Below are 57494 nucleotides of genomic sequence, written 5' to 3' on the forward strand. Positions count from 1 at the left end.
CGGAGCCAAATATCCCTTTGGCTCCAAATCGAATTGTAATTAAACCCAACTACATTGGCTCAAAAACCGAGCCCAAGCTCGGAACAAACAATTTATTGTACATGCGGCTGGCGTAGTCGTCGGTCATGGAAGCCATGTAGTCGCAGATGATGCGAAGTCCGCTTTCTCCTCGATCTTGGCTTTTTTGCCATTCGTTGGCGATTTCTCTTGGCAGTAATCGGCTCGGATCGGCGGAGTAGGCTTCAAACATTTCCAATAACATTTGCTGGCCTTTGTAGACGAGCATTTGCACTTCTGGGCGTTGGATGATGTGTTGCATTTCGAATTGTTTTAACAAGTTTAATGCTTGACGTTGGCCTTCTGGTAAGCCGACTTGAAAGCGCAATAACGGATGTTCAAATTGCTGCTTTTCGATGACTCGACAAGAGGTGATAAACCAGCTAACTAAGCTGCCGATGGCTTCTTTGCGAAGGTGGCTTTGGCGGCTGAATAATTGGGTACGAATGTCGTTTAGGTTTTCGGCCAAAAAGGGTGATGCCAAAGCTGCGAGTTTTGGTTCTAGGTGTTCTAGCCACATATCTTTGGTGACCATGCCAAGGACGATGGCGTCTTCTAGGTCGTGAACACCATAGGCGATGTCGTCGGCGAGGTCCATGATGCTTGTGTCAAAGCTGGCGTGTTTGGCTTTGGCGTGGCTGTCTGAATCAGTTTGGTTTACTTCTTGTAATAAGCTTTTGTCTGTTTGGCTAAACGGCTCGATGATCCAATTGAGTAAGTCTTGCTCTTCTTGATAGACGCATTTTGGTGGCGCCCAGTTAGAGGCTTTGAATTGGCGGAAGTTAGCGGGTTTTTCTGGGTATTTTCCAACCACACTCGCGTGTAAAACAGGGTATTTTAAAATCCCTAATAAAGTGCGGCGCGTGACATCCATCCCATAAGTGGGTGAGTAGGAGCCGCGCTTACCTAGGATTCTTAATGATTGTGCGTTGCCTTCAAAGCCGCCATAGGTTTGCATCATGTAGTTAAGGGCAACTTCTCCGCCATGTCCAAACGGTGGGTGGCCGATGTCGTGGCTGAGGCAAACTGTTTCAATTAAAGCATCATCGGCGAGCCAAGGTTGAAAGTCGGCGTCAGCAGGTGAGCTGAATTTAAGTTGGTGAACAATGCCGTTGCCAATTTGGGCGACTTCTAAAGAGTGTGTTAAGCGCGTGCGGCTGTAGTCGTTTTGTCGAATGGCGAGAATTTGAGTTTTGGATTGCAAGCGACGAAACGCCGCGCTGTGGATGATTCTGGCTCGGTCGCGCTGGTAAGGTGTACGGTAATCGTTGTCGCGGGATTTTTTATGGCCAGATTGTCTTTCGTGCCAAGGTAGCATTGTGTCTTGTGCGGTAGTCATGCTCTTAATCCACTTAGGTTAATAACTTTGAGTCTTTCATGAAAACACGATATAGGTCAATGTTCGTAAAATAGGCATTGGGCATAATGGGATCTACTATAAGGAATCTTTATGCTTAATACACAACATCTTATTACTTTTAAGGCTTTGGTTGAAACGGGGAGTTTTACGAAAACTGCGAAGCAGTTGGGATTAACTCAGCCAGCAGTCAGCCAACACATTCAAAAATTAGAGCGGGACTTAGGTGAGCCTTTGTTGATTCGACATGGTCGAACAACGGACATGACACCAGCAGGAGAAGTTTTGTTGCAACACATAACAGAACTAGAATTATGCTATCAAGACTTTATCGCATCATGGCAAAGCCATGTAGAAAGTAAATCAAATGATGTGTTTAAAGAAATTAAAAGTGCCTGATGGTATCAGGCACTTTTAATTTTAGACGCTTATAATTTAAGTGCTTCTAAACAAAAAGAAGAGCTTATTGTTGAGTTGTTGGTATTAAGTTGCCAATGTGTAGCCCACATTCTTTGTGTTCTGATTCTTCCCACCACCAACGACCTTCACGTTCGTGTTGATTCGGTAAAATAGGGCGAGTACAAGGTTCGCAGCCGATGCTGGTAAAACCTTTCAAATGCAATTCATTGTAGGGAACATCAAACATCTTGATATAGTTCCAAACGTCTTCTGAAGACCAGTTCGCCAATGGATTGAATTTAAATAGATCTTTTTCATCTGTACTAAATGCGCTGTCTTTTTCAGCAAAGGCTAAAACGTTACGTGTACCTGGGCTTTGGTCTTTGCGTTGTCCAGTGATCCACGCGTCTAGTGTGGAGAGCTTACGTTTAAGTGGCTGTACTTTGCGAATGCCGCAGCATTCTTTGTGGCCATCTTCAAAAAAGCTAAATAAGCCTTTTTCTCGGGTGAAGTTTTCGAGTGCTTCACGGTCAGGGGAAAGAATATCGATATTGATCTTGTAGTGTTTACGAACTTGTTCGATGAAACGATACGTTTCTGCATGCAAACGACCAGTATCAAGAGAAAATACGTGTATGTCTTTTTTTGCTTTGACTGCCATGTCAATTAGAACAACATCTTCTGCACCACTAAAAGAGATGGCAATGTTGTCGAATTCTTTCATCGCGTTATGGATGATTTTTTGAGCTTCGTCTTCTTTGTTGTTAGCAATAAAAGACGCTAAATCAAATGCTGGCATAGGAAGGTTTACCGTGTTCTAAGTTACGTTAGTTGTACCTTATCAATTTGTGTCAATGAAATAAAAGACGAAAGAAAACTATCCTTATAATACTTAATAAAGGGTAAAGAGAGAAAAGACTAAAACCATTAACGTATATGTCTGGCCAGTGTTTGATAAAGTCCGTAGAGAATACCTGCAGTAACACCCCAAATACGGATATCTTCGTAGTCAATTTCAAAATAACCACGAGACGTTGTATCGAGCACTTTCTTCTTAAAACGGTAATTTTGTGGTGTGAGCAAGTAGCGCAAAGGCACCCAATGGACGGATTTTACTTCTTCTTCACACAGGCTTAATTCGCTTCTACGCGTCATTTCGGCGACGATGGGTTTTATGCAATAGCCCGAAATGGTGCAATACTCGCCAAGCTCTCCCAATAGATCGAAACAATCCGGTGAGAGGCCGACTTCTTCTAATGTTTCACGCAGTGCTGTGTATTGGATGCTGGCATCGTCTGGGTCATGTTTGCCACCGGGGAAGGCTATTTGTCCCGGATGATTGCGCATGTGAAGCGCGCGTTGGGTTAGAAGTACATACAACTCGCCATTTTCTGGCTCTTTCCAAATAGGGATGAGTACGGCAGCAGATCGGTAGTTCAAATCATAACCACTAGGAAACATTTTCTCGTCTGGGTTATGGATTTGTTGCGCATAAGGTTCTCTGTCTAATGCAGCGCGAATATCATCCAAGCTTAGGTCAATGGGAGGAGCATTTAAAAACTGCTCTATGTCAGACATGATACGGCCTATTTCAAAAAGTCTTGTTCTAGAGTATGGGTTAACTTGCCCACTTTGGTAAAGGTTTCTTGGTATTCTTCTTGGCATTTCGAATCCGCGACCAGTCCACCGCCTGCCCAACAGTGCAAGTTGCCATGGTCTGCGACCAATGTGCGAATCGTAATGCTGGAATCCATTTGACCATTCGCACTGAAGTAAGCGATAGAACCACAATAGGCTGAACGTTCATGAGGTTCTAGCTCATCGATAATTTCCATAGAGCGAATCTTAGGTGCGCCAGTAATGGAGCCGCCAGGGAAGCTTTGATGGAAAACTCGAATCGCTTGATCCGCCTGATCAATCCTACCTTCTACCGTGGAAACCAAATGATGTACATTTGCATAACTTTCTAAAGCAAACAGCTTTGGCACCTTGATACTGCCGGTTAAACAGGTTCGGCCTAGGTCGTTGCGCAGCAAATCGACAATCATCAGGTTTTCGGCACGATCTTTTTCTGATGCAAGCAACCAATCTGCGTTGGCTTGGTCTTCTTCAGGTGTTTTACCGCGCGCTACTGTGCCTTTGATTGGCTTGGATTCTACTCGACCCTGATCACACAAGAGGAATCGTTCAGGAGAATGACTTAGTAAACTTTGCTCTGGTGAAAATTCCATATAAGCCGAAAACGGCGTAGGGCAAACGTTTCTTAATGTGTGATACGCCGTAAAAGTGTCACCTTGGTAGCAAGTTGAAAAACGCTGCGCCAAATTTACCTGATAACAATCACCGGACTGAATGTAATCTTGCACAGTAGAAAACTTTTGCGCGTACTCGGTTTCTGTCATGTTTGAAGTAAAAGGCGCTTGCAAATGAAAAGGTCGTGCTTCGTTTAAATCATGCTTTACCAATACATCATCACAAGCACTGGTGAAGCGATTGATAAGATCAGCAACGTCTTCTGAAGGACACCAAGGTGAAGTAATTAATTGGGTGGTTTTTTTCTTGTGACAGGTAATTACTGCCCAACCATAAAGGCCAATACTCAAGGTTTCCAACCGAATGTCATGCTCTACTGTATCTGGCAATTGCTCAACAAAATGTCCACTTTCATAACCGTAATAGCCAAGTAAGCCACCAACAAATGGCAAATCTTTCGGAGCTGATGTCGCCCAAGCTTCTTGGCAAATTAAGCTCATTAATTCGTTCAGCAAGGTCATTGGGTTGTCAGTATTGCTTAGCGCGTAAAGCGGTTTGATGTACCAAGTGATAGGCTGACTGTTTTGAACTGGATGAATGCGAGCAAGTGGGTTGGCGACTAAAATATCGTAATTTGTATCAGGAAAGTGTTCATGGTTACTGTCGAGTAAAGCGGGATAAGGTAAGTCTCGCACAGCAGAAAAGAAAGACAGTAACGACGCCTGATAAGGGAGATTTACGTGTTTGATTTCTGACATTTATTTTAATACCTAGTAATATGAGATCTGCGTTTACCATTGCTTTGTTAAAAATAGCCGAGTTTTGGTTTCGCTCGACTTGTAATTGTATTGACTGATTGCAATTACAATATGGCGCAAGGTCTCAATGTATTCGTTTTGCTGATCGCAGCATTGTATTCTTTTAATAAGGGTCCTCACAGGTTAATTACAAGTGTCTGACATTTTTTTTCTTTCTTTACCCAATGCGCGTATTGCGTACCGTCTTTACGAGAATCCAGAAGCGCAAAGCGACCGAGTTTGTCTGTTGCTACATGGTGCAGGCGTCGCTGGGGAAATTACTTATTCTCCGATGCTGCCGTATTTTACCCAGTGGCGTTGGATGCTGGTGCCCGATCTAAAAGGCATGGGCGATTCTTTTCATCATCATGGTGAAGAGGGTGCTGTGTCGGTTACCGAATTAACCGACGAAGTAGAAGCTTTATTGGCTCATGTGAAATGGGATGATTTTGATCTAGTTGCTTATTCCCTAGGCGGTCTTGTGGCGCTGAACCTAAATTATCAGCGTAGCTTGCAAGGCAAAAAGAAAGTCAAAATGGCTTTGTTAGAACCTGCGTCTTTGGATCGTGAAGATTTATCTACCTTGATGGATGTGCGCCAAAAGTATCGTCATGCATCGAAACTGATTCGTGATACGGGCGATGTGGAACTTGGCGTAGCAAGTTTTATGGATGGCGTGTCACCGAATAGACGTAAACATCCTGTTGCAGAAGCTACCACGCAATCGCGCCTTGCTCACCGACCTTTTGGTTTTGCTTATGCATTGGATGCAGTAACGGACCATGTAGCGTTGATGGTGAATGAGCCGCATATTCGCCAAGCGATGATCGATGCGTCAGAACAAGTGTTCTTGTTCTCGGGTGAATTAAGCCATGAGGCCTTGCGCCAACACTATGATTTGTTGAGCGAGCAGAACGCTGCTTGGCAACATAAAACGCTGAGCGCGTGTGATCATTCATTACCCTTTCAAAAACCTAGACAAATCGCCAATCATATTAATAATTGGTTTGCAGCGAACTAAGAAAAAAATAAGCGTTAAGATAAAACAAGCGTTGCTAAAAAGGGCAGGAAGCCCGTTAATTTTATGATTTTCTAGAAAGAAAATGTAAAAAAACACATGAAAACAAGGAGGTTTTTAATGGGCCGTCAATACGGTTTTTCTCTGCTGGAATTATTCTGTGTACTAGCTATTTTGAGCATATTAGCTCACGCAGGCTCAGCGCATTTTCTTAGCGTTAGTCAAAACACCAAAGACAAAAACACCCTAAAAAATGAAATGAAGCGCTTAGCGGATGCACTCACGCAGGCTCGTCAATTGGCGGTAATTAGCGGTCAAACCAGCTTTTTGTGTGGTGGCTTGAATTGTGACGGTGTTTGGTCTTCAGGATTTACACTTTATCAAATTGAGCCTAATAGCGGAGCTGAAAAACGCTATCGGCAGGTTATCTTCGAGCCATTATTGGCGGTGTCATGGAGTGGCTTTCCCGTGAAGAAACAGCAGATAGAGTTTCGATCTAACGGTTTGTCTGGTTATCAAAATGGCACCTTTGAGTTTTGTTTGGGAGCTTGGCAAGCTGAGTTAATACTCAATCAAAGCGGGCGTTTTTATCTCACCGATCCACGAGGCTTTTATTCGCAAGACTCTTATTCACAAGACTCTTATTCGCAAGGAATGGGCGGAGGGCAATGCGGATGAATAAACAGCGATTAATGCAGCGATTGTCTAAGCCAAGGCAAAAGGGTTGGATCATGCTCGAAGTGATTCTTTGTTTGGCGTTATTTGCTGTGGTGTTACTAGTTTTACAGCGTCAGAGCTCAGCACAATGGCAATCTGTTCAGCAAGTAGAAGAGCACCGAAAACTGCACGAAAATCAACAAAAACAAGCAGCAATGGCACAGCTGACGGGATCTTTGATTTGGCTAGATGCTCAGAGCTCGTCCAACGAAGGATATCCTGATTGTCAAAAATGTACTGGCAATGAGCTTAAAAATTGGTTCCATGCCTCACAGCATTTTCTGTTTGAGTCAACGACACTCACATTGAGTGAAGAGGATACACGATGAATCAGCGACGTTATATGAAAGGCAGCTTATTGATCGAGTTGCTGGTGGTGTGTGGTTTGATCAGCTTGTTTTTACCCTTTTTAGTGATGGCGATTGCTCGCATGCAGGAGCGTCATCTTTTGGCTCAAACTTATCAAGATCAGCACACCATAAAAGCGGCTATTGATGCGCACCTGAAGGCGCAGTGGTTACGCCTTTTACCTGCCAGTTGTACGATAGATGAGTCGTTATATTTGACGATTGAATCGGGCATGTCGCCACCGATTCGTTTGGCGACGCGACGAATCGACAAAAACTCAGACTGGCTACAGGGCGCTGATTACGGCTTGTGTCGCAGTTCAGTAACAGTTCGAAATAATCCCATGGAAACGACCATGGCCTGCCATTGGAAAGCGGGCGATAGAACGACTTTTTCATCTTGCGAGTCAAATTATTCTGGGCATGTTTTTAGCGACTCTGCGAGTAAAAGCCAGATTAAACTTGAGGATGATGCAGCTATTGGTCAGTCAGGCGTTATTCAAAGTGAAGATGGTTTTTATTGGTATATCGCAGAAGGTAAAGATGGCTGGAGAGCCTTATGGCGCACACCAGAAGAAAGCGGTAAGTCGTTAGAGCTATGGAATGGCTTAGAGCGCTTTGCTGTTTTTCCTTTATTGGATAATAGTCGAAATGGTTTGGTAGACACATTGGACACAGAATATGGACGCTTCCCCTTAAAAAATCTACGTGGTTTATGGGTGGAGTATCAGTATCGATTAAGTGATTGCAAAGCCAACCGTGATGCAGAATTTCATCAAGAATACCATTCTATGAGAGGCGAAAAATGGCAGTATCATTCGCCTTGTCAGGGCGTGGGTAATCAAATAATCGTGCTGTAATCTGTGTGTTTTTTCATTCACATGGATGAGATGAAAATCTTAAGGAATAGATAAAATGAATGTGTCATTGTTTCATGCACAACAAGGTTGGGTGTCTTTGCCCATTGTTGCCTTGCTACTGGCGATGTCTAGCTTGTCGATGCATTTTCAAGAAAGGCTCATGGCCGCTTATCAATGGCGTGGGCAAGTGAATGAAGTGGAAGCCGATCAGCAAATTTGGACAGACTTTCGGCAAGCCTTAGTTGTTTCTCCTAGTTTCACATCTGCAAAGGCGAGCGAATGTATTAGCTTTTGTGATTTAGGCGAGCGTTCACAGGAAAAAACTTGGCAAAAAGATAACCAGCTTGTGCATTATCGCTGGGAAAGTTACGAGTCGCTGCCGGATGAATCTGATAATTCTAAGATTTCCTACCGACTCTGCGCCACACAAAACCAGCAACAGTATCTATGCTGGTGGTGGCGAGAAGATAGATTGCTTGCAAACGGTTGGGTTAGTGCTTCTGGTTGAAGGCTTTTAAATGTTCCGCGCTGCAAAATGGACGCGCTTCTTGGTCATGAATAGCATGAGAACGTGGCGTGAAAGTTTTACATTCTTCACAGCGAACCATACTTTCTTGTGATTCGTCCTTTTTAGGCGAATCCTGTTTTTTTGCTTCCGCAGGCGATTGACTGCGTTTAAAAGCGACAAATTGGCGATACAACCACCAACCAATAAAGAAAATAGCAACAAAAACGATCAAACGTACGATCATACACTTTACCTAGCTTGGGTTATTCCAGACAATAACGGGCATATTCTAACAGAGTTCACGAGATAGCAACTGTATGACATTACGAATTGCAATGGCCCAGCTGGATATGCTGGTCGGCGACATTACAAAAAACACCCAATCCGTTATTGATGCGGCGAACAAAGCCCGTGATGAAGAACGCGCGGATGTGGTGGTTTTTCCAGAATTAACCTTAACTGGCTATCCTCCAGAAGATTTATTATTACGTTCTAGCTTGGATACACGTATTGAATCTTCCTTGGCGAAATTATTAGCCGAGATTCACGATATATACGTAGTTGTTGGTTATCCACGTCGTATTGATGGCGAACTATTTAACTGCGCTGGCGTGATTTACCAAGGTCAATTGCTGGTGGAATACGCCAAACAAAAACTGCCTAATTTCCTAGTGTTTGATGATAAACGTTACTTCAGCGAAGGTCGTGAAGCGGGTCTTGTTGATATCAAAGGTGTAAAAGTTGGCTTAAGTATCTGCGAAGATATTTGGCATCCAGAACCTATCGCACAAGCTAAAGCGGCTGGCGCGGAATTGATCCTTAACTTGAATGCTTCGCCTTATCACATTGAAAAAATGGGCGAGCGTGAAGAACTGCTCCATCAGCGTGCGACTGAAGTCACTTTGCCGATTGTCTATGTGAACTATATGGGCGCGCAGGATGAATTGGTATACGAAGGCGGCTCTTTTGTAGTCAATGCCAAAGGCGAGAAAATCATGCAAGCGCCTTGGTTTGAAGCCGGCCTGTACAGCATCGATATGATCGTCGACGAAAGTCAACCAAACAAGGTTGAACCTGTTGCAGGTGTTATTGCTCCAGCGTTGGGAGTGGAAGCCAGTGTCTATCAAGCCATGGTGCTTGGCTTACGCGACTACATCACCAAAAACCGTTTCAAAGGAATTGTATTGGGTTTGAGTGGCGGTATCGACTCCGCCTTGTCTCTTGCAGTAGCAGTAGATGCCATCGGCGCAGACCGTGTTCAAGCCATCATGATGCCTTACACTTATACCTCGTCAATCAGCTTGCATGATGCTGAAGAAGAGGCAAAACTGCTTGGAGTGAAATACAGCGTCTTACCAATTGAATCCATGGTGTCAGCCTTTACCGACGTATTGGCGCCAGAATTCGAAGGCTACGCCAAAGACACCACAGAAGAAAACCTGCAAGCTCGTACCCGTGGTGTAACCTTAATGGCGATTTCTAACAAGAAAGGCTACATGGTCTTAACCACAGGCAACAAGAGCGAAATGGCCGTTGGCTATGCCACTCTATATGGCGACATGGTCGGCGGCTATTCCGTACTAAAAGACGTCTTCAAAACCTTGGTTTTCAAACTGTGCCGCTACCGTAACACCTTAGGCTACGTGATTCCTGAGCGTGTTATCACTCGTCCACCTTCTGCGGAACTGGCTCCAGATCAAAAAGATGAAGACTCTTTGCCAAGCTACGATATTCTCGATGAAATATTGCGCATGTACATCGAAGAAGATCAAAGCGCCGAAGCCATTCTAGCGACGAATCAATTTGACCGAGAAACCGTCTATCGCGTGCTTCGCCTTGTCGACGTGAACGAATACAAACGTCGTCAAGCACCCACTGGTGTGCGTATTACGGCTCGTGGGTTTGGACGAGATCGTCGTTATCCAATTACTAATGGATGGCACATCGGGGAGTAGGGCTTTTAAAAAAGCGTTCAAAACTTGTTTTGCGCCTTCTCTTTGAAGAAAGGGAAGGCGTTTTTATTTGAGTTTGAAGGTGTATTTGTTACTTCTCAATGGCTTTGAGCTGCTGATTTTTTCCGCTCTGCTGAGCGGGTAACTTTTGTCTAGCGACACAAAAGTAACCAAAAGGTCGCTTTATCGGGCTATCGCCCAAACGTCTCATTTATTTTGTTTAATACTGGTTTAGCAAGACGACCTTTACCGTAAGGCATAGATTGTTTATTTGGTGGGAGATAGATCTTCAAACACTGACTTTGAAACTCCATAAAGTCGCGCAACTTCGTCGCGTCGAACTGACTTCATAGTGAATTCAATAATAGGTACCAAAGAACGTAGGTCTGATGAGACGAGGCACGAGGCGTGATCTGACGCTGAAAGCGAAGCTTTCATTGTGGGGCGCGGCTTCAGCCCGACGCGGAATTTATGTTCCATTCAAACGCTTTGTATTCCCGACCTTTTTTCCGCTCTGCTGAGCGGGTAACTTTTTGCAAGCGCCCAAAAAGTTACCAAAAATTCGCTTTAAGATCTTTAATGCCTGATTTTTTTCATCGAAGGATTGCTTCTCCGACGCTCTAGGGCAGTAAGGCATAGATTGTTTATTTGGTGGGAGATAGATCTTCAAACACTGACTTTGAAACTCCATAAAGTCGCGCAACTTCGTCGCGTCGAACTGACTTCATAGTGAATTCAATAATAGACACCAAAGAACGTAGGTCTGATGAGACGAGGTACGAGGCGTGATCTGACGCTGAAAGCGAAGCTTTCATTGTGGGGCGACAATCAGCTGATTATGACTGTATATACAGTTTATTTTCTAAGTGATCCCTTTTTTGCGCGTTTAGCCATTTTAAATAAATCAATTGTGCGCATTTTGTACTAGCAGGAATAAAGAAAGTCTCCTAATATCAATGAATAAGGATTCACAGAGCAGAAATAACGCGCTGTGGATAATAGGAATAACACGCATGCTCGTTTTTCCAGTTTTGATTTTGGTGGAGATCAGTTAAAAAGTATTATTCTTCAGAAATTTAAAAGGATTTTTGAGTGAATTTAAAAATGTGTAAACGCGCATGCGCACTATTAAAATGTTAACTGTACAACCTAATCAAGTAGTAACTAAGGATTGATTTTGACAAATATTTTAGGAAGAGGTGGTTTTGGGTGTGTACGTCAAGAAGTTGATCGCAATGGGCAAGAGTTCGCTAGAAAAACTTTAGAGTTAACTTCTTATGAAGATGATAATGTAGAACTAATACGACGTTTTAGACGAGAAGTCGAATATCAGAGCAGATTTAATCATAAGAATATCGTACCTGTAATAAACTCTAACTTAGACTCCGTACCACCTTATTTTGATATGCCGTTGGCTGCATGTTGTTTGGGGCAAGAATCTTCTCGTGGTTTTAATTTTGATCTATCTGTAAGAATCAATGCATTTTCTAATATTTTGAGTGGTATCGGTGATATTCACCAAAAAGGACATACTCATCGTGATATCAAACCAGCCAATATTCTTAGATATCACGATCAAAAAGGGCATTATTTTTATGCCGTTTCTGATTTTGGTCTTATTGCACCATCGAGTAGAGAGGAAACAAGTAATATAACTTCGACAAATGTAGGTATGGGAACGCAGAACTACATGGCTCCAGAGTGCTTTCTTAACGCAAAGGATGCTACTAACCTTTCAGATATTTACTCTTTGGGTGTATTGTTGCTTTGGTTGTTTGGTGAGAAGTCAGAATTCGGTTTTCCTTTTGAAGAACGTCAATCTCAATGTGTATTCGGTGATATTATCCAAAAATGTACTAAACGAGATATCAAAGAAAGGTATCAGTCTGTCGGTGAAATTGAAAATGAAATGCAATTCGTTTTAGCAAAGTTACCAAAGGGAGCTGAAAGATGATTAGAATAAAAAGAAAAATTATTGAATCTTGCTCCTTCTCTTATCCAAAATCAGAAGGTCTAGATAACCATGATGCAGTATTGCCAGCAGTTACTGTAAATGAAGATATTTATTTTGCATTAGCTGATGGTGTGGGAAGAAGTTCAGAAGCACAATTAACAGCAATAGCGGCTATCGAATCTGTATTTGACACAATAAAGTCAAGTTCTTCCCCTAATATGGATGATATATTTAAAAGCGTTCAATTATCATTAGAAAGAATCGCCAGCCAAGAGCTTTCCTCAAAAAAAATGGCAACAACTTTAGTTGTTTGTAAAATAAATAAAAAAGGGGTCACTATAGGAAATGTAGGCGATTCAAGAGCATATGTAATAAATGGTCGTGCATTAAAGAAAATCACTAATGATCATACCGAAAAAGAAACTCTATTAGAGCGTGGTGTTTTTACTAAAAAAGAGTTGAAGAACCACCGTTCAGAAAATGTTCTAACGAACTCACTTCGGCCTTTTAAAGAGTTTAAAATAGAATTACACCATGAAGAAATTAAGTCAGGATCAATAATACTTGTTTCTGATGGTGTTTATAAGGCATTTGAAGGGAAGCGTGTAATTGGTAATGTTTCTTCAATAGACCTAGCTCAGGTATGTCTAAATATGAAGAAGCAAGTCCAAAAGGTGGGAAGTAAAGATGATTTCTCACTAGTAGCTGTGAGCTTTGAGTAAGGTACAGTTAACAAGTTGCTGAAACGGACAAAAAATAGCTGGCTTTGCTCGTTCCTCGCTAATTTTAGCCAGCTATTTTATTGCCGCTTAGCAAAGCGTTAACTTTCAGAGGTCATATGTACGTATCATCTTCAGTATCAAGTTTATGTAATTTTAGTAGATCTGCAATCGATCGCGAAAGCATACTTAAGCGATACGCAATTCTTTACGACAATATTATTTTTAATCGACGAGGTTGCCCAATTGGTAAAAATGATCTTGCTGAAAATCTTGCAGAGTGTATTTCATTACTTATATCTGGCAAAGGCGAATTTAATGAAAGAAAGCAACTAGCTAAAAATAAATACTTCTCTGATTTATTTATTGATTGTTGGGATATAGTCGATAATGCAAAACAATTTGAAAGTAATATATTTCAAGCTATAGACAGAGAGTCGGCTAATCGAATTGGTAGTTTTTCTCATGAAGAAATACGTCGTATTAATGGATTAGCTCCTGATTCATACGCATATGATATCGATGATGTTAAAGAATTGAGTGGCGATATATATGTTGAGATGGGAACAAATAATCTGTTAGCCGAGGAGAAAATTGACTTTTTGCCAAGTTATTCTCCAATTATATCTAAAGCTATTTGCAAAGAGTCTGAAAATGTTGGTCTAGAAGCTCACGCAATTTTTGAAAATGATATGTTGTTACCTAGTTTTGAAGATTTAACTTGGGATGAAATTTTTGAACTGAGAAGTGATAAAAGTATTCACAATTTTAGAAAAATTATTTATGACTTAGTATTTCATTCAGCTGATTTTCATACCGATTTGTTAGAAAAATATCAGCAAGACTTGTGGAGTTTAGTGACTGACTTAAAGCCTGATGTTGGTACATCCTTATTAGGGGGTATATTAAGCAATTTACCAATGCCAACAATAGTTAACCCCGTTGGTATTGTAAGTGCTTTTAAAGATGTTGCCGAAGCCAAATATATTGAAAATAAGTACGGACATATATTCTTTGTGCAAAATGTTCGCCAGTTGAAAGTTAATAAGGCACTTAAACGTAACTAAAACCGTGGGTTAGGTTTCGCTTCGCTCCACATTATAACCCACAATTTTAGTCCGATTAGTGTGGCGTTATGTGACAGATATGATATTCGAACACAAAAAAGTAGAACCAAACAACATTGACTTTCAATTGCTCGTAGCAGAATTGAACTCATCACTTAGTCAGATCACTAATGATTCTGGCGAAAGCTCGTTTTCATCTGGTGCTTTTGATTCGTCGAAAGATGGATGTATTGTGGTGTATCTAAATAAAGTTGCAGTAGCGTGTGGGGTTTTTAGGTACCACCAAAGTGAAGTTTGTGAACTCAAGCGAATGTACTCAAATACATCAGGTGCAGGAACTTATTTACTTGAACAGCTCGAAAGTTATGCGATTGAAAAAGGCTACAAAAATGCCGTACTGTCCACACGAAGAGTCAATTTAAAGGCAGTGAATTTTTATCTGCGTAACGCTTATTCAGAGTCGGACGCATATGGTAAGTATGTTGGTGTAAGACGCTCAATTTGCCTATCTAAGGCGCTTGTTACATAACAAACAATTTAAGAGTGATTCACAACGCTCGATGCTTTCACTCCCAGCTAGTTTAGTTTTTATGACGTAATGTTTTAGGCAAGGTGTAAGTGTTGTGCTCACCTTAATTTGGCGTTGCCTAACCCACAAAATTAGCAATTAGAAGGAATTGATGTTTATGATTACTTGCTATGTCAGGTATGTGATAGATCCCAAGAAGGTGAGGGAGTTCGAAGAATACGCGAAAATGTGGATTCCTCTCGTTGATAAATTTGGTGGCCAACACAATGGCTATTTTCTACCATCTGAAGGCGCAAATAATATCGCTTTGGCTCTTTTTACATTTGAAAGCTTGTCTGCTTACGAGGATTATCGCACTAAGTCTCTGAATGACGCTGAGTGTATTAAAGCTTTCGAATTTGCCGATAAAGTGGACTGCATTATCAGTTATGAGCGTAGTTTTTTTCGACCTGTACTTGGTTAAACAATCTACGGATAACAAGCGCTTTAAGACGGATTCTTAACGTTTGGCCGTTTTAGTTGGATTTGGCTTTTGCGGTTACTGTGTTAAGAGGAAGCTCTTGGTAGTAGGTTGTCAGCCACTTAAGCTGGCATTAATAATTTAATGAGATTTGATAATGAAATACAAAAGAGAAGGTAACGGAGATTACCTTGTTTTGGTTCATGGAGCATTGACTGATAGCTCTATGTGGAATGATCACTTGGCGTATTTAACTGCTGATTTTGAAGTGGTGTCTATTACGTTACGTTGTTTTGATGAAGGTGATGTAGAAGGTTTTGGTTTAAATACTCATGCTGATGATTTAGCTGAGTTGGTTAATCAGCTTTCCAAGGATAAAGCAGTCAATATAGTTGGCTGGTCGTATGGTGCGGATGTGGTGTTGAATGCTTTAGTAAAGCACGACTTGTCTGTTGCTAAGGTTTTTCTCTATGAGCTTGGTTATCCCGGATGTTTGCAAGAACCAGAGTTGGGGGCATGGCAGCTGGATGCTAACAAGATGTTTGGTCCTGTTTTTGAACATTATTCTCAAGGCAATCTTGTGCAAGCGGTGGAGTCTTTGATTGATGGCTCAGGAAATGAGCAAGGCTATTTTCATGGTCAAAGTGAAGCGGTAAAGGCACTTCAGCTTGCTAAAAAATATACTTTGTCTTATCAGCTCAATCAAAAAGAGCAGCCTTTGATAAATGCTGAGACTGTGTCAACAATCAATGTTCCTGTTGTTTTTGGTTATGGTGAGAACACTCGTGACCTTTTTAAGTTGGTAACGGTTAGAGCGTCAGAGTTGCTAGGGAGTAGCCAATTAAAAGAATTACGTGGTGAAAGTCACATGATGCCGCAAGAGAAGCCAAAAGAGTTCTCACAATATATTAAGAACATATTTTCACCAGAGTGTTAATTTATCAGGTAAGTTTGATTTTCAAAGATCACTATTATTGATTTGAAATGCTCATTTTATAATGACTAAAAAAGCGTAATCATTAAATTGGTTTCAGGTGAAAAATAGATTCGTTTTTCATTTGAAGCCAATTCGCCAGAGTTTATGGCCATAAGTGTTGATGATAAAAAGCTTTCTCGGCTTTACTTCATTTATATCTACTTATAAGTCAACTCTATTGTTACAGCCAAAAAGTTATCTGATGCTTTGGCGGAACTGAAACCGAGATAAATTTCTATTCTAGCGTTTTGTATCCCTAATATTTGTTTTTCTCGAAGATAAGAGGATGTAAAGTGTGGATGATTGGTTGGGTAAACTAAGATAAGTTGATGTAACGAAGGAGATATGAATGGACAGTTATGCTTTATTTTTAATCATTGCCATAGCAACAGTTTTAAGTCCTGGCCCAGGTGTTATTTTGACGCTTACTAATTCGATTCGCTATGGTATGTCTGGCGCTATTGGTGGGATTCTCGGGATTTCCTTTGGGACATTTATAGTCGCAGGTGTATCAGCCACTAGTTTAGGGCTTTTACTGGCAACATCGACACTTGCATTCAGTATCATGAAATTTGTCGGAGCTGCGTATCTTGTTTATCTTGGTATTAAATTATGGCGTTCACCTGCTAGAAAAATTGAAGGTAACGGTTCTGCTATCAGAAGCAAAAAACGACAGTTTATAGAAGGCTTAACAATTCAACTGACAAATCCAAAAGCGGTGTTCTTCTTTATGTCAGTATTCCCACAATTTATCGACTTCACCTCGAATTACGTCGGGCAATTTACGCTCTTAGTGGTCACCTACAGCAGTCTCGTTGTCATCATTCATTTGCTCTATGCGTATCTAGCAAAAACGGCACGTGGCTGGCTTTCTTCTGAAAAAGGTGGACGTATGGTTAATCGTCTTGGCGGTGGAACATTTATCGGCTTTGGTGTGGCTCTTGCGGCTGCTGGTAAGTAGCAAACTCTTTAGGATGGCAAGGAATTTCCATTCAAATGCTTTGAACTTCCAACCTTTATTCCACTCAGGTGAGCTGAATTAGTGTGCATCTTAGAGTCATTGATAGGTAACAAATATACCAGAAGATCTAAAGAACAACCCATCCTGACCTTCCCCTTGGAAGGCAAAAGGGGAAGGGACTAAGCCCCGTTCAACAAAGCTGAATTAGTTGACCAATACATTGCGAATATAGAGCGTTTGAGAGAAGCTTAAGCTCCAAGTCGGCCTAAAGGTGCGACTTACAAAATGAAAGCTTCGCTTTCAGCGTCAGATTACGCCTCGCTCCTCGTCTTATCTGATCTACGTTTTTGGGTTCCACTATGAAGTCAGTTCGACGCGACGAAGTTGCGCGACTTTATGGCGTTTCGGAGTCAGTTAAAAATACCCTTCCTCGTCACATCAAAAACAATCCATGCCTTACGATATAACGAGCGTAGGTAGCAATCATGTTCCTACGCAGAAAATCAGGCATTAAAGATCTTAAACAGACCTTTTGGTAACTTTTGCGTCGTTTGGCAAAAGTTACACGCTCAGCAGAGCGGAATAAAGGTCGGGAATACAAAGCGTTTGAATGGAACCAAAGAAAACCAAATCGCCAACGGTGAAACCCCAATGTAATAACCCCTTAATACCTTTTCCCTTTCTCTAGCTGTTACAACATAGGACGTTTTAACCAAAACAGGAGAAAGTGTCATGTCTAATAAAAAAATCTTAATGATCACGGGTGATTTCACGGAAGACTATGAAACTATGGTGCCGTTTCAGGCGTTGATGAGTGTCGGTCATACGGTGCATGCGGTGTGTCCAGATAAGAAGTCTGGCGATACGGTGGCGACGGCGATTCATGATTTTGAGGGTGATCAAACGTACACAGAAAAGCCGGGTCACCGTTTTGCTTTGAATGCGACGTTTGCGGATATCAAGGTGGAAGATTACGACGCTTTGGTGATTCCAGGTGGTCGAGCACCTGAGTATCTTCGTTTGAATAAAACCGTAGTTGCGATGGTGAAGCACTTTTTTGATACCAATAAACCTGTAGCGGCGGTTTGTCATGGCGCGCAGTTGCTTGCGGCTGCAGGTGTATTGGAAGGCAGAAAATGTTCTGCGTATCCTGCTTGTCAGCCGGAAGTGGAGCTTGCGAAAGGTGAGTTTATGGATATCCCTGTTGATCAAGCGGTGACTGATGGTAATCTAGTAACAGCGCCAGCGTGGCCTGCGCATCCGGCGTGGCTTGCTCAGTTTTATGTGTTATTGGAAAGCTAAGTTAAATGTACTGAATGAGTTCGGGTGAGTTTAGTAAGTGTAAAAGTATGAACTCATCCGACTTTTTCCCCGTATCTTGGGCTAGACTATTTGCATTGAGCCATTTCATTCCAATAATAAAAATACGTCATTCAGTAGGGAAAATACAATGTGTAAGCTCTTTGTGAATTCAGATCCTAGCCTATGGCAGAATGTCACTCGTTCTTTGCGTATTGATGGCATGGTCACCAGTATTCGATTGGAAAGTTTCTTTTGGTTTACGCTGGAAGAGATAGCTCAGCGCGACAAGTTGTCTCTGTCGCAAATGATCGCCAAGCTCAATCATGAAGCCTTGGACGCTGGTCACGATTTAGATAATTTCACGTCTTTTTTACGAGTTTGTGCGATGCGCTATTTGCATTTACAAACCATTGGCATGTTGCCTCACTCCCATGAAGTGAGCATTGCGTCTCTTAATTCAGATCGTATTCTTGAACAGGAGAGATACTATCTAGAGACGCATCAGTAACAATTTGAGGCCTTTTTACGACTACTGTGCTCACCAATACTTTGTTAAAAACAGACTCAAAATACTCATTTATAACCCATAAACTCCGCTTTTTCGTCTGTTTTTGCCTCGTCTTGGTTTCGCTCGTTACATCGTACAAAGGACTCAATATTTATTGGCGGTTATTTTTGCCCAAACATTTTTAGTAGTGTTCCATCTTTCAATACGTATTGATGAAACAATGCTGCAGCTGCGTGTAGCAAGACTAACGTCATCATGATGTTCATCGCTATTTCGTGTACATCTCCCATGATATGAATGCCTAAGTACCAAGCTGTTGCGCCAAATACTGGCACTAAAAACATCAGTAAATATAAGAATTCATGGACGATACGAGAGACGCGGTCGAGTAAACTCTTCGAGTCTGTTTTGGATTTTTTAGACATGAAGCGAACGATAATGCGGATCACAACCAGAGCAATTATGCCCAAGCCGACATATACATGCAGTGATGAAACTAAGTTATAACCAGTGTTGCTGTCGTCTAGATGTTGACGAAAAGCGCGTCCCATTCCTTCACTGACGAAGTAGTTAAAAATAATTAAAGCCGCAATGGCCCAGTGCAGTAAAATTTGCGCTGTGTTGTAAGATCGCTCTTGGTTTTGCATTTGAATCTCCATAGATAACCGATTGAGGTGGTGCCACCGCTTTTGCTCATCAATTCTAGCGATGCAAGATTAAGACTTTCTTAACAGTTATACGATTATGGATATATTTCTAGGTTTCTGGCTTTCTCTCCTAAAATGCTCACTGCGTTTCCTATATAATGGGCGCCATCTCGTTGTTGACGATTCATTCAGTTTAGGCTCTTTTTTAATAAGAAAGGCTTTTTATTAGGTAAAAATGGCACTTTATGTTTAACGCTTCATCTACTCGTTTAAATAAATACATCAGCGAAAGCGGTATCTGCTCTCGAAGAGACGCTGACCGCTTTATTGAACAAGGTAATGTGTTCATCAATGGCAAGCGTGCTTCGGTGGGCGATCAAGTTGTTGCCGGTGATACGGTGCGAGTTAATGGGCAGATCATTGAGCCGCAGGATGCGGATGACTTTGTTTTTATTGTGCTGAATAAGCCCGTTGGCATTGTGAGTACCACGGAAAGTTCAGAAAAAAATAATATTGTTGATTTTGTTAGCCATGGGGTTCGTATTTTCCCAATTGGTCGTTTGGACAAAGATTCCCAAGGTTTGATTTTTTTGACCAACAATGGCGACTTAGTTAATAAAGTATTGCGTGCTGGCAATAATCACGAGAAAGAATATTTGGTGACGGTGAATAAGCCGATCACTGATGATTTTATTGCTGGTTTGGCCGGTGGTGTGCCTATCTTGGGAACGATGACAAAGAAATGTCCTGTTACTAAGGTTACTGCTAACGTGTTTAACATCACGTTAGTGCAAGGTTTGAATCGTCAAATTCGCCGTATGTGTGAGTATTTCGGTTATGAGGTCGTTAAATTAGAGCGAACACGAATTATGAACGTGAGCCTAAAAGGCATTCCAGTAGGAGAGTGGCGAGATTTAACACCCAAAGAATTGTCTGTGTTGCTGAAATCTATTGAAGATTCATCTTCAGAAGTCAGTGCGCCAGCGAAGAAGTCTCGCAATGCGCCACGAAAAAATACTCGTACTGACGGCTCTTCAAAATCAAACTTGTCGTCAAAACCAATGAGCGCAGCAAAAGGGAATACTAAACACCCTAAAGATGACGCTAGAAAACCAGCAGGTTCTAAGGGCAAAGACAGACGTCCTTTTGGTGATAGTAAAAAGCCTGCAGGCAACGGTGCCGGTAAACGACCAACCGGTAAACCGGGTGGATCACCAAAAAGTAATGGCAAGCCGGCTACAAATGGTAAGCGTCCGTCAGTTGGTAGAGGCTCGCAGAAGTCTTCGCGCCCATAGTAATTGATTTGCGTTACAACGGTGGTTTTAATAAAAAAGCCCTAATCAAATTAGGGCTTAGATGACTCGAATTTAACGCCACCATGACAATATGGTGGCTAGCTGGAGGGATTAATTACCTAATACATTGGTCGGAGATTTTTTGGTCACCTTCGCTGCTTTCTTTTCTTTTGCCGTTAAAAGCGGTTTCTTTTTTGTCTCTTTTTTACTGTTTTGACCCTTGCTCATGATATTCACCATTAGTCATCACTGTATAACCTCAGTCGGTTCTCACCAACTTAAGGGCTGTTGCTGCGCACGGTTGTAATAGACGCCGTGAAATTTGTTACGTAGCAAACTGAGTATGTTCTTATTGTGGAGCAAGTAAAGGGATACTTTATTCAATAGTGCTAAGAAAGTTACTTAGTTCAATATGACTTATGCTTTGGTGCTCATTTTGTCAGTTTTTTGAGGCTTTTAAGGGGGAATTAAGAATACTTTTGTATAATATTGTTTGATGGTTTGTGTAACGCCAAGCAAGTTTCTATGATGATTTTTCATCAATGGGGTTTATTATGAAAATCATCAAGCAAATGTTTCGATTTCTATCGGTTGGTATTGTTGTGGTGACGATGACAGCTTGTGTTATGGCGCCTCCTGGACCGCCCGGTCCCAGACATGTCGGTGGACCAGGGTATGGTGGCGCTCCTGCTATGCACCCATGAGAGTGATAAAATTATTGTCATAGAAGGAACGTTTTGACGTTCCTTTTTTTTCGGATGTGGAGCTTAATTTTGATTTAGAAATTGGGTTCTATTTGGTAATGTTCGCAAGTATTTTTGTTCTGCTGATGTTCCGTAGTTTATTTGTAAAAGTACTGTTTATTAGCCACCTATTTGTATTCTCTGGAAAGTATATGAATCCTATTGCCTTGAGTGTTTCTTTATTAATTTGTAGCAACATTTTCATGACGTTTGCTTGGTATGCTCATTTAAAAGAGTTGAATAATAAGCCTTGGATCATTGCTGCTTTGATCAGCTGGGGCATTGCCCTATTTGAGTATTTGTTGCAGGTGCCTGCTAATCGTATTGGCTACACTGCACTGAATGTTGGACAGTTAAAAATTATGCAGGAAGTGATAACCTTGATGGTCTTTGTACCATTTTCTGTTTATTACTTAAAAGAGCCTTTAAAACTGGATTACCTATGGGCTGGGTTATGTTTAGTTGGCGCAGTTTATTTTGCCTTTCGCAGTAAGTTTAGCGTGTAACACAAATTGTATTGTTAAGGATGGTTATGTACACAGACGAAGATTTAAATTTAGCGGTCAAGAATGGTGTTTTTTCTGCTACGTCGGTAGAGGAGTTTCGCCAGCTTGTATCGTCCTCAAATGGCTCCTCGGCAGTAGATGAAGAGAACTTTCGTTTGGTAGGTGGTTTTAACGATATTTTTATTGTGATTGCTTGTGCTTTGCTGTTGTTTTCATCGCTTTGGGTGTTGATGTCGATTAATGAAAGCTTAGGCTATTTGGTGTTTGCTGCCTTATCTTGGGGGCTAGCAGAAGTATTTGTACTGCGCCGGAAAATGGCTTTGCCAGCGATTGTGTTGTTGCTGGCATTTGTTGGTGGAGTGTTTGCTTTTACGGTGTCTTTATTTGGTATTCAATCTAGTTACGCGGTGATTTTCGCTACAGCTTTTTCAACACTGGCTGCTTACGTTCATTGGCGCCGTTTTAATGTGCCTATTACGGTTGCTGTTGGGACAGGGACTGGGCTGGCTTTATTGGGCTCTACAGTGCTGAGTATTTTTCCTGACAGTGCTGGGTTTGTCATGGTGACCTTGTTTTTATGCGGTTGTGTGGCGTTTGTTTTAGCTATGTATTGGGATGCGGGCGATACAAGTCGTACAACACGCAAATCTGATGTGGCTTTTTGGTTGCATTTGTTGTCTGCACCTTTGATTATCCATCCTATTTTTTCAAGCCTTGGGGTGCTAGATGGTAATGAAAGTTTGAGTAATATGTTGCTGATTGTGCTTCTGTATTTATTGATGACGATGGTATCTATCTCTATTGATCGTCGCGCTTTTATGGTGTCGTCATTGATGTATGTGATTTACGCTTTGACGAGTCTAATTGAAAATTACGGCGGTGTTGGTTATAGCTTTGCGATTACTGGTATTGTGATGGGGGCATCTTTGTTGTTGCTATCTATTTATTGGCATGCGGTTCGGTCTGTATTTGTACAACGATTGCCTGAGTGTATACAAGGCTATCTTCCAGTGATTAAGAGAAGGTAGGGTAGTATGTTTTATCGTTTTATAGGAATGGCGCTCATTGTACTTTTGTCTGGCTGTAGCGCTTTACAGAAGACGATGGATGTCCATAAGCCAACGGCATCGGTAACGGGTGTTTCGATTGAGAGTTTATCGACTGAGGCCGTGACTCTGTTGGTTGATGTGAAAGTTACTAACCCTAACTCTTTTGCACTTAAGACAGCTGGTTTTGATCTAGATCTGTTAGTCAATAAACACAATATAGCGACGATAGATCAGCCTGATAGCAGTTTATCTTTGCCTGCAAAAGGCAGTAATAGTGTGCGGTTGCCTGTAACATTGACGTTTGATCAAGTTATTAAGAGCGTAGGCGATTTGGCAAACAAAACAGAATTGGATTACGCAGTTGAAGGCAAAGTGGCGATCAATTTACCTGTATTAGGTGATTTTGATATGCCAGTTGATTTTGCAGGTGTTCTTCCTATCCCTAAGCAACCGGACATTACGTTTAAAAATTTAAATATAGATTCAATTGGTTTAAGTGGCGTTAAGCTTAGTGTCGACTTGGAGATTGTTAATCCTAACCGCTTTGATGTGAACTTGAGTAACGTTCGTTATCAGTTAAAGACAGAGGGTAAATCACTAGGCGAAGGCAGGATTCAAAACATCGACTTATTGGAAGGTAAGACTCAGCACCTTTCGATACCACTTTCTATCGCTATGAGTGGTATGGGTTCTAGTTTGTACCGCCTTTTGACAAGTTCTGATCCCATAGCGGTAGATGTGAGTGTTGGTGCCGATGTGGATACTAATATTGGCGGCTGGAAGTCCACCCCGTTGTCATTTGAAACTAAGCAGATATTGAATCGTTAGCGATGATTGATTTTTTGTTTTTTTGTGTTCGTAAGATTAGATATGACGTCTTTCTTTAAACAATGAAAACAAAAGTAAATAGATTAAAGGAAAGGGTTTAAAGGAATAAAAATATGAATAATCCCCCTCAAAAAGCCGCTATTTCGTTGATGACTGACAATGCGTATTTTATGGATTGCTTTGTTGGTTATGTCGTAAATAAAAATCAGACTGCCATGGAAATTTGGTTGTCTATGGTGAAAGAAGCCCCTGAGTGGTTTAACTTCTTAATGTCTCTACGTAACAGAATTGTTAGCTGTCTGGGATTGAAGGACCTTGGGGCATTGGGAGATATTATTTCTTCAAAACAAGCTGATGATTATCTAGAAGGAGATCGAGTCGGCATTTTTTCTGTTTTTATGAATGAAGCAAACGAAGTTATTCTGGAAGACAATGATAAGCATCTTAATGTTAGGTTGTCTTTGTATATAGAGTCGGAAGATGATGTTCAAAAAGTTTCTATCACGACGGTTGTACATGTTAATAACCGCTTAGGTAAGGCTTACATGCTGTTTGTTGGACCAGTTCATAAATTAATTGTGCCAGCGATTTTGTCTCGGCTACCGAAAGTTTAATGAGGGTATCTTTTACTTTTATAGAGCCTTGTGAGTGTGGATTGTTAACTAGGTAGGTTATCAATGCATGAATTGCTTTTGAACGTTATATCTTAGATAGCTTGATTCTTGTCTGTGTTCTCGTGTTAGATAGGTTCTTGGGCGTTTTATTAGGGCTCTTTATTGAGTCGTGGTTTTGGTATGAGTCATTACGTGTTTCACGAAAATATAACGACTTGTGAAGAGTGCGATTTCGTTAACAGTATACCGCCGCTGCAGAGTGGTGAGCGTTTTAGATGTCAACATTGTGGCCACGTTTTAGTGAGCATTCATAAACATGTTGCAGCACGAATTATGGGGGCAGGTTTGTCAGCTTTGTTGATGCTGGCGTTAGCCATGAGTTTTCCTTTTCTTGGTTTTTCTACCAACGGTATTGAGCGTAGTGTTACTTTGTTTAATACGTTGAGTGTCTTGCTTAGTCATGGCTATCTTGTGCTAGGGGCTATCATTAGCTTAGCGCTGTTTGTATTTCCTCTTGTTTACTTGTTTTCGGTTTTATTTCTAGTTTGGTCTTTTCAACATAAAGAAGTGCTGAATTTTGCTCAGCGCTATTGTATTCGATGGCTTGTGGTTGTTCAGCCTTGGTTGATGGTCGATGTTTTTTTAGTTGGCATTCTAGTGGCATTAGTCAAGATGAGTAGCTTGGCTGATATTTCATTGAAACTGTCTTTTTGGGCTTTTTGTGGTTACGTCATTTTGTTATTAAAAACCATCACTTTAGTTGATAAACGTTGGTTTTGGAATCAGGTCGCTGGTAAGGCGGCTGATCACCCTATGATTGATACGACGGCTAAGAAGCAAGGGTTAATTGGTTGCCATTTTTGCGGTGCAACTCAGCTTGGTAATGCGAAGCATTGCGATCGCTGCGGCCACTCTATTAATAGTAGGCGTCCGAAAAGTATCATGACAACTGTTGCCTTGTTAATTGCTTCTTTAGTTATGTATATACCTGCGAATGTATTTCCTATTATGCAGACCACGTTTTTAGGCAGTACCGAACCCTCGACCATTATGGGAGGCGTGTTGTTGCTTTGGTCGTTGGGGTCCTATCCTGTTGCCTTGATTATCTTGTTTGCGAGTGTGGTGATTCCTCTAGCTAAAGTGTTGGCGTTGAGTTGGTTGTGTTGGCAAAGTTATTTTCCAAGTCATAGGCAGACCGAGCAAAAAATAAAACTGTATCGTATTACTGAGCTGGTGGGGCGTTGGTCAATGATTGATGTTTTTGTGGTGACTATATTGACCAGTTTAGTTCAGATGGGAAATTTCATGTCAATTTTGCCGGGTCCTGCGGTGTTGTCCTTTACGGCCGTTATTGTTTTAACTATGTTAGCGGCAATGACATTTGATCCAAGATTACTATGGGATAAAGACGATGCACCTAGTGCCTCCTCTTTAGCAAGGAGAGAAGAGTGAGTGATCCGAACAAGCAAGTCGAAAATATGCGTCAAGTCCGATTTAACTCTATTTGGCTCGTGCCTTTAATCGCGCTTTTGGTTGCAGGTTGGATGCTCTATCAAAACTGGTCAAGCCAAGGGCCTGTTATTACTTTGTTGGCAGCCAATGCCGATGGATTAGAAATAGGTAAGACAAAACTTAAATCTCGTAACGTAGATGTGGGTAGGGTGATCGATATCCGTCTTAGTGAAGATTATGAGAACGCTATTATTAAAGTTCGCATGAACCACGGTACAGAACAAATGTTGCGTGATGACGCAAGGTTTTGGGTGGTAAAGCCTCGAATTGGTAAAGAAGGGGTAAGTGGCCTTGGTACTCTTCTATCTGGGGCTTATATTGATATGACTCCTGGTATGAAAGGGCGTTTACAAACGGATTTTACGCTTTTAAGTCAGCCGCCACTTTCGACTGAAAATGAAGGTGTACGTCTTGTTTTATCTAGCACTGAAGGTTCTAAACTGGACGTTGGTGCTTTGGTACATTTTCGTGGTTACGAAGTCGGCTATGTTGAAAAAGTCGGCTTTGACACAGAAAAAGGCGCCATCACTTATCGTGTTGTAATTCGCTCGCCTTATGATGCTTTGGTAAATAGTGATGTGCAGTTTTGGATGACGCCTGGGTTATCATTTAAGAGCTCTGCAAGTGGTTTTGAAATTCGACTCGATTCATTAGAGACATTTTTTGCGGGTGGTATTTCCTTTGGGTTACCTCCTGGTAGAACCGCAGGACAACCCGTTAAAGATATGGCTCCATTTCGCCTGTTCTCTTCTAGAGAAAGTGCCGCTAATAATATGTTTAGTGAATTTATTAACTATGTCTTTTTGTTTGAGAGCAATATTAGTGGTTTAACGCCTGGTGCCGCGGTTGAGTTTCGCGGTGTACGAATTGGTACTGTGCTTGATGTGCCATTTAACGGCATCCCAATGGATTCGTTGACTTCCCTTGATACGCCTTTAATTCCTGTTCGTGCACGTATCGAACCCCAGCGTTTGAATTCTTTAGATACCTCTGGTGCGATGTCATTGCAGAAATGGAATGAATTAATCGAAGATCGTATTAATAAAGGGGTTAGGGCCTCTTTAAAAATTGGTAACTACTTGAATGGCGCAAAAGTTATTAATATTGATTTTATGAAAAATCCACCACCAGTGACAATAAAGGAATTTGCCGGTTACCAGATTTTTCCGACGGCACCGGACGCGCTCGCTAATATTGAAACAAAAGTGGGTGCCATCTTAGATAATGTGTCTCAAGTGCCTCTTAATAAGACGTTTGAGCAGCTTGGTCAAACGATGAATGAGGCCAACGAAACATTACGTCAATTACAAGAACTGAGTAAAAGTGTCAAACAGCTGATTAATAAATCAGAGACTCAACAGCTTCCAGCAGATCTTGCTGCAACGATTAATGAGTTGAACCTAACACTGGAAACTTATCAGGCAAATGGTCAAATTGGTCGTTCTTTGAAAGAAAATATGGTGTCGTTAGGACGAGCGTTAAATGAATTGCAGCCATTGCTTCGTCAGCTGAGAGAGAATCCAAATACTTTGATTTTTGACAGTAAACCACGAGCAGATGTTGAGCCGAAAGCGGCGAAGTAGTTGAAAGGAATAAAATGAATATGATGATTTATGGGCGTACTTTTTTGCTGGTATTGATAAGTTGGATGATGGCTGGTTGTGCTACACCAACACCACCTAGCAAAGAATATCTGTTAATGGATACAGGATTGAAAAATGCCCAAGCTCAAGCAACGCAAAAAATGTCTGTGCAGCTGATGCCAATCGTAGTTGCCAATTACTTAGCTGGTAACGAAATTGTATTAGTAACAAAACGGGGAGATGTTCATCGTTCCCAGAGTAATTTGTGGGCTGAGTCTTTGTCTCCTCAATTAACTCGTCTAACGCAACAGCGATTAGAGAAGACTTTGCCTAATATTACCTGGTTTGGTGGTCAGCGATTACCTTCTTATGCTATTGCTTTATTGAATATTGAAGTGGATGACTTTTACGCGGATTTAGAGGGAATGATACATATTTCTGGGCGCTGGCAGGTTATTGCTGCAACGGGTGAGTTGTCTGCTTCCAATACGTTTGAAGTTCAGCGTAAATTAAAATCAGATGGCTATTCAACTATGGTACAAACACTTTCCGCCAGTTGGTTTGATCAGGTGATTGATCCCATGGCAAAAGAAATAGCCCAGTCGTTTAAAAACTAAAAGTCATTAAAAAGCATAATCAAAAAGGGGCAACGAATAAATCCGTTGACCCTTTTTGATTGAAGTATTTAATAGCGCTTATTAGTCAGCTTTGTTGAACTCGTTTATGGCTGCAATGTGTTCAGGCCCAATTCCGCAACACCCGCCAATCAAAGTCGCCCCGTCTTCTACCCATTGTTTAACCCAAGTTAGGTAGGCTGGTGGCGTTAGATCAGCACGTAGCTCATCAAGACCATCGTTTGCCGTGGCATTTTTAGGTTGTGGTGGAAAAGCATTGGCGTAAGCACCGATTTGGATACCGTTAGCATGTAAAGAAGACAATACTGTTTGAGTGATTTGAATGGCTTCACCGATAATTTCGGGCTGGCTACAATTAAATAGAATCGCATTTACACCGATGGCTTGCATGGCTTTTACGGCTTCAACAACGGTTTCGCCAGAACGCAATAAAGGCTCTGCAGTTGGCTCTGAATCTTCAAGAGTAAAAGACACCCAGAAAGGTTTGTGATCTGTATCAATTTTATCTACAAGGGCTTTTACACGAGTGACTTCATCGACCAAACTTTGTGTTTCTGATAACCAAAGATCCACATAAGGATTGAGCGATTCGATGAGCGGAACGGCCAATTCTTCCACACGGTCTGCTTGATAAAGATCTGCGCGATATGAACCAAACAATGGCGCAAGAGAACCTGCTACTTTTGTATCTGTGCCGCTTTCGTCAGCGGCCTCACGAGCGACTTTGCCTGAAAGTACGGCCAATATACGGCCTTGCTCTTTAAAGACCTCTTCGCCTATATGAAAGGGCACTAAAGCATAACTATTGGTAGTGATGACACGTGAGCCGCTTTGGATATAAGACTGATGCACTTCTTTCACAATGTTTGGTGCTTCCATCATCGCCAAGGCTGACCATTCTGGTTGTTTGAATGGTGCGCCGCGGCGTTCAAGTTCTCGGCCCATACCGCCATCAAGAATAGTGAATGAAGTCATATAAAATCCTATTGTATATTTGTGTATGCCGCGATTTTAGACAGATTTTTAAAGTATTCAATGGCAACACACATTATCCAAGTGAAACTAGAGGTCTTTTGTATAGCGTTTAAGCATATCCGCGTTAGTTTCAGGCTTCTCGTCACTGTCTAGTTGATCATTAATCATGAAGCCCATAGAGGGTAGAGAGGTTCGTTCGATTATTGCCCTTTGATTCAGGAATAACGATACATTGCTCATTAATGATTTTTACAAAGCTTGGTTTTCTCCACGAGGTGAACAATCAGTATGACCTTCGGTGTTGTAACTGGCTAGAGTGAAAAAAGAAGCATTTTATTATGTGGATGAAGTGACGCCATTTAACATTCGGGAATTGCTTAAGTTTCACGAAAATGGCGCTATTTTTTCGGTACATCGAGAGTAGCTGTCCCTGCTATTCGTTTTCTCATAAAAAAGCCTTCATAGAATTAAAAACATGCATTGGATGAGTCATATGTAAGCAATGTCCATTGCCTTCTATTATTTCTAGCTTGGCATTTTGTAACTTATCCTTGATATATTCGCCTACGCTAACGGCAACCAAAGTATCGTTTGAGCTTTGTAATATTAAGCATGGGTGAGATATGTCAGGCAATAAAGACCGATAATCGGAGAAAAAAGTCGCTTCAGCGAAAAGCTTAGAATAAGTGACATCAGTAGCGCAAAAACTACTAAGTAACTCATGTACTAATGTATCGCTTTCTGACATTCCTGGGCCAATAGGAGATAAGTCGCTTCCCATAACAATGGGTGCTAAATAGTTCCCCCAGCCGATATAGTCTTTCTCCATTAACTGGATTAGTCCTTCCAAATCTTGTCTTTCAAAACCGCCTTGGTATTCTTCGTCCAAGTTTAAAAAACAAGGAGAAGGGCAAACTGCTACCATCTTAGAAAAAAGCTCAGGGCGTTGCTTAGAGGCTATCCAGCCTATGGTGCTACTCACTGAGTGGCCGACAAAGATGACGTTTTTAAGCTCTAGAGCATCACATATTTCAATGATATCTAAAGAGTAGCCTTCCAATTGTTGGTAGCGATTTTTTTCATACGCTGAAAAGTCTGAGTTGCCACTACCGACATAATCAAACAGTAGAACTTGGTATGTTTTTTCAAGAAAAGGCAGTATAAAACGCCACATGTTTTGATTGCAGCCGAAACCGTGAGCCAAAATAATAGTCTTTTCGCCTTTGCCTATTAGCTTGATATTATTACGAAGCATAATGACTACTGACTTGGATTCTGCTTGTGGTGTTTTTAGCATTAAAGTGCTCCGTTCTTTATTCGTTTCAATCCTATCTATCATCTAGGTTTTAGATCACAGGTATAAGGCTATTTTATAATACCTGCTCGATCGTTTTTATGATCTACAGCAAGGTTTATTCAAGGAGTGAATGTCTGAATCGCACTGGAAGTAAAAAAAACGCCAACATGCTGTTGGCGTTTTATACTCTAACAATGAAGCTTTCTATATAGGTTCTATAAAAGGCTGTTATAGAGGGATGGGGCGAATGGTTATTTCGCTTTGTCTTTTGCTGCTTGAATGCTTTTTTGAATCAACGGCGAAATAGTTAGACCCTGCACTATGATGGAGAAGATAACAACAACATAGGTAATGATGACCATGATGTCGTGTAAATCTAAACCTTCAATCATCATTTTATTCGTTGGGATCGCCGCAGCCATAGCAAGTGCTAAACCGCCTCGTAAACCACCCCAAGTCAAGATTTTAACAGAGTGTTTATCGTACTCTCGGTAGCGTTTGAAAATTAGGTAAGGACTGCCAACACTGATAAAGCGAGCCAGTAGAACAACGGGAACCATGACCAAACCTAAACCAATAATTTCCCAACTTAATGGCATAGTCACAATCAGCATACCAATGATTAGGAAAAGCAAGGCGTTCAAGAAGCTATCAGTCGCATGCCAAAAATCTTTTACATAACGAGTGCCATCTGGACCGCTTTTCTTGGAAGCTTTTGCTCGTGTGATGTTGCCAAGAAGAATACCACTGGTCACCATCGCAAGTGCACCGGAAATCTCCCAAATATTGGCTAAAGCAAAACCCGCTGAAGGAATGGTTAGGGTGACCAATAGACGTGTATTGATATCTTTGCAATTGATGATAACAAAGTGACCAACCAGAGCAATAACAAGACCAAACACTATGCCACCAATAGCGTCGACTAAAAATAGCTCAGCGACGTCTTGGAAGTTGGCTTCAGTACCATAAAATGCGACCGCAAAGATTGTGGTGAAAATAACCAAACCAACACCATCATTAAACAAGGATTCGCCTTCTACTTGGATCGAAATACCCTGCGGTGCACTCATTTGCTTGATGATAGCCAATACTGCAATCGGGTCAGTAGGGCTTATCAAAGCGCCAAATAGTAGGCAGTAGATGAAAGGTATAGGGAAGTTGAGTAGAGCAAATACGTAGTAACTTAGGTAGCCGACAATAAAGGTCGACGCTAGCGTGGAAAACAGCACTAATATGGTGATTTCCCAACGCTGTCTTTTTAAGGCCGCAAGGTCGATCTCTAATGCACCAGCAAATAGTAAAAAGCCCAACATGCCTTTTAATAACAGCTGATTAAAGTCGATGCCGGAAACAACTTGAGTAATGAATACTGCTGTTTCATCGCCAAGCATTTTAACCGCAAGAATTAGGAGTAATGAAATTACGACTGATCCTGTGGTAATGGCGATCGTAGTTTGCATTTTTAGTATGTATTGGTTGGTAAAAGCGATAAAAACCGCTAATGCCGAAAGAAAACAGATGAGATACCAAGCGTTCATTTGAGAACCTTAACATTTATCAATAAGAGTGAGAGTCATAAAAGGGTGCATGGGGGGATGCTGGGCAGTATGTTATCCCTAGAATATGCCTCTGTCACTGTTTGACTGTATAAAAAGTAGTCCTAAAGTACGCATTTTTTTCAAAAAAGAGGAAATTTTATTTCAAAAGCTGTCTATTTGGGGTGGTTTTGGCTTTTCTTGTAGGAAAATTACAACGGAATTGATGTTGTGTTGTGCATTTTTCGAATATCGCGAGCAAAAAAATTATTCTCCTTTTATATTTACCTCTTCTATTCTGTTGTTCATTGAAACAATTAAAAAATAAAACAGTTAATAATAAAAATAACAAGGAAGCTTCCTATGCGTCAATTCTCATATAAACCTAGTTTACTTGCTCTAGCCATCAGTAGTGTTGCTGCTTATAGCAGTCTCGCTAGCGCTGCAACCCCTTCTGCTATACCGCAGTTAAGTGAAGCAAAATCCTCTGTACTTACTACTAGCTGTGAAGGGCTATCTTCTCTTTTAAGCGCAAGTAACACCGCGATCAACTCTGTTGAGACTGTGACTAAAGGGACAGTGAAGTTGGGCGATAATGATGTTGAAGAGCACTGTTTAGTCAAAGGACAAATGTATGAGCGTATTGGCGATGTAGATGGAAAGCCTTACGCGATTGGTTTTGAGTTGCGTTTACCGAAGAAATGGAATGGTCGCTTTCTTCATCAAGCAAATGGTGGGTTAGATGGGGCAGTGAGAACAGCAGAGGGCGCACTAGGTGGCGGTCCATTAACAGGGGCTTTATTTCAGGGCTTTGCGGTAATTAGTTCGGACGCTGGCCACGATAAGGGAATCCCAACGTTTGCTTATGATCCGCAAGCGAGACTTGATTATGGTTATCAAGCTGTTGCCAAGCTGACACCGATGGCAAAAAACGTGATCCATCAGGTTTATGGCAGAGATCCTGATCGTAGTTACTTTGCAGGTTGTTCCAATGGTGGTCGTCATGCCATGGTGGCGGCGACTCGATACGCTAATGATTACGACGGTATTTTAGTTGGCTCACCTGGGTATCGTTTACCTCTGGCTGCAGTGGCAAGTATTGCCGGTGCTCAGGTATATGCTTCAGTGCCTAATACGGATAAAAAAGATTTAAAAACAGCTTTTACTTTAGCTGAACGCACAACAGTTTCGAATGCAATATTGGCAAAATGTGATGCTCTTGATGGCCTGCAAGATGGCATGATTCAAGATTTTAAATCTTGTCAGGCTGCATTTAGTATTCAAACAGACGTGGCGACCTGTAAGGCTGATCGCGATGGTAGTTGTCTTACTCAACCGCAGAAAGACGCTGTGGATACCATATATAAAGGGGTTACCACGAGTAACGGAAAGCGTTTTTATTCCTCTTTTCCATACGATACCGGCATTAATGATAGCGATCATATTATTTGGGAGTATACATCACCGATTGAGCGAGATTCTGGTGCGGTAGCGATGATTTTTAGCACTCCTCCAGTTGAGCTTAAAGACTACAGTATTCGTAATTTTAATGGTGCCGATTTTGTTTGGAAAGCCAATGTTGATGAATTAGTGGCAAAAGTGAATGCTGTTTCTGGTGTCTATAAGGAATCTGCCATGTTATTTATGGCGCCACCTACGCCAGAAAATATGTCTACTTTACGGGATAATGGCGGCAAGATTATGGTGTATCACGGAGTGTCGGATGCAATCTTTTCTGTGCAGGATACAGAGGCTTGGTATTTGGCGTTAGATGCTGAAAACAATGGCCATGCTGGCGATTTTACTCAGTTTTATCCAGTGCCGGGTATGGGGCATTGCCGCGGTGGAAAAGCTACGGATCAGTTTGACATGTTAACGCCACTGGTTGCTTGGGTGGAAAAAGGTCAGAAACCTAAACAAGTTATTGCTACAGCACGTGGAGAAGGGAATCTAGGTGGCGTAAATGAAGAACTGCCATCTTCTTGGAGTGCAACTCGCACCCGACCTCTTTGTCCTTATCCTAGTGTAGCGACTTATGACGGCAAGGGTGATGAAGAAAGTGCAAAAAGCTTCGTATGTGACGTCCCGAAAGATATGTGATTTTTCCAGGAACAGAAGGGTTTGCTTATGTTATAGGCAAGCTCTTTCTATACATAAGTTTGGCTAAGTATACCGTGTGTAGCTTCCAATAAGTCATAATGGACTTCATGATTTTTTCATAGTTTGTAAATTCCTTTCATTTCTTTAAAAACTTAGTCTTTTTAGTCGTAATTTACTTACTAAACCTAACCAATTGGTTTGTTACAGATGAAGCAAATGCACAAGGGGCGTATAATGCCGGGCATTTCCACTATATGAAATTTAGTGACATCTTTTAGGAGTATATTATGGCAACACCTTCCCAACATGATTTGCGTAATGACTTTCGAGCATTACTAGCAAGCGGTAAATGTTATTACACCGCTTCGACATTCGATCCAATGTCGGCTCGTATTGCTGCAGATCTTGGCTTTGAAGTAGGGATTTTAGGTGGCTCTGTTGCATCTTTGCAGGTTTTAGCTGCGCCAGATTTTGCTTTGATTACTTTAAGTGAATTTACGGAGCAAGCGACTCGAATTGGCCGTGTTGCTCGTTTACCAATCATTGCCGATGCTGATCATGGTTACGGTAATGCACTGAATGTGATGCGCACTATTGTTGAACTTGAGCGTGCTGGTGTTGCGGCATTAACGATAGAAGATACTTTGTTGCCAGCAAAATACGGTCATAAATCTACAGATTTGATTCCAGTAGAAGAAGCTGTTGGTAAATTGAAAGCGGCTTTAGAAGCGCGTATTGACCCTATTATGAGTATTATTGCTCGTACTAATGCTGGTCAGTTGACCACCGAAGAAACCATCTCGCGGGTTAAAGCTTATCAAGCCGTTGGTGTGGATGGCATCTGTATGGTTGGTATTCGTGATTTCGCTCATCTAGAAGAGATCAGCCAACATATTTCTATTCCAATCATGCTTGTGGCTTACGATAATCCTGAGCTACGTGATCGTGAGCGTCTTGCTGCTAACGGTGTGCGCATTGTTGTAAATGGTCATGCTGCTTATTTTGCTGCGATTAAAGCAACGTATGACTGCCTGCGTGAGCAACGTGGTATTGCAGAAGGTACCTTGGATGCTTCTGAACTGTCTACGCGCTATTCAACGTTAGAAGAAAACCGTGTATGGGCGAATAAGTATATGGATGTTCAAGAGTAATAGTTAATATCCAAAAAACGAAAAGGCCAGCTTATGTAGCTGGCCTTTTTTGTGCTTTTTGGGGTTACTTAAGTGCTTAAGCGACTAAAAATAATACGATTAACCAAGCTGAGCTAATTGCTCATATGTATTACGTAGCCAGACCTTCATGCGTTGACGTTCAGCAATATTCATGATGCCTTTATCATTGGCAACGGCCCAAAAACTGCTGTTATTAAAGTCAATTTTTTGAGTTAACTTACTTTGTAGTTTTGGTAATTCAATGATCAGGGCTTCGCGACTTACAGCTTTCTTAAAGGTGTCAGATTTTTGAAAACGAGAAAAGTCAGTACCGCGACCTAAGTTTTGTACCACCACAAAATCAACTGATGGCAGAGTGTAACGGTCAAGCAAATCATCCAGTAGCGCCACTGAATCAGCACCATCGTCCATGACATGCCATAGGCAGACTTGGTAGCCCATTTCATCTAGTAAACCAAATACATCGGTTTCTTCAATCCATTTGCCCAACGGCTGAGATGCTTGAGCTGCTAGGTCAATAATTAAATCACGATCTGGGTATTCTTCAATGGCCGCTAACATGCCATCTAAACTGTCTTCTTCGCCAATTAAAATAGGAGAAGCGAACTCACTATAGAAACGTGAAAATGTACCGTGAGACGCGTCACAGTCAAACCCTAGAAACGGCTGATCGTTGTCAATATAGAATTGTGCCAAGACACGAGCGGTCATAGATTTTCCGACACCGCCTTTTTCACCGCCTACAAAATGTACCTTACCCATCTAGATTCCCTCATTGAAGATTAACTTGACCATGTGTTTTAAAGGCTTACTGAAAACATTTTTTGTATGAAATACATGCTACCAACATTTTTTGAAAAAGCTTGGCGCTTTCATGACAAAGTAACAGAAAAAAGAATAAATGGGTTAGTAGTATAGGGGATTGAGTGGCTTTTCTAGGTACTTAAACAAATAGGTGCTAGTCTGAATAACTGTAAATTACATAATATAAGGATCATTTTATGGAGATCTTAGCTTTTTTGTTTATTGGTGCCTTGGCGGGTTGGTTAGCTGGTCAGCTAGTAAAAGGTGGCGGCTTTGGTTTGATTGGTAATATCGTTATCGGTGTAGTTGGTTCTTTTGTCGGCGGATTCACATTTCAACTGCTCGGCTTGTATTCAGGTAGTTTCTTGGGTTCTCTTGTTACGGCAACGGTGGGGGCGATTATCCTGCTTTATGTTGTACGGCTCGCTAAATCCTAGTTTTAGACTTTTTAATAAATTAGCCCGCTCTTAGATGCGGGCTTTTTGATGTGTGCTTTTTGATGTGTGCTTTTTAAGCTAGGGCTTAGATAAGTTCTAACTCTTCCATAATTCGACGGATGATCGCTTTTGTGCTGTCTTGTAGTGGCACCATAGGCAAACGACATTCTTCGGTGCAAAGACCTAATAATGACATGGCGTATTTTGGTCCCGCGGGATTTGGCTCAATAAAGAGCGCATTATGCAGCGCAAATAACTTGTCCTGCAACTGTGCTGCTTCCACGTATTTTCCCTCGCGGCATAGGCGTTGCAATTCCACGACTTGTTTTGGTGCTACGTTTGACGCAACCGAAATACAGCCGTTACCACCGCCGACGTTATAAGCAACTGTGGTGATATCGTCGCCACTTAAGAAATTGAAAGGTTTGTTAATTAAGGCGCGCTCACGAATAGGACGCGTTAAGTCGCCCGTCGCATCTTTAACGCCAATCACTCTTGGTAGTTCAGCAAGGCGAGCCAATGTAGCAACTTCTAAACCGACAACCGAGCGAGGTGGAATGTTGTAAAGGATGATAGGCAATTTACTGTTGTCGTGTACATATTTGAAGTGTTCGTATAAGCCAGTTTGATTTGGGCGGTTGTAATAACCAGCTACATGTAAGGTTGCATCAGCACCAGCTTGATAAGCGTATTCAGAATAATTCACCGCTTCCACTGGGTTGTTCGAACCTGCACCTGCCAGAACTGGTACCGCTTTATTGGTTTCTTGTACGGTAATTTCTATAACACGTTTGTGTTCGTGTTCGCTTAAGGTAGGGGATTCACCAGTTGTGCCAACAGGTACTAAGCCATTGATACCTTGGTCAATTTGCCAGCGGACGATATTGCGCAAAGCGTCTTCGTCTAATTGACCGTTACGAAAAGGAGTGATTAATGCAGTGATTGCGCCGTAGAACATACTTTTGCCTCATTTAGGCCGGTATGCACTCTGCTGAAAAGAGAAGTAGTCCGTCAGCTAGAATGCTGCCGGGGAGTTGTTTAAATCTTAATTCCACACGTCAGCGCCGCAAAGCTTCTTAGCCTTACGTTTATCGCCGTTGCGTTTATTTAAGATGTTGTTATTCATAGGGTAATAGAAAATCTTTATTCAGTTTTATAAATAGTCAGTTTTTCTATGCTGACGTTTTTTCTAAAAAAGGTCAATACACTAACGTGTTTTTTATTCGAACTGTTTTTAGCTCTGGGATGTTCGTTTTTTCGTGTTAGATTGGATAAAATATCGGCGTAATTAAATGCGCTTTTAATAATACTAATAAGAGAAAAATATGGATCTTACTACTTGGCTTTCTTTGGTTGCAGTTTGTGTGATGGGAGCAATTTCTCCTGGGCCAAGCTTAGCTGTCATCTTGCGTGTATCAGTTTCTCAATCCCCGCTTCATGGTGTTTTGGCTGCGATAACACATGGTTTAGGTATTGGTTTTTGGGCTTTTTTGACTCTGCAAGGTCTTGCTATTTTGATGGCCAAGCACCAAAACATATTCTCTGTATTGACTGTTTTAGGTGGACTTTATCTGGCTTGGTTAGGATTTAAAGCATGGCGTTATGCTGGACAAGGTCATGAAATCAAAGTCGAAGGCCAAAAGTCTTCCTATTGGGAGTCTGCTCGTGATGGCATGATGATTTCTTTGATGAACCCCAAAGCTGCATTATTTTTCTTAGCTTTATTTAGCCAGTTGATTCCTACTGAAATTAACACCTTGATCAAGTTTCAGTTATGGGCAACGGTTGTCGTGATTGATACTGGCTGGTATGTGATAGTGGCCTTGTTATTAGCTGGTGGCCCAGTGCTTTCTTGGTTGCGTCGCCATACGGTGTGGGTGGATAGAAGCATGGGCAGCATTTTAATATTGCTTGGATTAAAAGTCGTGATCGGTGCATTTGCTTAGACATAAAAAACGCTCCTAGGAGCGTTTTTTATGTTTTTGTTTAATTAAAATCCTTACTTTTGAAAGATAAAGCTTTCTGTTTCAAGCAGTTTTTTGGTCCAAAGCTCATATGCTTTTGAGTTCAAGTGCAGTCTATCGCCTTCAAATAGGTTTTCTTTTATCTCACCATGTTTGTCGAGCAGTGTAGAGAACAAATCAACGTACTGAGTGTTAGGGCGCGTTTTAGCAAGGCGTACCAATTGACTGTTGGTTTGCTCAATGGTTTTACGCATCTTCAATCGCGCTGGGCTGCACTTAATACTGATTAACGTGACCGGTATGCCTGGAAGATGGCGATCTATTTTTTGCAGTAGCTCGATGTACAAGTCAACAACCTTGTTGCTGTCACAGTGGTTACCAATATCGTTGTCACCAGCATAAATGACCAAAGAACGAGGCTTGTGTGGCAAGATGATACGTTCAAAATAGTAAACGCATGCTTCTAATGTTGCGCTGCTAAAGCCTAAGTTAATCGCGTTCTTGTCGCGGAAATTATGAGCAAAATCATTCCATAAACGCACGGTAGATGATCCGTAGAACGCGACTGGCTGTTCTTTATATTCTTGATAGGCTAGGTGAAATTCTAGTTCTCGTACATCCGATTCGAATTCCACATCGATTTGATTTAGGCTCATTACGTTAGAGCGATAGCCATTTTTACCACTGAATATAGGATATTGGCGAATCTCTCTTGATAGCTCAACTGCTTCGTTAACGTAACCTTTGTACTCCTCCTGATAGGAGGCTAAGAATTGTGCTAACGCCTCTTTATCCTTGTAATCGACTTTGCTGGACAGTTTAAACGCAGGTTTGATGATCACCGTATAAAGGTTGTGATCGGCGCGTTTATCAAAATTTGCCACAACGATTGGAACAATCCAAGGCTCTTCGTTCCCCATTGAACCTGCGAGTTCAAAGGCATGAGGTAACAAGGTACCTGGTGATTGTTGCGTACTAAAGCTTTGTCCTTCTGGTGAGATCATCAGTGGGAAGTTCTGGCGTAAAGTGTCCTGAGATTGTTTGATGAATTCATCGTATTCGGGCGTGTCTTTGGTTAGGTCTTCCCAACTATTGATGAATACATTGCCAAATTTCCCATAAAAATCGTCACGCCAAAACTCACTTTCTTTACTGCGACGTACGACACGTTGACCAGAAATACCATACTGGTTATCGATGACCATGGCGCTTATAAATTGCGCATCCATAGAAAAGCGGAAACCGTTTGGTAGACGGTTAGTTGGAGAGCCTAATAAATGGTTGTAAATGAACAGAGAGCCGGCTTTCTTAGGTAAATTCTCTAGTCCTTTAATGACGTAGGGAACTTGTTGGAAGGCTTGTTTGAATAGCTCTGTACCTAAACGTCTTGCATCTAATGCCGGAGTCTCTTTTGGCAAATTATTTATCGTGTCATAGACATTTTGTAGATGGCGATAAAAAGCATTTTCGCGCTGTAAATCTTTTAGAATGTCCAAGCACATACCAGAAATGGTGCGTTCTAGCACACAGCCAAAGTGTAGGCATTTATAAAGCACACCGAATGCTTCGTCGGTAGTAATCGCGCTTTTCAGTAATTCGCTTACTTTATACAGAGGCGAGCTAACGGGTAAAAGTGCAGCATTTTGGTCTATTACGTTACTTACCGCTAATACTTCATCGTTCGCTATCTGTGAAAGGTAGCGCATTCTGGCCGCTAATAAATGTGCGCCAATCAACCAAATGAGTCGATATAAGTATTTAACTGAAAACTTAGGGCTGTCTTCGAACATTTCTAACAAATCATCGCGTTTGATAAACAAAACGCTACTGTCTCTGGATGAAATGATCGAAGTGCGATTTTTCATTTCTTTATTTTGGGTTGCCCAAGCCAGTACGGTTCCGGTACGGGAAATCGTTCTGGTGGTAATAATGTCGCCAGAGTCAGTTTGATAACTGATGACGACTTTACCCTTGATTAGAATATATAAGCCATTAGCTGGTTGATCTTGTTGGCTTAAAATATCCCCTTGATGTGCTAATAAAATGGACGATTTTTTGGCTAAAGTATGTATTTCAGCTTGAGTAAACGTCTCACAAAAAGGCGCGTAGTTTAGAAGGTTGATGGCATCTTTTAGTGCATGAACTTGCGTTTCAGAATCGATTAAAGGGCGCGTTTCTTCAAAAGCTAATGATTCATTGGAAAAGAAAGGGCGTGTTTGATTCTGTACGTTGGTGAGAACAGGTAAGGACTCTTGATATACAAACTGCAGAAATTGGCTAGCGAAAAGCAAATTGGCATCGAGAATTTTTTGTAATTCAACAATCGGCCAATAGAGTAGTTTAGAAGACTTGGTAGCTGTGAATGTAGTCGCATAACGGGAAGGATGGCGAAAAGCAGACCAGCCAATAGGAGAAAGGAGGTTGCTGATCATGCCGACGTTGTAAGATTTACCGGTATCTTGCAATGGAACGGAAATGGCGACTTCGCCTTCTAGAAGGAAATAGATGTTCTGACCAATCTCAAATTGTTTGGCCAGAATGTCACCAGCTTTTAGTGTTTTAATAGACGCGAGATCTGTTAAGGATGATGCTAACTCAGCATCAATATCTGCCATGAAAGGAAATGTATTTATGTGCTTTGTTATGTCCATCTTTTTTACCTCAAATCTGTATTGCCCTAGTTAGGACGTTTGATCGTCACTGTCTCGCCTAAAAGTGCATAGTCATCGCCACCTATTCGTGCAAGAGGGTTGAGTTTTTTGTTGTCGATGAAAATTCGAGACTTTTCTTCAGTTACAAGATCTTCATCAACGTATAAGTCTAGTATTTCCAAATAAATCGCATTGAACGACGTGTTTCCTAACGTATGCATGTCAAACAGTTTGCAGTGGATAGCGACTTTTGCTTCTGCAATACGGGGTAATGTTTTGGTGAATTCAGTCAGTGACAAGCCTGTTCTGGTTAGTTCAGATTCACCATAGGATAAGCTTGCCGAGCTCTCATTGACGGCATTTATTAAGTCCCCGCTTGGAATATGCAAAACACATTCCTTTTCCCTAAGTAGGTTGTACTTCGTATCTTTGGCGATATCTGTTGTTTTGTTGCCAATGGAAACCATTAAGAGAGCAGGGTCAGAAGATATAGGAGCAAAATATGAAAATGGGGCGAGGTTGAAACTCTCGTTTTCATTTTTCGTCATGATCCACGCAATAGGGCGTGGAGTAATTGTCTGAGTGATCAGGTGGTAGCGTTGATTACCGCTGAGTTGATCAAACTGGAAACGCATAGACTACCCCGTGGTTATGAAACATTACTTGTTAAATTACTACAAATACCAATCCATTGTGAATCTTTGAGTGGAAACTTATGAAATTTATTGTAAAAAAGCAGAGTTTTGGATGGGTAAGTGGTTATACGAGCCAACTCAATCCTTTATGAAAGCTAGAAGGCTCGTAATTTATAGAAATGTTTTATGTCGGCGGGTCAGTAGGCTTCGATAATGGCGTTAAAAGCAATGACAACACGATCTTTATCACCAAAATACGGCAAAGCAGAGTGCTTTAAGTAAGACGGAAAAATGATCACTTGCCCATCTGTAGGAGTGAAATCCCAGACTCCATGTCCACCTAAGTAAGCGGTGCCTGGATCAGCATAATGTTCCGCGTTGACTCTTGGATCGTAAAAACGATTGAGGCCACCATTGCCTTCGATATTGGCATCACCGGGTTCTAAATAATAAATGCCACACCAAGAGCAATTTGGATGAGAGTGGGCATCATGGTAGCCGCCTTTTTGCGTAACATGATACCAAGACTCGATAATATGTGCGTCCGCTTCCATATCTTCTGGCCAAAAAGCTTGATTTACCGAAGCCGCAATTTCTAGAATCAGCTCTTCAAAAGCGCGTTTGGCTTCCATAACATTGGCGTCAGCGAGATCCAGAAAATCCAATGTACTTTCGTGGAGTGCATGTTTTGCTTTTGGAGCAATTTGGCTCTCAATTGCAGTGGTTTGAGTCGCTTTTTGTTGGTATACCGCCGCGAGTAATGCCTCTTTTAAAAAGTCATGATCTGGCATTTGGGTGACGAAAAGTGGTGTGCTCCAGACTGTGAGTTCTTCCAAGACAACGGATTCATTATTCATTTATTTTTTACCTAGGGCATGATGAGGCCGCATAATAACAGGCTGCAAGAATAAGTGAAGTCTAGCAAAGTAAACTTCACTTTATCGAGTTACAGGTTATTAGCCCGCTTTAGGCTCTCTATTACTTTGACTTCTTTATCTATTTCAGACATGCGAGCAGTCATATCTTGAATCGCTCGTATGTTCTCGCTGACATCTCTACTTGCCATGTTGGAAGCATCACCTAGGGATTGAATTTGTGCCGTTAACTCGCCTGTATTATTGGTGAGCCGAGACATGAACTGTTCAATACTTTCGATCGACTGACTGATAGAGCCGGTTGATTTGGTGACAGATGAGATCGTTTCTCCCGTTTTATTTAAGCTGTCTTGCGTGTTTTTAGATAGTTGTCTAACTTCATCGGCAACCACAGCAAACCCTCTACCAGCTTCGCCTGCTCGCGCCGCCTCAATCGCAGCGTTAAGTGCGAGAAGGTTAGTTTGATCAGCAATTCCGGAAATAACTTTTAAAATGGCAAGTACTTGCTCTGAATTGTTTTTTAGCTGAGCTACGTTTCCATTCAGTGCCTTGCGGCCATCTTCTTGCGCATTAATGTCATTTCTTAGGTCATGGAAGGTGCCACTTACATCGCTAATAATCGCTTCTGTCTGCTGTGAGTACTTAGTAATTTTGTTAAAGCTGACTACCACTTGTTCAAGTAAAGGACGATACTCAGATAGATAGTTAATAAGGTCTGCCTGTAAGCGATTGATTTGCATTAAACTATTCAATCTAGATAACGTAAAAAATTCTTTGAAATAACTGTAGTGAATCGGAAAATTATCAACAATAGGGTCCGAAAATGGTTCGTTTTTTGACACTTTGAATAGAAATAATGCAGTGAGTGTTTGGTTCATATGCACGCCTAATAGCTCGCCAAAAGTAGAAAAGCCCGCGGCTTTAATGTTCTGGAAGGCTGTTAGCTCTTTGAGTGCTTTTGCATTATTTAAACGACGTAAAATACAGTCATTTGCTAGCATCGCGATTGGCTGAGGCTTGCCTTTCATAAATTCGTCAAAGGCTTGTTTGGTACTATCGGCAAAGCCTTTAGCTTCTACCAGAATAAGCTCGTCGCCAAAATCTAGGTCGCAGAAAAAATGAATGATCTTGTTATCTAAATCAATGCTGGCGATGGAGCGTATAAATAATTCACTACCAATTTCAACGGCAAATGAGTGGTTTGTTAATTTTGTATTTAGATCGTTTGGTTGGCATTTAAAATAGTCACAAAGGTGGTCGACAATGTTGACTATTTTACCAGTAGATTTGGAAATGACTGTAGTAACAGTACGTCTTTGTGGGTCTGATTCTGCAATATAAAAAGAGCGTTTGGTCTTTTGGAAATTGTGTGTTTTTAGTATGCCGTAGCGAATATTGTCTGCTAACTTAGTAAAAATAACCACAGCGCAATTGTGAGCAACTTTGCTGCCGTCGTAGACAGACGCTTGTTTGAAGTCTAGCTTCCCACCCGCTGATCCACCAATGAAATGACAAGGAAAGCGCTGGCTATCGTACAAGGCTTTCATAAAGAAGTTTTCGCTAGACGACAGTCCATCAATAAATGTAATGGCAATGGTATCTTGGTAGTTGATGGCCATTTTCACATTTATTTTTTCTATTTCGGACTGAATAGTGCGAATTCTATCTTGCTTGTTTTTGGTTACTTTACCTTGCTTTAAATCTTCGCAATGCAGTGGGATAGTTTTTATTTCAGTGGATGCTAGCAGCTCTTCACTGTAGCTTTGTAAGACAATCGAGTCCCATTTTCCATCGGTCGTTTGATAAAAATTTGCTTGTTGGCTGTTAAGTTCGCCAGATGTCATCACAGCAACGACTTTTTCACAGAAAGGCGTGAATCGCTGGATTTTTTCAACAGTACTTTCAAAGTCGAGATTGGAAGACACAAAGGCGAGGATTAATTGTGTTTTCTTTTCTGGAAATTTTAATGCAGCAAGAGTGGCTTCAGACAGTTCAGCGTGAGTTAACTGAAGGATTTTAACGCCTTGATTTTTACCGGTACTATCAGATGGCGCTAATGTTTTTCGTTTAAACCAAGACATAGAAGTCTCCATAAAGCTAGATTATTTTTCTTATCATCCCATTATTAAGGATAGAACAATGTCAGCTTTATGTTTCTATTAGTTTAAATACGTAACATATTGATAATAAAAAATATTTCAATAAATATTATTTATGGTAAGTCCAATTCAGTCACCACAGGTTTGTAGCCACAAAACATCATCACTAGGTTGCGAAAGCCTATTTCGCTGTCTGGGCCTTCTAATCCCTTGATGCTTTTATCAATCAAGGCTAGGTAGTTTTGCATGTAAGGCAGGGTGACTTTGTTGTGTCGCGACATAGCGCTTTCATAAAATGGTACACGCTTGTCCCAAATTTTTTCATTTTGGCAGGCTTGCTTAAAGCTGGAGGATTGCATGCTTTGTAGTAGGTTCGCTAAGGTTTGAATTTCGCGATTAAATAGCCAAAGAATGATGCTGGCTTCAACCCCTTCGCCTAGCAACTGATGTAGGCAGTGCATAGCGTCTTTGGTTTTGCCCATTAACAGTCGATCGCTCAAATCGTAAATTGAGTAACGACTGCTGTCAGCCACGGATTCAGCAACTTTTTCGGCATCAATTTGCACGCCTTGCCCATGCACTAGGGCGAGCTTTTCTAATTCTTGGGAAAGGGCTAAAAGATTCCCCTCTCCACGTTCGCAAATCATGCTGGCAGCATCACGAGTAAGAGATAAATCTAGCGCTTGTGCTCTTTGCTGTACCCATGCAGGAAGTCGGTTTGCGTCTATTGGCCAGATTTGTACAAAAACACCTTGCGATTCCAATTGCGTGAACCATTTGGCTTTTTGAGTTCGAGCGTCAATTTTAGGCAAGGTGAGCAAGATGATATTGTCTTCGCTAAGCGATTGGCTTAATTGAGCCAATGCTTTGCTATGTTTTTCGCCCATCTTGTCTATTTGAATATCAAACATTCTACGCGTGGAAAACAACGACAAACTTTGATTTTCGTTGATGACATCTTGCCAATCAAATTGTGCATCTGCCACGAAACGCAAACGTTCATCAATATTATGATGTTGGGCCGCTTTACGAATGCTGTCTGCCGCTTCTTGGCACAATAAAACTTCGTCACCAGAAATAATATAAATAGGCGCCAAGTTTTTTTTTAGCTGAGATTCTAGTTGGTCAGCTCTGACTTTCATAATGTCCGCCTAAAAGTGATGCGAGTTATAATGGGGCATAACTTAAGTCGTAAACTAGTTGATTGGCTAGATCTTCATTCATGCTTTCTTCTTGCGCTTGGTTATAAGATAACTTGGCGCTTTCTTCAGCATTTTGATTAGTCAGTGTTTTTGTTGTGTTGATGGTTCTAGGGCCATAGAGGGATTTGCCGTCGGCTTGACGAACAAAGTAATGGCTGCTTAAACGGCGCTGCAATTGTGATAGATCATTGTCTGCATCACGGGCCAGTTCTATATCAGTTTTTGTAATAGCATTGATTTTCAGATTAAGGGTGTCTTTGTTCGCACTGTTTTTATCGACGATAACAACGCCTGCTTTAGTCAGTGCGATGCGCAGCGCTCTATCGAAACTATCAGAGCCACTTTCTGACGTTAGTGTTATAACTTTAAGCTTTGCTGGTATGTTAGTTTGGCCACGTAAATGGAATCCACAGGCGACAATACTCATGGTCAGTAATGCCAATAATAGTAGACGAGTTGTTTGTGTAAGTGCGGCTATCATATCCGTGATCTCTGTATTGTTGTTGGTAAAAAGGGATGGCTCAGCCATCCCTTAGTGTACCTCAATTAGTTGGCAACAATGTTGACCAAACGACCTGGAACGACAATAACTTTTCTAACTGTTTTGCCTTCAAGGAACTTGGCAACACTTGGATGAGCAAGTGCTTCTGCTTCAATTGTTTTACTGTCAGCACTAGCAGAAACGGTCAATTCAGCACGTTTTTTACCAAGTACTTGAACAACAATAGTTAGCTCGTCCTTGATCAATGCGTCTTCGTCTAGCGTTGGCCAAGGTGTATTAACGATATTGTCACTATGGCCTAGCTCGCTCCATAACTGGTGGGCAATGTGAGGCACAATAGGAGACAACAACAATGTCGCTGCTTCTAATGCTTCTTGTTCTACAGCAAGACCCAATTCGGATGTGTCTTCGAACTTGCTGATCTCGTTACAAAGCTCCATCACGGCCGCAATGGCAGTGTTGAAGGTTTGGCGACGTTCGATATCGTCTGATACTTTCTGAATGGTTTCATGAGTCTTACGACGCAAAGCTTTTTGAGCACCATTCAATTCGGCAATGTTTAGTTCGCCAACTTTACCCGCATTGGTATGACGGTAAGATAACGCCCATAAACGGCGCAGGAAGCGAGAAGCACCATCTACACCGGCATCGTTCCATTCAAGTGATTGCTCTGGTGGTGCACTGAACATCATGAACAAGCGAACGGTATCGGCGCCATACTTCTCAATCATTTCTTGTGGATCGACCGTATTGCCTTTGGATTTAGACATCTTAGTGCCGTCTTTGTTTACCATACCTTGCGTCAACAGACGTTTGAACGGTTCATCAGAGTTTACAAGGCCCGCATCACGTAACAACTTATGGAAGAAGCGTGAGTACAATAAGTGAAGAATAGCGTGCTCTACGCCACCAACGTATTGGTCAACAGGAAGCCAGTAGTTCGCTTCTTCTGTCAGCATTGCATCGGTAGAGTCTGGGCAGCAGTAGCGAGCGAAATACCAAGACGATTCCATGAAAGTATCGAAGGTATCGGTTTCGCGTTCTGCTTCTTCGCCATTAAACATAACCGAAGAAAAAGTTGGGTTGTTTTTGATCGGTGAGTTAACACCGTCCATGATCACATCTGTTGGTAGTACAACTGGTAGCTGATCTTTTGGTACTGGTACAACAGAACCATCTTTTAGGTTGATTGTCGGGATTGGCGTTCCCCAGTAGCGCTGACGGCTAACACCCCAATCACGTAGACGATAGTTCACTTTTATTTCGCCTAATTTACGTTCAACCATCCAAGCTGCAATGGCTTCAAATGCTTCTTTAAATGCTAAGCCGTCGAATTCGCCAGAGTTGCATAATACGCCTTTTTCAGTGAAAGCTGCTTTTTCTAGATCAACTAAGTCATCGCCAGCAGGCTGAACAACTTGTTTGATTGCTAGGTTGTATTTTTTCGCGAATTCAAAGTCGCGTTGATCATGAGCAGGAACCGACATAACCGCGCCTGAACCGTAATCCATCAACACAAAGTTAGCCGCATAAACCGGAACTGCTTCACCAGTAATCGGGTGAATGGCTTTGAAGCCAGTGTCCATGCCTTTTTTCTCAACTGTTGCCATATCGGCTTCAGTAGTCGACATTTTTTTGCTTTCTTCGATAAACGTCGCAAGATCAGCATTATGCGCAGACGCTTCTAAAGAAAGCGGGTGCTGTGTTGCGACAGCAACATATGTAACACCCATAATAGTATCTGGACGTGTTGTGTAAACAGACAGGCGCTCGTCTTTGCCTTCTACCGCAAAGCTAAATTCTAGGCCCTCTGAACGACCGATCCAGTTACGTTGCATGGCTTTTACTTTTTCTGGCCAGCCATCTAATTGATCAAGATCGTTTAATAGTTCTTCTGCATAATCTGTGATGCGAATAAACCACTGAGAGATTTCTTTCTTCTCTACATTAGTGCCACAACGCCAGCAGCAACCATCTTCAACTTGCTCGTTAGCCAATACCGTTTGGTCTTCTGGGCACCAGTTCACAGCAGCGGTTTTTTTGTACGCCAAGCCTTTTTCAACCAATTGTGTGAAGAACCATTGCTCCCATTTGTAGTATTCAGGAGTGCAGGTAGCAATCTCACGATCCCAGTCGTAACCAAAACCAAGTTCTTTAAGCTGGCCTTTCATGTAGGCGATGTTTTCTGTGGTCCATTTTGCTGGTGCAGTTTTGTGCTTGATCGCTGCGTTTTCAGCAGGAAGACCAAAAGCATCCCAGCCCATTGGCTGTAGGACATTTTTGCCTTGCATGCGTTGGTAGCGAGAAATGACATCGCCGATAGTGTAGTTACGAACGTGACCCATGTGCAGACGACCACTTGGGTAAGGGAACATAGAAAGGCAGTAGAACTTTTCTTTGCTAGAATCAGCGATGGCTTTGAAGACTTTGTTCTCGTCCCAAAAAGATTGGGCAGCTTGTTCTATTTGCTGCGGATTATATTGCTCTTGCATGATGTATTCTTATCCCGTGATCGACGAAAGGTTGGTAGACCTGTATTCTCTTTAATGAAAAGAGGACCATTATAGCGACATAACGCAAGATAATGGTGCAATGGCCAGCAGAGTTTGAAAATATCCGTTATTTTATAGAGATGGAGCCCTAATTAGAAGGTGCATAGAGGAGGAGTTATGAAATCTATGAAAAAAGATTCATCAAAAAGCGAAATCGATTCCAATTTGGTTGAAGAAGCGCGTAAGACATTGATTGGAGCAAAGGATTGGTTTTTAGAAGATGTTGCTTTAATGACGGCCTATTGGCATGACAAAATGGGTTACACCGAAGCATGGGTAGATGCGAACTGGCATTACGTGCTTGATGAGAGTCATGAATTGGTCGAAGAGCTTGACGAAAAAGAGGATACAGCTTTGTTATGGCTGATTAACCATGCGAATAACAACCCTGTGCCGCTTGAAGAGTGTCATGTGGTTGGTACGGTTGTTGAGCCAGGAAGTTATCATTGTATGTCTTGTGGACATGATAACGTTATCGAAACCAAGCAAGCATTAGCACCATGTGAGATCTGCCATTATGGCTTGATGTCGACTCATGATGATCAGTCAAATGACGCCGAGTAATTTGTTGCTCGCTTTAAGTTGATATGCTTTTGGTTGATAAAAAAGGCACTGTAACAATTTACTTGTTGCGGTGCCTTTTTTATTGGATAAGTGATTTATTGGTTATCTGTTTTTGCGGTTTAGAATTAAGCCGTTTAAATAAGCAAATATCACACAAATCCCCATTAGCAAAAGTGTTGGCCAATAACCCCATTGCACGTATGGTGTATTACCTGTAAAGGCTTTTGCCTCAGCTGTCAGCGTTGTTCTTTCAAATTGCGGCGCTTGTGCGACAACTTCGCCTTTTTCATTGATGAACGCAGTAATGCCAGTGTTTGTGGCGCGGATGACATAACGACCGGCTTCTTTCGCTCTAAATTGCGCTATTTGTAAATGCTGCCAAGGACCAAAAGATGTGCCAAACCAACCATCATTACTAATGGTTATTAAGAAATCACTGTCTCTTACCATGCGTCTTACTTGTTCGGCATAAACAATTTCATAGCAAATAAACGGCGCTATACCCCATTCGCCGACTTGTAGTACAGGTTGGTTTTCATCGCCGGGTTTAAAGCTCGACATAGGCATACCAAACACATCTAGGATCGGACCTATGTATTGTGCAAACGGAATATATTCGCCAAAAGGAACGAGTCTGCGTTTGTAATAAAGCCCAAAACCATTTCCTGTTGCCCAGATAGCATTGTAGTAATCTTTATTGTCTTCACTAACATCTGGAATACCAGTAATCAGAGTGGTATTAGTGTCCTCAAGTTCTTTGCTGAAGCCTTCAAAATAGGGTTTTATTCGTGGATAAGAATAAGTAATTGCGGTTTCAGGCCAGACAACTAATTCACTGTCTAAATGTTCAATGGTAGTTTGTTGGTAATAGGCTAGAGATTTTCCTGCTGTTTCAGCCAGCCATTTTTCGTCCTGCTTTACATTGCCTTGCACCAAGGTGGTTTTTAATGTGCCAGTTTGTTGTACCCATGAAACTGGGTAATAGCTTAAATAGGCCGAACCTAACCAGACAATAACGAGCACGAAAACTAGCATGAGTTGATTGGTTTGCTTAAGCAGTATGCTGGCGATCACGCTAGAGGTTAATACTACACATGCGCTAGTGAGCCAAATTCCTCCAACGGGCAAAAGCTCAAATAACCAGGTGTTTTCAATCGAATAGCCGGGCAATAACCAAGGAAAGCCAGTAAAAAGAGTGCTACGGGCGAACTCAGCAATCAATAAACCTAGTGTGACCCATAGACTCGCAGGTATTTTCTGAAAGCGCTGAATGAGTTTCCATGATGCCCAGGCTGAAAGTGCCCAAAAAACGCAGAGCACAGCGACAAATGCAAAGGTGATAAGTCCGGCTATTATGCTGCCAACTTGCCCGTATTCAGCAATGCTGACATAAACCCAAGAAACGCCTGCGCCAAAAAAGCCTAACGCGACAGCTGTACCACGCCAGCAGGCAGATTTTGCTGTTGTACTTGTTAAAACGAGCAGGCTAAATACGATTAAGCTAATAAAATAGCCGGGCCAAAAATGAAAAGGTGAGAAACTGGTTACGCCTAAAGCACCAGCAATAATGCCGATAAGGCCAATAAAAGGGGGAGGGAGTTTGGATATTTTCGCCACCAAGAGAGGCTCCCACCCCGTCTTGGTATTGGTTAAGTCGGGGTGAGGCATGTTCATATTAATCTGGTGTGTTGATGGTTGGTTTGGTGACTTGAATGGTTTTAATGCGGCGTCCATCCGATTTCACCACGCGGAAATGGAAGTTGTTGAAGAAAAGCTCTTCATCACGCAATGGCACATGGCCAAACTGTTGCACAAGTATTCCGCCAATGGTGTCGAACTCTTCTTCGTTTAGTTCGACTTTGAAGAACTCATTAAAGTCTTCAACTGGACATAATGCTGGCACAAGATAAACACCGGGTTCGGTGGTTACTTGAATGCCTTCGTCATCAAGTTTGTCGGTTTCATCTTCTATTTCACCAACGATTTGTTCTAATACGTCTTCAATCGTCACTAAGCCAGACACGCTGCCGTATTCATCTAGAACTAATGCCATGTGATAACGCTTGGTGCGAAAATCATTCAACAATACGTTTAGGCGTTTGCTTTCAGGAATGAAATTAGCAGGGCGTAAACGCGCTAAGATATCTTCTATTGTTACATCGCCTTCTTTAAATAATAAAGGCAATAAGTCTTTGGCAAGCAGGACGCCGAGAATTTCATCGGAATCCTCACCTACAACAGGGAACCGTGAGTGAGAAGAATCTATTATTTTGCGGATTGACGTTTTAGGGTCATCTTCGGACTTAATGACCACCATTTGAGATGGTGGAATCATGATGTCACGTGCCTGAACTTCAGAAACTTCTAGTGCGCCTTCAACAATAGTGAAAGCATCGCGATCAATAACATCGGATTTCACTGCAGCTTCTAGAAGTTTAACGATGTCACCACGGCTGCGTGGTTCATCATTGAATGCTTGGGTTAAACGTTCAAACCAAGATTTTTGTTGATCGTTGGATAAACTCGATCGGTCGTCACTCATTAGGGTATTAGCTCACTCTTTAATCAAATAAGGATCGGAAATAGATAGGGAAGCCAGTAGCTCTGTTTCTATCGATTCCATTTCATCTGCTTCATCATCATTTATATGATCATAGCCGCGTAAATGCAAGATGCCATGAATAGTCATATGAGCCCAATGATGGAATAACTCTTTATTTTGCTCTGCGGCTTCTTTTGCCACAATTTGAGTGCAGATGACCAAATCGCCTAATAATGGAAGCTCTAACCCAGGAGGTGCCTCGAATGGGAAAGATAGGACGTTGGTAGGTTTGTCTTTACCACGATACTCGTGATTAAGTGCGTGGCTTTCTTCTTCGTCGACTATGCGAATGGTAACTTCAAACTCTTCATCTACGTCTGGAAGGGCTTTTTCGACCCAAAGTCTAAAATCCGCTTCGCTTGGTAAATTTGCAGTTTCTTCTGTTGCTATTTGTAAATCAAGCTCTAAATACGCCATTATTTGCTACCTGCAGACTGTTCTGCTTGTGCGGTTAGACGAGCTTCGGTGCGTGCTTTTTTTTCAGCTTCCACTTCAACGTCAAATTTATCATAAGCTTCAACAATACGCTGAACCAGCGGATGACGGACAACGTCAGAAGAGCTAAATAGCGTCATACTGATGCCGCTTACGTCTTTTAAAACGTGCATTGCTTGCGCTAAGCCAGATGTAGTGCCGCGTGGTAAATCTACCTGCGTTGTGTCTCCAGTGATTACTGCGGTTGAGCCAAAACCGATACGTGTCAAAAACATTTTCATCTGCTCGCGCGTGGTATTTTGGCTCTCATCAAGAATAATGAAGGCGTTGTTCAGGGTACGGCCACGCATGAAAGCAAGCGGTGCGATTTCGATGACATTTTTTTCGATCAACTTATCGACCAATTCAAAACCAAGCATTTCGTACAAAGCATCATAAAGAGGGCGCAAGTATGGATCGATTTTTTGTGACAAGTCACCTGGCAAGAATCCCAGTTTTTCGCCTGCTTCGACTGCTGGACGAACCAGCATAATACGTTCAACACGATCAGCTTCTAGCGCTTCGACTGCACAAGCTACGGCTAGATAGGTTTTACCTGTACCAGCTGGTCCGATACCAAAGTTAATATCGTGCTTACGAATCTGCTTGACGTAGCCTTGCTGGTTTTTGCCTTTTGGCTTGATGAAGGCTTTGCGAGTTTTAATCACTAGCTGGTCAGCTTTCTCTCTTTTACTGCTCGTCAGTGATTCAATCGCTGACTCTTGCAGGTAAAGGTGAATCATTTCAGGTGTGATTTCTGTATTCGCCAATGCTTCACGGTAGAGGTTTGCTAGTAGCGTTTTTGTTGCAGCTACGTGCTCAGAATCTTCACCGGAAATGTCGAATAGCTCGCCACGGTATTTGATAGAAACATCAAGTCTCTTTTCTATTAACTTGATGTTCTCGTCGAGTTGACCGCATAGTCCAACCAAAGCATCGGCTTCGGCAGGGACTAAACGGATTTGTTGAGTTGTCTGTGTGATTTCCAAGATTTACCTTTGATTATTGTAGTACAAAGTCAGAGTCGAGTTCAGAGCCTACTAACTCACCCAATAGGGAGTTAGGGTAAGCATCTGTGATAACAACATCTGCGAATTTACCAATCAATTGCGGATCGAACGCACGGAAATTTACAATCCGATTGTTTTCAGTTCGACCTTGAAGCTGTCCAGGATCGCGAGGTGAATAACCGCTGATCAAAATACGTTGCACTTCACCGACCATAGACAAACTAATGTCGTAGGCTTGTTGGCTAATACGACGTTGTAAAATGGCTAGACGCTCTTTTTTCACGTCTTCTGGCGTGTCATCTTCTAGATTAGACGCCGGTGTGCCTGGTCGTTGACTGTATACAAAACTGAACGAGTGATCAAAGCCGATTTCCTGAATTAGATTCATGGTATCAACAAAGTCGTCATCTGTTTCGCCTGGGAAGCCAATGATAAAGTCAGAAGACAAACTGATCCCTGGGCGCGCGTCTTTAATACGGTTGATTTTATCAATGTAATATTGACGATCATGACCACGTTTCATTGCGCTTAGGATATTGTCTGCACCGCTCTGTACTGGTAGATGTAAGTGACTAACCAGTTTCGGCTGCGTGCGGAACGCTTCTACTAAGCTGTCGCTGAATTCCACTGGATGCGACGTAGTGAAACGAATTCGCTCAACACCATCGATTTGTGCAACCGCATGAATAATGTCAGCAAGATCAGCTTCGTCACCTTCTGCAGTATCGCCACGATACGCGTTAACGTTTTGTCCTAGCAAGTGAATTTCACGTACGCCTTGCTCAGCAAGCTGTACGACTTCTTTCAAAATGCTGTCAAACGGGCGGCTTACTTCTTCGCCTCGGGTGTAAGGCACAACACAGAAAGTACAGTATTTACTACAGCCTTCCATGATAGAAACAAACGCTTCAGCACCATCAACGCGAGGGGCTGGTAGATGATCAAATTTTTCGATCTCAGGGAAGGTCACGTCAGTGATCGGAATGTGTTTTCCGGCTGCGTTGACCATCTCTGGTAATTTATGCAGAGTTTGAGGGCCAAAAATCATATCCACGTGTTTAGCTCGTTTACGGATAGCATCGCCTTCTTGGCTCGCTACGCAACCACCAACACCGATAACAAGGTTAGGATTTTTTTGCTTAAGTTTTTTCCAACGTCCTAGTTGGTGATAGACCTTGTCTTGCGCCTTTTCACGAATAGAACAGGTGTTAAGCAGCAGTACGTCTGCTTCTTCTGCATTGTCTGTGAGTTCCATTTCATGGCTTTCGCCAAGTAAATCTGCCATGCGAGATGAATCGTATTCGTTCATTTGACAGCCATGAGTCTGGATAAAAAGTTTTTTTGCCATGTAACGTATTAACCTAAAAATGTGTTCGTCTAATCGACTTTGGCGCTATTATATTGGGCTTTGCTTCCGAATCCCAGAGGTGTTCTGAATTCCCTGTAATTTAACGTAAAAAAGTAAGTTGAAATAGTCTTGTTTTCTTACTGGAGCTTTTGCAAAACATCAGCCACAATAATTGCACAATTTGTTTTTACGAGCGTCTTTTTATTGAGAGAGTGTTTTGACTGTATTAGCCCGTATTTTTGTTTTATGTCTTTTTGTTAGTGGTGCTGCCCACGCAGAGAGAGAGCCGCCTAACTTTGCTTTTGGTTTAGGTTATGGGCTTTTGGATGAGAAGTCTTTGATGAATATTGACTTTAAAGTCAATATTCCTATTAACGATTATTTATCCACCCAAGTATTGTTAAACAGCAACTATCTTATCACTGGCTCATCAAAAAGTAGCTTTGCCCAATCCGAGCTTTCTTCGAACTGGTTTCTTCATAACGAATATGGTCGTTTGGGGGTTGGAGTTGGCATTTCTGAACTAGAGCCTATGGATGAAGAGTTAGAAAGCGAGAGAGATGTGATTGGGCAGTTTATCGGAGAAGCATTTTTAGGATCTTTCTCGTTGACGACCAACTATATATCCACTGATACAACATTGAGTAATGTGACTAGTTCACGTATCGGTATAGGTTATTATTTCAATGAAGATCTACGAACTTCACTGTATAGGGAAAAGTATAATCTAGATGAAGTTGGCTGGCGTCTTGAAACGTACTTCCAACCGAAAAAATACCGTCAAATGGGGAGCGTTGGTGTCATTGCAAGAACAGGGGATGATTACGATTATTTAGGTGTAGTTGTTCAGTATTACTTCGATTACGCGGTGTCTTTAAAACAGCGGGATCGAGAGTTCCATTAAAACATCAATTTAGCATTAACTTTTTCTAAATATTTGAGACCTTTTCACAAGGTTACTAACGTAGTAATCGTGCAAAGGTCATCATTTATTTTTTCAGTATGGTCGAGATGTATTCCCATTCACTTTGTGTAATAGGCATTACAGATAGACGGCTGCCTTTTTTTGTTAATAACATCTCAGTCAATTCAGGGTTTTGTTTTAATTCTGCTAATGTCAGAATGGACGGCCACTTTTCAACAAATTCTACGTCCACCATAAACCAACGTGGGCTATCTGGCGTTGATTTCGCATCATAATAAGCGCTATTTTTGTCCCAGCTGGTGTGGTCTGGATAAGCACTTTTACAGACTTTGGCTGTTCCAACTATGCCTGCTGGAGTGCAACTTGAATGGTAAAAAAACACCAAATCACCTTCTTTCATTTCTTTCATGAAATTTCGTGCTTGGTAGTTTCTTACTCCATCCCAAGGTGAGTGTTTTAGTCGTTTTAAATCATCTATTGAAAACGCATCGGGTTCAGATTTCATAAGCCAGTAATTTGGCATGGATACCTCGTTTGCATAATGAAACATACTCTATGTGCACGCTTACAATTATTCTAACTACAATAAGAGGATGATGCTATAAATTGCCAATTCTTTGGGTAGACTTAAGTATGTGTCGGGGTTGTAAGTTCCTTGTAATGGAAGAGAAAAATGAGCCATTTTGCGTGTAAAGCGTTTTCAGCGTTGGAAAAAGAACTTAAGGATGACTTGCTCGAATGCTATGTGGAAGCACAACAAGAAATTGAAGAAACCATTAATAGCATCGAAGGCGATGGTTTTTCATTCGATAAATTAGACAAGCTTTTTCGCTCTTTGCATAGTATGAAAGGCAATTGCTCTGTTTGTTTTCTTGATCCCTTGGTTGGTGTGCTTCACAAGTTAGAAGAAATAGTTGATGGTATGCGTGGTGGGTACATTCAATATCACCCTTATTTGGGTGAACTGATTATTGTGGTTATTGAAAAAGTTTACGATTTGCTTCAGCAAATTTATCGATCTCATGTCGCTGAAATTGCAGTGCGTGATCAATTGCAGCGCGGTTTAGATGAAATTTATGCCGAAGAGGATGATAGCAAACGCCCCGAAATGGCAGCAACCTTACTCAGGCAATGCAACCAAGTAACAGAAGAAGTAAAAGAAGAACCGGCAGCCACTTCTGTGATTGTTAAAGTTGAATATACCGATGAACAAAAGGCTGACATTGAGTCATTTATTGGGTTTAGCCAAAAATTAAACCGCTTACTTGGTTATTCATCAGAACGGAGCGAGCGTATCCTCAAGCTTTGTCAATTGATCAATGCTGAATGTAAAAGCTCTATAGATCCAGCTCAATTAAGTGCAGCGGCTTATATGCATAATATGGGTATGGCGCTGATTCTAAACTGCAAAGACGATGAAGCTGCAAAACGCCAAGCAGAGCACAACCATCCAATGGTTGGCGCTAAACTTCTTTCCAAACATGAAGGCTGGGAAGACGCGGTTGCCATGGTTCAGGCTCATAAAGAACGTTTTGATGGTACTGGTTTCCCCGAAGGTTTGGTGGGCTCTTTGATTCCTCAAGGTGCTTTTATCTTATCAATGGCTGTTATGTTTATT

General features: G+C 41.7%; 56 protein-coding genes (1 of these 56 running past the window's edge). 32 read left to right on the forward strand and 24 right to left on the reverse strand.

All coding sequences use genetic code 11. The features are described from left to right. Positions 1 to 49: 49 nt before the first annotated feature. Positions 50 to 1396: an anti-phage deoxyguanosine triphosphatase gene (locus CCS02_RS04750; RefSeq protein WP_100635969.1), complete on the reverse strand. Its 1347-nt coding sequence runs from the start codon at positions 1394 to 1396 to the stop codon at positions 50 to 52. Positions 1397 to 1507: 111 nt separating this feature from the next. Between CCS02_RS04750 and CCS02_RS04755 the strand changes: the two genes are divergently transcribed. After that, positions 1508 to 1813, forward strand: coding sequence for a LysR family transcriptional regulator (locus tag CCS02_RS04755; protein ID WP_072838145.1), 306 nt, complete (start codon positions 1508 to 1510; stop codon positions 1811 to 1813). A 64-nt stretch (positions 1814 to 1877) separates the two neighbouring features. On the opposite strand, the gene CCS02_RS04760 is transcribed toward CCS02_RS04755, so the two are convergent. The 3 genes from CCS02_RS04760 to pabB form a co-directional block, all read right to left on the reverse strand. Then, a complete protein-coding gene (locus tag CCS02_RS04760; protein ID WP_100188716.1) occupies positions 1878 to 2612 on the reverse strand; it encodes a phosphoadenylyl-sulfate reductase in 735 nt (244 codons plus the stop codon). A gap of 128 nt (positions 2613 to 2740) precedes the next feature. Continuing rightward, positions 2741 to 3391, reverse strand: coding sequence for an NUDIX hydrolase (locus tag CCS02_RS04765; RefSeq protein ID WP_012070652.1), 651 nt, complete (start codon positions 3389 to 3391; stop codon positions 2741 to 2743). Between the two features lie 8 nt (positions 3392 to 3399). Beyond that, on the reverse strand, positions 3400 to 4824 hold the full coding sequence (pabB, locus tag CCS02_RS04770; protein ID WP_100635970.1) for an aminodeoxychorismate synthase component I: 1425 nt from the start codon (positions 4822 to 4824) through the stop codon (positions 3400 to 3402). A 193-nt stretch (positions 4825 to 5017) separates the two neighbouring features. Here pabB and CCS02_RS04775 point away from each other — a divergent pair, with 193 nt between their 5' ends. From CCS02_RS04775 to CCS02_RS04795, 5 genes are all read left to right on the forward strand, one after another. Then, positions 5018 to 5884, forward strand: a complete 867-nt coding sequence (locus tag CCS02_RS04775; protein ID WP_100635971.1) for an alpha/beta fold hydrolase — start codon at positions 5018 to 5020, stop codon at positions 5882 to 5884. Positions 5885 to 6001: 117 nt separating this feature from the next. Continuing rightward, positions 6002 to 6559 (forward strand): GspH/FimT family pseudopilin, encoded by a 558-nt coding sequence (locus tag CCS02_RS04780; protein ID WP_100635972.1) that lies wholly within the window; start codon positions 6002 to 6004, stop codon positions 6557 to 6559. Further along, complete coding sequence (locus CCS02_RS04785; protein WP_157807971.1) at positions 6550 to 6927, forward strand: type IV pilus modification PilV family protein; 378 nt, start codon at positions 6550 to 6552, stop codon at positions 6925 to 6927. Before CCS02_RS04780 ends, CCS02_RS04785 begins: the two co-directional genes overlap by 10 nt. Continuing rightward, positions 6924 to 7805, forward strand: a complete 882-nt coding sequence (locus tag CCS02_RS04790; protein ID WP_100635974.1) for a type II secretion system protein — start codon at positions 6924 to 6926, stop codon at positions 7803 to 7805. Before CCS02_RS04785 ends, CCS02_RS04790 begins: the two co-directional genes overlap by 4 nt. A gap of 55 nt (positions 7806 to 7860) precedes the next feature. Then, complete coding sequence (locus CCS02_RS04795; RefSeq protein ID WP_100635975.1) at positions 7861 to 8313, forward strand: hypothetical protein; 453 nt, start codon at positions 7861 to 7863, stop codon at positions 8311 to 8313. Here the strand turns inward: CCS02_RS04795 and CCS02_RS04800 are convergent. Then, the gene (locus tag CCS02_RS04800; protein WP_072838138.1) at positions 8297 to 8557 is read right to left on the reverse strand and encodes a PP0621 family protein; all 261 of its coding nucleotides are present in this window, start codon (positions 8555 to 8557) and stop codon (positions 8297 to 8299) included. The genes CCS02_RS04795 and CCS02_RS04800 overlap by 17 nt on opposite strands. A 73-nt stretch (positions 8558 to 8630) precedes the next feature. Here CCS02_RS04800 and CCS02_RS04805 point away from each other — a divergent pair, with 73 nt between their 5' ends. The 10 genes from CCS02_RS04805 (at position 8631) to CCS02_RS04855 (ending at position 18741) form a co-directional block, all read left to right on the forward strand. After that, positions 8631 to 10268: an NAD+ synthase gene (locus CCS02_RS04805; RefSeq protein WP_100635976.1), complete on the forward strand. Its 1638-nt coding sequence runs from the start codon at positions 8631 to 8633 to the stop codon at positions 10266 to 10268. A gap of 1174 nt (positions 10269 to 11442) precedes the next feature. Next, positions 11443 to 12219 (forward strand): protein kinase domain-containing protein, encoded by a 777-nt coding sequence (locus CCS02_RS04815; RefSeq protein WP_157807972.1) that lies wholly within the window; start codon positions 11443 to 11445, stop codon positions 12217 to 12219. Next, positions 12216 to 12941 (forward strand): PP2C family protein-serine/threonine phosphatase, encoded by a 726-nt coding sequence (locus CCS02_RS04820; RefSeq protein ID WP_100635979.1) that lies wholly within the window; start codon positions 12216 to 12218, stop codon positions 12939 to 12941. Before CCS02_RS04815 ends, CCS02_RS04820 begins: the two co-directional genes overlap by 4 nt. 116 nt (positions 12942 to 13057) lie before the next feature. Next, positions 13058 to 14005 carry a hypothetical protein gene (locus CCS02_RS04825; protein WP_100635980.1) on the forward strand — a complete coding sequence of 316 codons (948 nt, stop codon included), beginning with the start codon at positions 13058 to 13060 and terminating at the stop codon, positions 14003 to 14005. A gap of 79 nt (positions 14006 to 14084) precedes the next feature. After that, the gene (locus CCS02_RS04830; RefSeq protein ID WP_100635981.1) at positions 14085 to 14534 is read left to right on the forward strand and encodes a GNAT family N-acetyltransferase; all 450 of its coding nucleotides are present in this window, start codon (positions 14085 to 14087) and stop codon (positions 14532 to 14534) included. Between the two features lie 157 nt (positions 14535 to 14691). After that, entirely contained in the window at positions 14692 to 14997 is a 306-nt protein-coding gene (locus CCS02_RS04835) for an NIPSNAP family protein (protein WP_100635982.1), read from the forward strand. Between the two features lie 154 nt (positions 14998 to 15151). Next, positions 15152 to 15931 carry an alpha/beta fold hydrolase gene (locus CCS02_RS04840; protein ID WP_100635983.1) on the forward strand — a complete coding sequence of 260 codons (780 nt, stop codon included), beginning with the start codon at positions 15152 to 15154 and terminating at the stop codon, positions 15929 to 15931. 388 nt (positions 15932 to 16319) lie between these two features. Continuing rightward, positions 16320 to 16931, forward strand: a complete 612-nt coding sequence (locus CCS02_RS04845) for a LysE family translocator (protein WP_100188571.1) — start codon at positions 16320 to 16322, stop codon at positions 16929 to 16931. Positions 16932 to 17663: 732 nt separating this feature from the next. Further along, positions 17664 to 18233: a DJ-1/PfpI family protein gene (locus CCS02_RS04850; protein WP_072838128.1), complete on the forward strand. Its 570-nt coding sequence runs from the start codon at positions 17664 to 17666 to the stop codon at positions 18231 to 18233. A gap of 148 nt (positions 18234 to 18381) precedes the next feature. Continuing rightward, complete coding sequence (locus tag CCS02_RS04855; protein ID WP_100635984.1) at positions 18382 to 18741, forward strand: ribbon-helix-helix domain-containing protein; 360 nt, start codon at positions 18382 to 18384, stop codon at positions 18739 to 18741. Between the two features lie 161 nt (positions 18742 to 18902). Here the strand turns inward: CCS02_RS04855 and CCS02_RS04860 are convergent, their stop codons facing one another. Further along, the gene (locus tag CCS02_RS04860) at positions 18903 to 19388 is read right to left on the reverse strand and encodes a cytochrome b (RefSeq protein ID WP_072838126.1); all 486 of its coding nucleotides are present in this window, start codon (positions 19386 to 19388) and stop codon (positions 18903 to 18905) included. Between the two features lie 245 nt (positions 19389 to 19633). Here CCS02_RS04860 and rluF point away from each other — a divergent pair, with 245 nt between their 5' ends. The 9 genes from rluF to CCS02_RS04900 all read left to right on the forward strand — a co-directional run bounded on the left by rluF (position 19634) and on the right by CCS02_RS04900 (position 28135). Beyond that, the gene (gene rluF, locus CCS02_RS04865) at positions 19634 to 20683 is read left to right on the forward strand and encodes a 23S rRNA pseudouridine(2604) synthase RluF (RefSeq protein WP_100635985.1); all 1050 of its coding nucleotides are present in this window, start codon (positions 19634 to 19636) and stop codon (positions 20681 to 20683) included. A gap of 554 nt (positions 20684 to 21237) precedes the next feature. Further along, positions 21238 to 21387, forward strand: coding sequence for a hypothetical protein (locus CCS02_RS22130; protein WP_157789930.1), 150 nt, complete (start codon positions 21238 to 21240; stop codon positions 21385 to 21387). A gap of 191 nt (positions 21388 to 21578) precedes the next feature. After that, the gene (locus CCS02_RS04870; RefSeq protein ID WP_012070624.1) at positions 21579 to 21932 is read left to right on the forward strand and encodes a DMT family protein; all 354 of its coding nucleotides are present in this window, start codon (positions 21579 to 21581) and stop codon (positions 21930 to 21932) included. 26 nt (positions 21933 to 21958) lie between these two features. Beyond that, complete coding sequence (locus tag CCS02_RS04875; RefSeq protein ID WP_100635986.1) at positions 21959 to 22960, forward strand: hypothetical protein; 1002 nt, start codon at positions 21959 to 21961, stop codon at positions 22958 to 22960. A 6-nt stretch (positions 22961 to 22966) separates the two neighbouring features. Further along, on the forward strand, positions 22967 to 23809 hold the full coding sequence (locus tag CCS02_RS04880; protein WP_100635987.1) for an LEA type 2 family protein: 843 nt from the start codon (positions 22967 to 22969) through the stop codon (positions 23807 to 23809). Between the two features lie 113 nt (positions 23810 to 23922). Continuing rightward, the gene (locus CCS02_RS04885) at positions 23923 to 24423 is read left to right on the forward strand and encodes a DUF2867 domain-containing protein (RefSeq protein ID WP_100635988.1); all 501 of its coding nucleotides are present in this window, start codon (positions 23923 to 23925) and stop codon (positions 24421 to 24423) included. A 180-nt stretch (positions 24424 to 24603) separates the two neighbouring features. Further along, complete coding sequence (locus CCS02_RS04890) at positions 24604 to 25875, forward strand: paraquat-inducible protein A (RefSeq protein WP_100636150.1); 1272 nt, start codon at positions 24604 to 24606, stop codon at positions 25873 to 25875. Beyond that, positions 25872 to 27518 carry an intermembrane transport protein PqiB gene (gene pqiB / locus CCS02_RS04895; RefSeq protein ID WP_100635989.1) on the forward strand — a complete coding sequence of 549 codons (1647 nt, stop codon included), beginning with the start codon at positions 25872 to 25874 and terminating at the stop codon, positions 27516 to 27518. Before CCS02_RS04890 ends, pqiB begins: the two co-directional genes overlap by 4 nt. Positions 27519 to 27532: 14 nt before the next feature. Next, positions 27533 to 28135 (forward strand): PqiC family protein, encoded by a 603-nt coding sequence (locus tag CCS02_RS04900; RefSeq protein ID WP_232728822.1) that lies wholly within the window; start codon positions 27533 to 27535, stop codon positions 28133 to 28135. An 81-nt stretch (positions 28136 to 28216) separates the two neighbouring features. Here the strand turns inward: CCS02_RS04900 and CCS02_RS04905 are convergent, their stop codons facing one another. The 3 genes from CCS02_RS04905 to CCS02_RS04915 all read right to left on the reverse strand — a co-directional run bounded on the left by CCS02_RS04905 (position 28217) and on the right by CCS02_RS04915 (position 31963). Next, entirely contained in the window at positions 28217 to 29128 is a 912-nt protein-coding gene (locus tag CCS02_RS04905; protein WP_198515331.1) for a homocysteine S-methyltransferase family protein, read from the reverse strand. A 445-nt stretch (positions 29129 to 29573) separates the two neighbouring features. Beyond that, positions 29574 to 30425 (reverse strand): alpha/beta fold hydrolase, encoded by an 852-nt coding sequence (locus tag CCS02_RS04910; protein ID WP_100635990.1) that lies wholly within the window; start codon positions 30423 to 30425, stop codon positions 29574 to 29576. A 251-nt stretch (positions 30426 to 30676) separates the two neighbouring features. After that, positions 30677 to 31963: a cation:proton antiporter gene (locus CCS02_RS04915; RefSeq protein WP_072838118.1), complete on the reverse strand. Its 1287-nt coding sequence runs from the start codon at positions 31961 to 31963 to the stop codon at positions 30677 to 30679. Positions 31964 to 32323: 360 nt separating this feature from the next. Here CCS02_RS04915 and CCS02_RS04925 point away from each other — a divergent pair, with 360 nt between their 5' ends. Further along, positions 32324 to 34060 (forward strand): tannase/feruloyl esterase family alpha/beta hydrolase, encoded by a 1737-nt coding sequence (locus CCS02_RS04925; RefSeq protein WP_100635991.1) that lies wholly within the window; start codon positions 32324 to 32326, stop codon positions 34058 to 34060. A gap of 287 nt (positions 34061 to 34347) precedes the next feature. Continuing rightward, positions 34348 to 35211, forward strand: coding sequence for an isocitrate lyase/PEP mutase family protein (locus tag CCS02_RS04930; protein ID WP_072838115.1), 864 nt, complete (start codon positions 34348 to 34350; stop codon positions 35209 to 35211). 99 nt (positions 35212 to 35310) lie between these two features. On the opposite strand, the gene CCS02_RS04935 is transcribed toward CCS02_RS04930, so the two are convergent. Then, entirely contained in the window at positions 35311 to 35994 is a 684-nt protein-coding gene (locus tag CCS02_RS04935; protein WP_072838114.1) for a mobilization protein, read from the reverse strand. A 239-nt stretch (positions 35995 to 36233) separates the two neighbouring features. Here CCS02_RS04935 and CCS02_RS04940 point away from each other — a divergent pair, with 239 nt between their 5' ends. After that, positions 36234 to 36473, forward strand: coding sequence for a GlsB/YeaQ/YmgE family stress response membrane protein (locus CCS02_RS04940; protein ID WP_012070611.1), 240 nt, complete (start codon positions 36234 to 36236; stop codon positions 36471 to 36473). A gap of 85 nt (positions 36474 to 36558) precedes the next feature. On the opposite strand, the gene dapA is transcribed toward CCS02_RS04940, so the two are convergent. Then, on the reverse strand, positions 36559 to 37431 hold the full coding sequence (gene dapA, locus CCS02_RS04945) for a 4-hydroxy-tetrahydrodipicolinate synthase (RefSeq protein WP_072838113.1): 873 nt from the start codon (positions 37429 to 37431) through the stop codon (positions 36559 to 36561). A 367-nt stretch (positions 37432 to 37798) separates the two neighbouring features. Here dapA and CCS02_RS04950 point away from each other — a divergent pair, with 367 nt between their 5' ends. Further along, on the forward strand, positions 37799 to 38419 hold the full coding sequence (locus CCS02_RS04950; protein ID WP_072838112.1) for a LysE family translocator: 621 nt from the start codon (positions 37799 to 37801) through the stop codon (positions 38417 to 38419). Between the two features lie 53 nt (positions 38420 to 38472). Here the strand turns inward: CCS02_RS04950 and CCS02_RS04955 are convergent, their stop codons facing one another. The 7 genes from CCS02_RS04955 to leuS form a co-directional block, all read right to left on the reverse strand. Then, positions 38473 to 41088 (reverse strand): cyclic nucleotide-binding domain-containing protein, encoded by a 2616-nt coding sequence (locus tag CCS02_RS04955; protein ID WP_100635992.1) that lies wholly within the window; start codon positions 41086 to 41088, stop codon positions 38473 to 38475. A 26-nt stretch (positions 41089 to 41114) separates the two neighbouring features. Further along, the gene (locus CCS02_RS04960; RefSeq protein ID WP_100188559.1) at positions 41115 to 41723 is read right to left on the reverse strand and encodes a flavin reductase family protein; all 609 of its coding nucleotides are present in this window, start codon (positions 41721 to 41723) and stop codon (positions 41115 to 41117) included. A gap of 197 nt (positions 41724 to 41920) precedes the next feature. Then, positions 41921 to 42580 (reverse strand): TIGR02466 family protein, encoded by a 660-nt coding sequence (locus CCS02_RS04965; RefSeq protein ID WP_072838109.1) that lies wholly within the window; start codon positions 42578 to 42580, stop codon positions 41921 to 41923. Between the two features lie 89 nt (positions 42581 to 42669). Then, positions 42670 to 44679: a methyl-accepting chemotaxis protein gene (locus CCS02_RS04970; RefSeq protein WP_100188558.1), complete on the reverse strand. Its 2010-nt coding sequence runs from the start codon at positions 44677 to 44679 to the stop codon at positions 42670 to 42672. A gap of 131 nt (positions 44680 to 44810) precedes the next feature. Further along, the gene (gene holA, locus CCS02_RS04975) at positions 44811 to 45839 is read right to left on the reverse strand and encodes a DNA polymerase III subunit delta (protein ID WP_100188557.1); all 1029 of its coding nucleotides are present in this window, start codon (positions 45837 to 45839) and stop codon (positions 44811 to 44813) included. 25 nt (positions 45840 to 45864) lie between these two features. Next, on the reverse strand, positions 45865 to 46428 hold the full coding sequence (locus CCS02_RS04980) for an LPS-assembly lipoprotein LptE (protein WP_232617207.1): 564 nt from the start codon (positions 46426 to 46428) through the stop codon (positions 45865 to 45867). Positions 46429 to 46445: 17 nt separating this feature from the next. Further along, positions 46446 to 48893, reverse strand: coding sequence for a leucine--tRNA ligase (gene leuS / locus CCS02_RS04985; protein WP_100635993.1), 2448 nt, complete (start codon positions 48891 to 48893; stop codon positions 46446 to 46448). A 177-nt stretch (positions 48894 to 49070) separates the two neighbouring features. Here leuS and CCS02_RS04990 point away from each other — a divergent pair, with 177 nt between their 5' ends. After that, positions 49071 to 49517, forward strand: coding sequence for a hypothetical protein (locus tag CCS02_RS04990; protein ID WP_100635994.1), 447 nt, complete (start codon positions 49071 to 49073; stop codon positions 49515 to 49517). A gap of 102 nt (positions 49518 to 49619) precedes the next feature. Here CCS02_RS04990 and lnt read toward each other — a convergent pair whose 3' ends face one another. Genes lnt through miaB form a run of 5 tightly spaced genes read right to left on the reverse strand, consistent with a single transcriptional unit; the run spans position 49620 to position 54951 of the window. After that, entirely contained in the window at positions 49620 to 51251 is a 1632-nt protein-coding gene (gene lnt, locus CCS02_RS04995; RefSeq protein ID WP_232728823.1) for an apolipoprotein N-acyltransferase, read from the reverse strand. Beyond that, complete coding sequence (locus CCS02_RS05000; protein WP_072838104.1) at positions 51193 to 52059, reverse strand: HlyC/CorC family transporter; 867 nt, start codon at positions 52057 to 52059, stop codon at positions 51193 to 51195. Before CCS02_RS05000 ends, lnt begins: the two co-directional genes overlap by 59 nt. Positions 52060 to 52071: 12 nt before the next feature. Then, entirely contained in the window at positions 52072 to 52536 is a 465-nt protein-coding gene (gene ybeY / locus CCS02_RS05005; RefSeq protein ID WP_072838103.1) for an rRNA maturation RNase YbeY, read from the reverse strand. Then, a complete protein-coding gene (locus CCS02_RS05010; protein WP_100188554.1) occupies positions 52536 to 53582 on the reverse strand; it encodes a PhoH family protein in 1047 nt (348 codons plus the stop codon). The genes ybeY and CCS02_RS05010 overlap by 1 nt, the downstream gene beginning before the upstream one ends. A 13-nt stretch (positions 53583 to 53595) precedes the next feature. Then, on the reverse strand, positions 53596 to 54951 hold the full coding sequence (gene miaB / locus CCS02_RS05015; RefSeq protein WP_100635995.1) for a tRNA (N6-isopentenyl adenosine(37)-C2)-methylthiotransferase MiaB: 1356 nt from the start codon (positions 54949 to 54951) through the stop codon (positions 53596 to 53598). 217 nt (positions 54952 to 55168) lie between these two features. Between miaB and CCS02_RS05020 the strand changes: the two genes are divergently transcribed. Then, positions 55169 to 55855 (forward strand): hypothetical protein, encoded by a 687-nt coding sequence (locus CCS02_RS05020; protein WP_100635996.1) that lies wholly within the window; start codon positions 55169 to 55171, stop codon positions 55853 to 55855. Positions 55856 to 55940: 85 nt separating this feature from the next. Here the strand turns inward: CCS02_RS05020 and CCS02_RS05025 are convergent, their stop codons facing one another. Beyond that, entirely contained in the window at positions 55941 to 56399 is a 459-nt protein-coding gene (locus CCS02_RS05025; RefSeq protein ID WP_100635997.1) for an EVE domain-containing protein, read from the reverse strand. Between the two features lie 150 nt (positions 56400 to 56549). On the opposite strand from CCS02_RS05025, the gene CCS02_RS05030 reads away from it, so the two are divergent. Further along, positions 56550 to 57494 carry the 5' portion of an HD domain-containing phosphohydrolase gene (locus tag CCS02_RS05030; protein WP_100635998.1) on the forward strand. The gene runs 156 nt beyond the window's last position, so the window shows 945 of its 1101 coding nt (coding positions 1-945); it begins with the start codon at positions 56550 to 56552; the stop codon falls past the right edge of the window.

Source organism: Marinomonas sp. ef1 (assembly GCF_002806845.1).
Taxonomy (GTDB): Bacteria; Pseudomonadota; Gammaproteobacteria; order Pseudomonadales; family Marinomonadaceae; genus Marinomonas; species Marinomonas polaris.

Excerpts from the sequence above, each read along its gene's own strand:
- CCS02_RS04930 (WP_072838115.1), top strand. The coding sequence starts at position 34,348 with ATGGCAACACCTTCCCAACATGATTTGCGTAATGACTTTCGAGCATTA.
- CCS02_RS04900 (WP_232728822.1), top strand. The coding sequence starts at position 27,533 with ATGAATATGATGATTTATGGGCGTACTTTTTTGCTGGTATTGATAAGT.
- CCS02_RS04785 (WP_157807971.1), top strand. The coding sequence starts at position 6,550 with ATGCGGATGAATAAACAGCGATTAATGCAGCGATTGTCTAAGCCAAGG.
- ybeY (WP_072838103.1), bottom strand. The coding sequence starts at position 52,536 with ATGGCGTATTTAGAGCTTGATTTACAAATAGCAACAGAAGAAACTGCA.
- CCS02_RS04965 (WP_072838109.1), bottom strand. The coding sequence starts at position 42,580 with ATGAATAATGAATCCGTTGTCTTGGAAGAACTCACAGTCTGGAGCACA.
- pabB (WP_100635970.1), bottom strand. The coding sequence starts at position 4,824 with ATGTCAGAAATCAAACACGTAAATCTCCCTTATCAGGCGTCGTTACTG.
- CCS02_RS04835 (WP_100635982.1), top strand. The coding sequence starts at position 14,692 with ATGATTACTTGCTATGTCAGGTATGTGATAGATCCCAAGAAGGTGAGG.
- CCS02_RS04830 (WP_100635981.1), top strand. The coding sequence starts at position 14,085 with ATGATATTCGAACACAAAAAAGTAGAACCAAACAACATTGACTTTCAA.
- CCS02_RS04795 (WP_100635975.1), top strand. The coding sequence starts at position 7,861 with ATGAATGTGTCATTGTTTCATGCACAACAAGGTTGGGTGTCTTTGCCC.
- CCS02_RS04955 (WP_100635992.1), bottom strand. The coding sequence starts at position 41,088 with ATGGACATAACAAAGCACATAAATACATTTCCTTTCATGGCAGATATT.
- CCS02_RS04850 (WP_072838128.1), top strand. The coding sequence starts at position 17,664 with ATGTCTAATAAAAAAATCTTAATGATCACGGGTGATTTCACGGAAGAC.
- CCS02_RS04750 (WP_100635969.1), bottom strand. The coding sequence starts at position 1,396 with ATGACTACCGCACAAGACACAATGCTACCTTGGCACGAAAGACAATCT.
- CCS02_RS04905 (WP_198515331.1), bottom strand. The coding sequence starts at position 29,128 with ATGACTTCATTCACTATTCTTGATGGCGGTATGGGCCGAGAACTTGAA.
- CCS02_RS05000 (WP_072838104.1), bottom strand. The coding sequence starts at position 52,059 with ATGAGTGACGACCGATCGAGTTTATCCAACGATCAACAAAAATCTTGG.
- CCS02_RS04840 (WP_100635983.1), top strand. The coding sequence starts at position 15,152 with ATGAAATACAAAAGAGAAGGTAACGGAGATTACCTTGTTTTGGTTCAT.
- CCS02_RS04825 (WP_100635980.1), top strand. The coding sequence starts at position 13,058 with ATGTACGTATCATCTTCAGTATCAAGTTTATGTAATTTTAGTAGATCT.
- CCS02_RS04755 (WP_072838145.1), top strand. The coding sequence starts at position 1,508 with ATGCTTAATACACAACATCTTATTACTTTTAAGGCTTTGGTTGAAACG.
- CCS02_RS04790 (WP_100635974.1), top strand. The coding sequence starts at position 6,924 with ATGAATCAGCGACGTTATATGAAAGGCAGCTTATTGATCGAGTTGCTG.
- CCS02_RS04885 (WP_100635988.1), top strand. The coding sequence starts at position 23,923 with ATGAATAATCCCCCTCAAAAAGCCGCTATTTCGTTGATGACTGACAAT.
- CCS02_RS22130 (WP_157789930.1), top strand. The coding sequence starts at position 21,238 with ATGAAAATCATCAAGCAAATGTTTCGATTTCTATCGGTTGGTATTGTT.
- dapA (WP_072838113.1), bottom strand. The coding sequence starts at position 37,431 with ATGTTCTACGGCGCAATCACTGCATTAATCACTCCTTTTCGTAACGGT.
- CCS02_RS04845 (WP_100188571.1), top strand. The coding sequence starts at position 16,320 with ATGGACAGTTATGCTTTATTTTTAATCATTGCCATAGCAACAGTTTTA.
- holA (WP_100188557.1), bottom strand. The coding sequence starts at position 45,839 with ATGAAAGTCAGAGCTGACCAACTAGAATCTCAGCTAAAAAAAAACTTG.
- CCS02_RS04800 (WP_072838138.1), bottom strand. The coding sequence starts at position 8,557 with ATGATCGTACGTTTGATCGTTTTTGTTGCTATTTTCTTTATTGGTTGG.
- miaB (WP_100635995.1), bottom strand. The coding sequence starts at position 54,951 with ATGGCAAAAAAACTTTTTATCCAGACTCATGGCTGTCAAATGAACGAA.
- CCS02_RS04860 (WP_072838126.1), bottom strand. The coding sequence starts at position 19,388 with ATGCAAAACCAAGAGCGATCTTACAACACAGCGCAAATTTTACTGCAC.
- CCS02_RS04875 (WP_100635986.1), top strand. The coding sequence starts at position 21,959 with ATGTACACAGACGAAGATTTAAATTTAGCGGTCAAGAATGGTGTTTTT.
- CCS02_RS04760 (WP_100188716.1), bottom strand. The coding sequence starts at position 2,612 with ATGCCAGCATTTGATTTAGCGTCTTTTATTGCTAACAACAAAGAAGAC.
- CCS02_RS04940 (WP_012070611.1), top strand. The coding sequence starts at position 36,234 with ATGGAGATCTTAGCTTTTTTGTTTATTGGTGCCTTGGCGGGTTGGTTA.
- CCS02_RS04990 (WP_100635994.1), top strand. The coding sequence starts at position 49,071 with ATGAAATCTATGAAAAAAGATTCATCAAAAAGCGAAATCGATTCCAAT.
- CCS02_RS05025 (WP_100635997.1), bottom strand. The coding sequence starts at position 56,399 with ATGCCAAATTACTGGCTTATGAAATCTGAACCCGATGCGTTTTCAATA.
- CCS02_RS04805 (WP_100635976.1), top strand. The coding sequence starts at position 8,631 with ATGACATTACGAATTGCAATGGCCCAGCTGGATATGCTGGTCGGCGAC.
- CCS02_RS04780 (WP_100635972.1), top strand. The coding sequence starts at position 6,002 with ATGGGCCGTCAATACGGTTTTTCTCTGCTGGAATTATTCTGTGTACTA.
- lnt (WP_232728823.1), bottom strand. The coding sequence starts at position 51,251 with ATGGACGCCGCATTAAAACCATTCAAGTCACCAAACCAACCATCAACA.
- rluF (WP_100635985.1), top strand. The coding sequence starts at position 19,634 with ATGTTTAACGCTTCATCTACTCGTTTAAATAAATACATCAGCGAAAGC.
- CCS02_RS04935 (WP_072838114.1), bottom strand. The coding sequence starts at position 35,994 with ATGGGTAAGGTACATTTTGTAGGCGGTGAAAAAGGCGGTGTCGGAAAA.
- CCS02_RS04765 (WP_012070652.1), bottom strand. The coding sequence starts at position 3,391 with ATGTCTGACATAGAGCAGTTTTTAAATGCTCCTCCCATTGACCTAAGC.
- CCS02_RS04950 (WP_072838112.1), top strand. The coding sequence starts at position 37,799 with ATGGATCTTACTACTTGGCTTTCTTTGGTTGCAGTTTGTGTGATGGGA.
- CCS02_RS04960 (WP_100188559.1), bottom strand. The coding sequence starts at position 41,723 with ATGCGTTTCCAGTTTGATCAACTCAGCGGTAATCAACGCTACCACCTG.
- CCS02_RS04910 (WP_100635990.1), bottom strand. The coding sequence starts at position 30,425 with ATGCTAAAAACACCACAAGCAGAATCCAAGTCAGTAGTCATTATGCTT.
- CCS02_RS04970 (WP_100188558.1), bottom strand. The coding sequence starts at position 44,679 with ATGTCTTGGTTTAAACGAAAAACATTAGCGCCATCTGATAGTACCGGT.
- CCS02_RS04915 (WP_072838118.1), bottom strand. The coding sequence starts at position 31,963 with ATGAACGCTTGGTATCTCATCTGTTTTCTTTCGGCATTAGCGGTTTTT.
- CCS02_RS04870 (WP_012070624.1), top strand. The coding sequence starts at position 21,579 with ATGAATCCTATTGCCTTGAGTGTTTCTTTATTAATTTGTAGCAACATT.
- CCS02_RS04890 (WP_100636150.1), top strand. The coding sequence starts at position 24,604 with ATGAGTCATTACGTGTTTCACGAAAATATAACGACTTGTGAAGAGTGC.
- CCS02_RS04880 (WP_100635987.1), top strand. The coding sequence starts at position 22,967 with ATGTTTTATCGTTTTATAGGAATGGCGCTCATTGTACTTTTGTCTGGC.
- CCS02_RS04820 (WP_100635979.1), top strand. The coding sequence starts at position 12,216 with ATGATTAGAATAAAAAGAAAAATTATTGAATCTTGCTCCTTCTCTTAT.
- CCS02_RS04925 (WP_100635991.1), top strand. The coding sequence starts at position 32,324 with ATGCGTCAATTCTCATATAAACCTAGTTTACTTGCTCTAGCCATCAGT.
- CCS02_RS04980 (WP_232617207.1), bottom strand. The coding sequence starts at position 46,428 with ATGGCTGAGCCATCCCTTTTTACCAACAACAATACAGAGATCACGGAT.
- leuS (WP_100635993.1), bottom strand. The coding sequence starts at position 48,893 with ATGCAAGAGCAATATAATCCGCAGCAAATAGAACAAGCTGCCCAATCT.
- CCS02_RS04855 (WP_100635984.1), top strand. The coding sequence starts at position 18,382 with ATGTGTAAGCTCTTTGTGAATTCAGATCCTAGCCTATGGCAGAATGTC.